The organism is Streptomyces sp. NPDC085900 (genome assembly GCF_044540925.1).
In the GTDB taxonomy this organism is placed as follows: Bacteria; Actinomycetota; Actinomycetes; order Streptomycetales; family Streptomycetaceae; genus Streptomyces; species Streptomyces gilvifuscus.
Genome location: NZ_JBITSP010000012.1, coordinates 56759 through 112202 on the forward strand (window position 1 = coordinate 56759; position 55444 = coordinate 112202).

The 55444-nt window shown below is 72.6% G+C and carries 53 protein-coding genes and 1 pseudogene (1 of these 54 only partly in view); 14 read left to right on the forward strand and 40 right to left on the reverse strand.

Going from position 1 to position 55444, the window contains the following annotated elements:
• On the forward strand, nucleotides 1–295 hold the 3' end of the coding sequence (locus ACIGDI_RS33610) for an NDP-hexose 2,3-dehydratase family protein (RefSeq protein WP_399904709.1). It extends 1088 nt beyond the left edge of the window; only the last 295 of its 1383 coding nucleotides appear in the window; the start codon falls outside the window, past its left edge; the stop codon is at nucleotides 293–295.
• Between the two features lie 77 nt (nucleotides 296–372).
• Here the strand turns inward: ACIGDI_RS33610 and ACIGDI_RS33615 are convergent, their stop codons facing one another.
• Complete coding sequence (locus tag ACIGDI_RS33615) at nucleotides 373–867, reverse strand: carboxymuconolactone decarboxylase family protein (RefSeq protein WP_399904712.1); 495 nt, start codon at nucleotides 865–867, stop codon at nucleotides 373–375.
• A 75-nt stretch (nucleotides 868–942) separates the two neighbouring features.
• A complete protein-coding gene (locus tag ACIGDI_RS33620; RefSeq protein WP_399904715.1) occupies nucleotides 943–1713 on the reverse strand; it encodes a gamma-glutamyl-gamma-aminobutyrate hydrolase family protein in 771 nt (256 codons plus the stop codon).
• Between the two features lie 229 nt (nucleotides 1714–1942).
• Here ACIGDI_RS33620 and ACIGDI_RS33625 point away from each other — a divergent pair, with 229 nt between their 5' ends.
• The 3 genes from ACIGDI_RS33625 (at nucleotide 1943) to ACIGDI_RS33635 (ending at nucleotide 5037) form a co-directional block, all read left to right on the forward strand.
• A complete protein-coding gene (locus ACIGDI_RS33625; RefSeq protein ID WP_399905295.1) occupies nucleotides 1943–2869 on the forward strand; it encodes an ABC transporter ATP-binding protein in 927 nt (308 codons plus the stop codon).
• Complete coding sequence (locus tag ACIGDI_RS33630; protein WP_399904718.1) at nucleotides 2866–3705, forward strand: ABC transporter permease; 840 nt, start codon at nucleotides 2866–2868, stop codon at nucleotides 3703–3705. Before ACIGDI_RS33625 ends, ACIGDI_RS33630 begins: the two co-directional genes overlap by 4 nt.
• Before the next feature lie 201 nt (nucleotides 3706–3906).
• Nucleotides 3907–5037: a nuclease gene (locus tag ACIGDI_RS33635; RefSeq protein ID WP_399904721.1), complete on the forward strand. Its 1131-nt coding sequence runs from the start codon at nucleotides 3907–3909 to the stop codon at nucleotides 5035–5037.
• On the opposite strand, the gene ACIGDI_RS33640 is transcribed toward ACIGDI_RS33635, so the two are convergent.
• Nucleotides 5026–5868 (reverse strand): helix-turn-helix domain-containing protein, encoded by an 843-nt coding sequence (locus ACIGDI_RS33640; protein WP_399904724.1) that lies wholly within the window; start codon nucleotides 5866–5868, stop codon nucleotides 5026–5028. The two genes, ACIGDI_RS33635 and ACIGDI_RS33640, sit on opposite strands and share 12 nt — an antisense overlap.
• A gap of 327 nt (nucleotides 5869–6195) precedes the next feature.
• Between ACIGDI_RS33640 and ACIGDI_RS33645 the strand changes: the two genes are divergently transcribed.
• Nucleotides 6196–6828, forward strand: a complete 633-nt coding sequence (locus ACIGDI_RS33645; protein ID WP_399904727.1) for a glyoxalase — start codon at nucleotides 6196–6198, stop codon at nucleotides 6826–6828.
• Between the two features lie 113 nt (nucleotides 6829–6941).
• On the opposite strand, the gene ACIGDI_RS33650 is transcribed toward ACIGDI_RS33645, so the two are convergent.
• The 8 genes from ACIGDI_RS33650 to ACIGDI_RS33685 all read right to left on the reverse strand — a co-directional run bounded on the left by ACIGDI_RS33650 (nucleotide 6942) and on the right by ACIGDI_RS33685 (nucleotide 15682).
• Nucleotides 6942–7358, reverse strand: a complete 417-nt coding sequence (locus ACIGDI_RS33650) for an enediyne antibiotic chromoprotein (protein WP_399904730.1) — start codon at nucleotides 7356–7358, stop codon at nucleotides 6942–6944.
• A 337-nt stretch (nucleotides 7359–7695) separates the two neighbouring features.
• Nucleotides 7696–8478: a response regulator transcription factor gene (locus tag ACIGDI_RS33655; protein ID WP_399904733.1), complete on the reverse strand. Its 783-nt coding sequence runs from the start codon at nucleotides 8476–8478 to the stop codon at nucleotides 7696–7698.
• A 151-nt stretch (nucleotides 8479–8629) separates the two neighbouring features.
• Entirely contained in the window at nucleotides 8630–9034 is a 405-nt protein-coding gene (locus ACIGDI_RS33660; protein ID WP_399904736.1) for a GNAT family N-acetyltransferase, read from the reverse strand.
• On the reverse strand, nucleotides 9018–10304 hold the full coding sequence (purB, locus tag ACIGDI_RS33665) for an adenylosuccinate lyase (protein ID WP_399904739.1): 1287 nt from the start codon (nucleotides 10302–10304) through the stop codon (nucleotides 9018–9020). Before purB ends, ACIGDI_RS33660 begins: the two co-directional genes overlap by 17 nt.
• A 51-nt stretch (nucleotides 10305–10355) precedes the next feature.
• Nucleotides 10356–11885 carry a glutamine synthetase gene (locus ACIGDI_RS33670; protein ID WP_399904741.1) on the reverse strand — a complete coding sequence of 510 codons (1530 nt, stop codon included), beginning with the start codon at nucleotides 11883–11885 and terminating at the stop codon, nucleotides 10356–10358.
• A gap of 29 nt (nucleotides 11886–11914) precedes the next feature.
• On the reverse strand, nucleotides 11915–13300 hold the full coding sequence (locus tag ACIGDI_RS33675; RefSeq protein ID WP_399904744.1) for an amidase: 1386 nt from the start codon (nucleotides 13298–13300) through the stop codon (nucleotides 11915–11917).
• A 10-nt stretch (nucleotides 13301–13310) separates the two neighbouring features.
• Nucleotides 13311–15356, reverse strand: coding sequence for a hypothetical protein (locus ACIGDI_RS33680; RefSeq protein WP_399904748.1), 2046 nt, complete (start codon nucleotides 15354–15356; stop codon nucleotides 13311–13313).
• Entirely contained in the window at nucleotides 15353–15682 is a 330-nt protein-coding gene (locus ACIGDI_RS33685) for a ferredoxin family protein (RefSeq protein ID WP_399904751.1), read from the reverse strand. The genes ACIGDI_RS33680 and ACIGDI_RS33685 overlap by 4 nt, the downstream gene beginning before the upstream one ends.
• 300 nt (nucleotides 15683–15982) lie before the next feature.
• Here ACIGDI_RS33685 and ACIGDI_RS33690 point away from each other — a divergent pair, with 300 nt between their 5' ends.
• Nucleotides 15983–17065, forward strand: coding sequence for a methyltransferase (locus ACIGDI_RS33690; RefSeq protein ID WP_399904754.1), 1083 nt, complete (start codon nucleotides 15983–15985; stop codon nucleotides 17063–17065).
• Nucleotides 17066–17390: 325 nt separating this feature from the next.
• On the opposite strand, the gene ACIGDI_RS33695 is transcribed toward ACIGDI_RS33690, so the two are convergent.
• The 10 genes from ACIGDI_RS33695 to ACIGDI_RS33740 all read right to left on the reverse strand — a co-directional run bounded on the left by ACIGDI_RS33695 (nucleotide 17391) and on the right by ACIGDI_RS33740 (nucleotide 26426).
• Nucleotides 17391–17834: a PIN domain-containing protein gene (locus tag ACIGDI_RS33695; protein ID WP_399904757.1), complete on the reverse strand. Its 444-nt coding sequence runs from the start codon at nucleotides 17832–17834 to the stop codon at nucleotides 17391–17393.
• Nucleotides 17831–18091, reverse strand: a complete 261-nt coding sequence (locus ACIGDI_RS33700; RefSeq protein WP_399904760.1) for a CopG family transcriptional regulator — start codon at nucleotides 18089–18091, stop codon at nucleotides 17831–17833. Before ACIGDI_RS33700 ends, ACIGDI_RS33695 begins: the two co-directional genes overlap by 4 nt.
• Before the next feature lie 256 nt (nucleotides 18092–18347).
• Entirely contained in the window at nucleotides 18348–19886 is a 1539-nt protein-coding gene (locus ACIGDI_RS33705) for an FAD-dependent monooxygenase (RefSeq protein WP_399904763.1), read from the reverse strand.
• 100 nt (nucleotides 19887–19986) lie between these two features.
• Nucleotides 19987–21477, reverse strand: coding sequence for an FAD-dependent oxidoreductase (locus ACIGDI_RS33710; protein ID WP_399904766.1), 1491 nt, complete (start codon nucleotides 21475–21477; stop codon nucleotides 19987–19989).
• Nucleotide 21478: 1 nt separating this feature from the next.
• A complete protein-coding gene (locus tag ACIGDI_RS33715) occupies nucleotides 21479–22423 on the reverse strand; it encodes an aromatase/cyclase (protein WP_399904769.1) in 945 nt (314 codons plus the stop codon).
• 100 nt (nucleotides 22424–22523) lie between these two features.
• Complete coding sequence (gene fabG / locus ACIGDI_RS33720; protein ID WP_399904772.1) at nucleotides 22524–23309, reverse strand: 3-oxoacyl-ACP reductase FabG; 786 nt, start codon at nucleotides 23307–23309, stop codon at nucleotides 22524–22526.
• Between the two features lie 15 nt (nucleotides 23310–23324).
• Nucleotides 23325–23600, reverse strand: coding sequence for an acyl carrier protein (locus tag ACIGDI_RS33725; protein ID WP_351805278.1), 276 nt, complete (start codon nucleotides 23598–23600; stop codon nucleotides 23325–23327).
• Nucleotides 23601–23702: 102 nt separating this feature from the next.
• Complete coding sequence (locus tag ACIGDI_RS33730; RefSeq protein WP_272177857.1) at nucleotides 23703–24032, reverse strand: TcmI family type II polyketide cyclase; 330 nt, start codon at nucleotides 24030–24032, stop codon at nucleotides 23703–23705.
• A 179-nt stretch (nucleotides 24033–24211) separates the two neighbouring features.
• A complete protein-coding gene (locus tag ACIGDI_RS33735) occupies nucleotides 24212–24907 on the reverse strand; it encodes an antibiotic biosynthesis monooxygenase family protein (RefSeq protein ID WP_399904776.1) in 696 nt (231 codons plus the stop codon).
• A 58-nt stretch (nucleotides 24908–24965) separates the two neighbouring features.
• Nucleotides 24966–26426 carry an FAD-dependent monooxygenase gene (locus tag ACIGDI_RS33740; protein WP_399905298.1) on the reverse strand — a complete coding sequence of 487 codons (1461 nt, stop codon included), beginning with the start codon at nucleotides 26424–26426 and terminating at the stop codon, nucleotides 24966–24968.
• A 219-nt stretch (nucleotides 26427–26645) separates the two neighbouring features.
• On the opposite strand from ACIGDI_RS33740, the gene ACIGDI_RS33745 reads away from it, so the two are divergent.
• Together ACIGDI_RS33745 and ACIGDI_RS33750 are read left to right on the forward strand one after the other, a co-directional pair.
• Entirely contained in the window at nucleotides 26646–27110 is a 465-nt protein-coding gene (locus ACIGDI_RS33745; protein ID WP_399904779.1) for a nuclear transport factor 2 family protein, read from the forward strand.
• A 377-nt stretch (nucleotides 27111–27487) separates the two neighbouring features.
• On the forward strand, nucleotides 27488–28942 hold the full coding sequence (locus ACIGDI_RS33750) for an ATP-binding protein (protein WP_399905301.1): 1455 nt from the start codon (nucleotides 27488–27490) through the stop codon (nucleotides 28940–28942).
• A 219-nt stretch (nucleotides 28943–29161) separates the two neighbouring features.
• Here ACIGDI_RS33750 and ACIGDI_RS33755 read toward each other — a convergent pair whose 3' ends face one another.
• The 4 genes from ACIGDI_RS33755 to ACIGDI_RS33770 form a co-directional block, all read right to left on the reverse strand.
• Entirely contained in the window at nucleotides 29162–30175 is a 1014-nt protein-coding gene (locus ACIGDI_RS33755) for a 4'-phosphopantetheinyl transferase family protein (RefSeq protein WP_399904782.1), read from the reverse strand.
• 98 nt (nucleotides 30176–30273) lie between these two features.
• On the reverse strand, nucleotides 30274–32103 hold the full coding sequence (locus ACIGDI_RS33760; protein ID WP_399904785.1) for an acyl-CoA dehydrogenase: 1830 nt from the start codon (nucleotides 32101–32103) through the stop codon (nucleotides 30274–30276).
• A 124-nt stretch (nucleotides 32104–32227) separates the two neighbouring features.
• Nucleotides 32228–33211, reverse strand: a complete 984-nt coding sequence (locus ACIGDI_RS33765) for an SRPBCC family protein (protein WP_399904788.1) — start codon at nucleotides 33209–33211, stop codon at nucleotides 32228–32230.
• A gap of 660 nt (nucleotides 33212–33871) precedes the next feature.
• Complete coding sequence (locus tag ACIGDI_RS33770) at nucleotides 33872–34357, reverse strand: hypothetical protein (RefSeq protein ID WP_399904791.1); 486 nt, start codon at nucleotides 34355–34357, stop codon at nucleotides 33872–33874.
• Between the two features lie 177 nt (nucleotides 34358–34534).
• Here ACIGDI_RS33770 and ACIGDI_RS33775 point away from each other — a divergent pair, with 177 nt between their 5' ends.
• The gene (locus ACIGDI_RS33775) at nucleotides 34535–34768 is read left to right on the forward strand and encodes a DUF6059 family protein (protein WP_399904794.1); all 234 of its coding nucleotides are present in this window, start codon (nucleotides 34535–34537) and stop codon (nucleotides 34766–34768) included.
• 79 nt (nucleotides 34769–34847) lie between these two features.
• Here ACIGDI_RS33775 and ACIGDI_RS33780 read toward each other — a convergent pair whose 3' ends face one another.
• From ACIGDI_RS33780 to ACIGDI_RS33795, 4 genes are all read right to left on the reverse strand, one after another.
• Nucleotides 34848–35669: a BTAD domain-containing putative transcriptional regulator gene (locus ACIGDI_RS33780; protein WP_399904795.1), complete on the reverse strand. Its 822-nt coding sequence runs from the start codon at nucleotides 35667–35669 to the stop codon at nucleotides 34848–34850.
• Nucleotides 35670–37306: 1637 nt separating this feature from the next.
• A complete protein-coding gene (locus ACIGDI_RS33785; RefSeq protein ID WP_399904798.1) occupies nucleotides 37307–38134 on the reverse strand; it encodes a BTAD domain-containing putative transcriptional regulator in 828 nt (275 codons plus the stop codon).
• A gap of 329 nt (nucleotides 38135–38463) precedes the next feature.
• A complete protein-coding gene (locus ACIGDI_RS33790; protein ID WP_399905304.1) occupies nucleotides 38464–40026 on the reverse strand; it encodes an acyl-CoA carboxylase subunit beta in 1563 nt (520 codons plus the stop codon).
• Between the two features lie 184 nt (nucleotides 40027–40210).
• Entirely contained in the window at nucleotides 40211–40435 is a 225-nt protein-coding gene (locus ACIGDI_RS33795; RefSeq protein ID WP_399904801.1) for an acyl-CoA carboxylase subunit epsilon, read from the reverse strand.
• A gap of 877 nt (nucleotides 40436–41312) precedes the next feature.
• Here ACIGDI_RS33795 and ACIGDI_RS33800 point away from each other — a divergent pair.
• Nucleotides 41313–41708: a hypothetical protein gene (locus tag ACIGDI_RS33800; RefSeq protein ID WP_399904804.1), complete on the forward strand. Its 396-nt coding sequence runs from the start codon at nucleotides 41313–41315 to the stop codon at nucleotides 41706–41708.
• 157 nt (nucleotides 41709–41865) lie between these two features.
• Entirely contained in the window at nucleotides 41866–42309 is a 444-nt protein-coding gene (locus tag ACIGDI_RS33805; RefSeq protein ID WP_399904807.1) for a hypothetical protein, read from the forward strand.
• Here ACIGDI_RS33805 and ACIGDI_RS33810 read toward each other — a convergent pair.
• The 4 genes from ACIGDI_RS33810 to ACIGDI_RS33825 form a co-directional block, all read right to left on the reverse strand.
• Nucleotides 42290–42751: an iron chaperone gene (locus tag ACIGDI_RS33810; protein WP_399904809.1), complete on the reverse strand. Its 462-nt coding sequence runs from the start codon at nucleotides 42749–42751 to the stop codon at nucleotides 42290–42292. The two genes, ACIGDI_RS33805 and ACIGDI_RS33810, sit on opposite strands and share 20 nt — an antisense overlap.
• A 615-nt stretch (nucleotides 42752–43366) precedes the next feature.
• A complete protein-coding gene (locus ACIGDI_RS33815; RefSeq protein ID WP_384818740.1) occupies nucleotides 43367–43813 on the reverse strand; it encodes a PIN domain-containing protein in 447 nt (148 codons plus the stop codon).
• Nucleotides 43810–44052 carry a type II toxin-antitoxin system Phd/YefM family antitoxin gene (locus ACIGDI_RS33820; RefSeq protein WP_272179278.1) on the reverse strand — a complete coding sequence of 81 codons (243 nt, stop codon included), beginning with the start codon at nucleotides 44050–44052 and terminating at the stop codon, nucleotides 43810–43812. The genes ACIGDI_RS33815 and ACIGDI_RS33820 overlap by 4 nt, the downstream gene beginning before the upstream one ends.
• Nucleotides 44053–44326: 274 nt before the next feature.
• Entirely contained in the window at nucleotides 44327–44965 is a 639-nt protein-coding gene (locus ACIGDI_RS33825; RefSeq protein WP_399904812.1) for a ScbR family autoregulator-binding transcription factor, read from the reverse strand.
• A gap of 832 nt (nucleotides 44966–45797) precedes the next feature.
• Between ACIGDI_RS33825 and ACIGDI_RS33830 the strand changes: the two genes are divergently transcribed.
• On the forward strand, nucleotides 45798–46787 hold the full coding sequence (locus tag ACIGDI_RS33830) for a ScbA/BarX family gamma-butyrolactone biosynthesis protein (protein ID WP_399904815.1): 990 nt from the start codon (nucleotides 45798–45800) through the stop codon (nucleotides 46785–46787).
• A gap of 416 nt (nucleotides 46788–47203) precedes the next feature.
• Here ACIGDI_RS33830 and ACIGDI_RS33835 read toward each other — a convergent pair whose 3' ends face one another.
• A complete protein-coding gene (locus ACIGDI_RS33835; protein ID WP_399904818.1) occupies nucleotides 47204–47440 on the reverse strand; it encodes a helix-turn-helix domain-containing protein in 237 nt (78 codons plus the stop codon).
• On the reverse strand, nucleotides 47437–47865 hold the full coding sequence (locus tag ACIGDI_RS33840; RefSeq protein ID WP_399904821.1) for a Uma2 family endonuclease: 429 nt from the start codon (nucleotides 47863–47865) through the stop codon (nucleotides 47437–47439). The genes ACIGDI_RS33835 and ACIGDI_RS33840 overlap by 4 nt, the downstream gene beginning before the upstream one ends.
• On the opposite strand from ACIGDI_RS33840, the gene ACIGDI_RS33845 reads away from it, so the two are divergent.
• On the forward strand, nucleotides 47828–48394 hold the full coding sequence (locus tag ACIGDI_RS33845) for a VanZ family protein (RefSeq protein ID WP_399904824.1): 567 nt from the start codon (nucleotides 47828–47830) through the stop codon (nucleotides 48392–48394). The two genes, ACIGDI_RS33840 and ACIGDI_RS33845, sit on opposite strands and share 38 nt — an antisense overlap.
• Nucleotides 48395–48599: 205 nt before the next feature.
• On the opposite strand, the pseudogene ACIGDI_RS33850 reads toward ACIGDI_RS33845, so the two are convergent.
• The 4 genes and pseudogenes from ACIGDI_RS33850 to ACIGDI_RS33865 form a co-directional block, all read right to left on the reverse strand.
• Nucleotides 48600–49010 (reverse strand): annotated as a pseudogene (locus ACIGDI_RS33850) (DUF6924 domain-containing protein).
• 50 nt (nucleotides 49011–49060) lie between these two features.
• Nucleotides 49061–49753, reverse strand: coding sequence for an SDR family NAD(P)-dependent oxidoreductase (locus tag ACIGDI_RS33855; protein WP_399904827.1), 693 nt, complete (start codon nucleotides 49751–49753; stop codon nucleotides 49061–49063).
• Between the two features lie 170 nt (nucleotides 49754–49923).
• Nucleotides 49924–50754: a helix-turn-helix domain-containing protein gene (locus ACIGDI_RS33860; protein WP_399904830.1), complete on the reverse strand. Its 831-nt coding sequence runs from the start codon at nucleotides 50752–50754 to the stop codon at nucleotides 49924–49926.
• 326 nt (nucleotides 50755–51080) lie between these two features.
• Nucleotides 51081–51950: an NAD(P)H-binding protein gene (locus ACIGDI_RS33865; RefSeq protein ID WP_399905307.1), complete on the reverse strand. Its 870-nt coding sequence runs from the start codon at nucleotides 51948–51950 to the stop codon at nucleotides 51081–51083.
• Nucleotides 51951–52618: 668 nt separating this feature from the next.
• Here ACIGDI_RS33865 and ACIGDI_RS33870 point away from each other — a divergent pair.
• On the forward strand, nucleotides 52619–53308 hold the full coding sequence (locus tag ACIGDI_RS33870; RefSeq protein ID WP_399904833.1) for a ScbR family autoregulator-binding transcription factor: 690 nt from the start codon (nucleotides 52619–52621) through the stop codon (nucleotides 53306–53308).
• 277 nt (nucleotides 53309–53585) lie between these two features.
• On the opposite strand, the gene ACIGDI_RS33875 is transcribed toward ACIGDI_RS33870, so the two are convergent.
• On the reverse strand, nucleotides 53586–55181 hold the full coding sequence (locus tag ACIGDI_RS33875; RefSeq protein ID WP_399904836.1) for an FAD-dependent monooxygenase: 1596 nt from the start codon (nucleotides 55179–55181) through the stop codon (nucleotides 53586–53588).
• Nucleotides 55182–55444 lie beyond the last annotated feature (263 nt).

The window sequence follows — 55444 nt, forward strand, 5'->3', positions numbered from 1 at the left end:
GCCGGCCGGGGACCGTCCGCGCTTCTTGGACGTGATGCTGGACGCCCCGCCCGAGCGGGTGCGCTACTCCACCGTGCACTCCGAGGAGGGCGGCCGCTTCCTCAACGCCGAGAGCCGCTACCTGATCGTGGAGACCGACGAGGCCACCACGCCCACCCAGCCGCCGCCCGGCTACCACTGGGTCACCCCCGGCCAGCTCAACTGGCTGGCCGCGCACAGCCGTTACGTCAACGTGCAGGCGAGGACCCTGCTCGCCGTCCTCGACGCCGCCCTGCGGGACCACACCACCCCCTGAGTCCCGGTTTCGCGTGACGACATCAGGCCCTGTCCGGAAGGCATTTCCCGGACAGGGCCTGATGTCGTTGGGGCCTTTTACGGCGCCGGGGTGAGCCGGCTGGTCATCGGCTTCCATGTCTTGGGGTTGATGCGCCAGTCCACCGCCTCCTGCTTGGTGACGACGTTGACCCGGTTCCAGAGGTTGACCAGCCCGATGTGCAGGACCACCGCGGCCAGCTGCACCTGACTCCAGTGCCGGGCGGCCTCGTCCCAGACCTCGTCGGAGACGGGGTCCGTGCGGCCGTCGATGCGGGTGGCGGCCTCGGCCAGATCCAGCAGCGAGCGTTCGGCGTCGGTGAAGCAGCTCTGCTCCCGCCAGGTCTCCACCAGCGGCAGACGGCGGTCCTCCTCCCCCGCGTCCTCGAACTCCTGGGGCTTGGTGGGCAGGTGGACCGGGCGGCCGTTGATCTGGCTCACCCTGAGGTGGACCAGCACCAGCGTGGCCAGGGGCACCCCGACGCTGTTGACGGCCTTGACCAGCGCGCGCATGGGCGGAAGAACGTCGGGAACCACCAGCGAGGGATTCGGCATCCGCGGCGACATAATTCTCCTTCACAAGGGGGATTTCGTCGGAAAAAGCAGTGTGCCCTCGGGGGCCGTCTTTCCTCAATGAAGGGAAAGAGCGGCGGCCGGCTCTTTTTCCCGGTGTGCGCCGGCGGCAGCGGCGAGGGCGTGGTGGAGTCGTTTGTCGGGGGTCTGCCCGCATTCCCATTGCACGCCGATCGCGAAGGGATGGCCCACGACTTCGAGGGCCTCCACGGTGCCGTCTGCGGCCCGTGCGGTGACGGCCAGTCCGCTGCCCACCCGGTCCACCGCCTGGTGGTGGTGGCAGGCGGTGTGCTCCTGCTCGCCGTCCAGGACGGCGGCGATCCGGCTGCCGGGCAGCAGGTGCAGCGGCTGGCGGCCCAGGGTGAAGGACGCCGTGCGCGGACGGTGGCCGTCGTGGCCGGTGACCTCCGACAGGTGCTGGTGGAGGGTGCCGCCGTGCAGCACGTTGAGCGCCTGCATGCCCCGGCAGATCGCCAGCACCGGCAGTTCTGCGTCCAACGCCGCGCGCAGCACGGCCAGTTCGACGCGGTCGGCGTGCGGGCTCATCGCCCGGGTCGCGGGGTGGGCGGCCGCGCCGTACAGCGCCGGGTCCAGGTCGGGGCCGCCGGGCACGAGCAGGGCGTCGAGCCGGCCGATGAGGGTCTCGGCGCCCTGCACCAGCGGCAGCAGCACCGGGGTGGCCCCCGCCTCGGCCAGGAAGGCCACATGCGTGTCGAGGGCCAGGGCGACGTTCAGGTCGCTGCCTTGGAGGGTGACCGGCGCGGTGCGCGCGCAGATCCCGATCACCGGCCGCCCCTCGGGCGCCGGAGCGTTCGTGTCTGAATTCATGACCGCCCTTGTGGGATTCCGGGTTCAACCGAGGAAAGTAAGCAGATGAAACACGCGCTTCCCCGGTACGGGCCGAGCTGTTCAAAATATCCGGGGTGTGCGGCGCGGGCCATCGTTCACGCACCGCTCCAGGCGGCGACTACTGAACAGATAGCGATCCTGCTATCACAGGTGGCCGGGGTTTTTGCCCCCGGCGAAGTAACTCGCAGGCCATTCAACCGAGGTGACCATGATCGAGGCCAAGAACCTCACCAAACGCTACGGCGACAAGACCGCCGTGAACGATTTGTCGTTCACGGTCGAGCCCGGCCGGGTCACCGGCTTCCTGGGCCCCAACGGCGCAGGCAAGTCCACCACGATGCGACTGCTGCTGGGCCTGGACCGGCCCGACGCCGGCACCGCCACCATCAACTCGGTGGCCTACCGTGATCTGGCCTTCCCGCTGCGGGTGGTGGGGGCGCTGCTGGAGGCGCGTGCCGTGCACACCGGCCGCAGTGCCTATGACCATCTGCTGTGCCTGGCGCAGACCCAGGGCATCGGCAGGCGCCGGGTGGGCGAGGTCATCGAGCAGGTGGGGCTGGCCTCGGTGGCCCGCAAGCGGGCGGGCGGTTTCTCGCTCGGCATGGGCCAGCGCCTGGGCATCGCCGCCGCGCTGCTGGGCGATCCGGCCGTGCTGGTGCTGGACGAGCCCGTCAACGGCCTGGATCCCGAGGGCATCCTGTGGATCCGCAACCTGATGAAGTCGCTGGCGGCCGAGGGCCGGGCGGTGTTCGTCTCCAGTCATCTGATGAACGAGATGGCCGTCACCGCCGACCATCTCATCGTCATCGGCCGGGGCCGGCTGGTCGCCGACTGCTCCACCGAGGAGTTCATCGAGCGCAGCACCGAGCGCTCCGTCCTCGTCCGCACGCCCGACGGGCAGCAGCTGGCCGACCTGCTGACGCGGCAGGGCGCCACCGTCACCCGTACCGAGGAGGGCGATCTGGACGTCACCGGTCTGGAGGCGCCGCGGATCGCCGAACTGGCCGCCGCCGAGCAGCTGGTGCTGCACGAGCTGTCGACCCGGCGCGGCTCGCTGGAGGAGGCCTTCATGGAACTGACCAAGGACACGGTCGAGTACGACGCCGGCCTGCCCGCCGCCGGAGGTGTCAAGTGAGTGCCACGACCGCTGCCCTGACCGCGCACGGCCCGGCAACCGGCAAGCGGGGTGCGGGCTTTGGCCACCTGATGCTCTCGGAGTGGACGAAGATCCGCTCGGTGCGCTCCACCGTGTGGTCGCTGGCCATCCTCATCGTGCTCACCCTGATCTTCACCGCGCTGTTCATGAAGATGGGCATCGCGAACTGGGACAAGACCTCTCCCGCCCAGCAGGCGGAGATGCGGCTGGACCCGACCGGCACCATCCTGGGCAGCGGCATCCTGCTCAGCCAGCTGGCGGTGTGCGTGCTGGGCGTGATGGCGATCGCCTCCGAGTACTCCACCGGCATGATCCGGGCCAGCCTGCTCGCGGTGCCCCGGCGGGTGCCCGTCCTGACGGCCAAGGCGACGGTGTTCGCGCTGCTGGTGCTGGGCGTGGGCGAGGTGACCGCGTTCGGCTCCTTCTTCCTGGGCGCGCCGATCCTGCACGACAAGGCGCCGGTCGCGCTCGGCGACCCGGGCGTTTTGCGGGCCGTGGCGGGCTGCGGCCTCTACCTCGCCCTGCTCGGTCTGTTCGCGCTCGCCGCCGGCGCGGTCATCCGGCACACCGCGGCGAGCATCACCGCCGTCGTCGGCTTCGTCCTGGTCATCACCCCGATGACGGACCTGCTGCCCGGCAGCGCCGGCGAGCACCTGCACGCCTGGATGCCCACCCAGGCCGGCTTCATGATCACCCAGCAGCATGCCCGCGCCGGCGACCTGCTCGGGCCCTGGCAGGGCCTGGGCGTGTTCGCGCTGTGGACGGCCGTGCTGCTGGCCGTCGCCGCGGTCCAGCTGCGCCGCCGCGACGCCTGATCCCGCCGCGGGTGCCCGCCCTCCCCCGGCGGGCGCCCGCGGCGGCTGTTGCGTTTTCCAGAGAACGTCGACCTGCTCTCCAGTGCGGCTGGAGACCCTCCTGCGAGCCTCGTCGGCAGCGGCAGCAGAGAGGGAGTCAGAGGAATGTCCCAGAGGAACGCGCAAGCCGTCTCGCTCACGAGTGCATTCAGTCTCGTTCGGATGGAGGACGCCGCATCGACGGCGCACGGCGAATTCGACCTGAAGAACTTCGAGAAACTCCCGGCGCGTGAAATCTCCGTCGCCGCGCTTTCTCCCGGGGTTTCTCTGCGCCAGGGCGGAACGGATGCCGCTCATGTCCGGATGCTCGTCGACGCCGCGGATTCGGCGGAACTTCCTCCCATTCTCGTCCAGGTGGACGGCTGCCGGGTCATCGACGGGCTGCACCGGCTGGAGGCCGCCCGGCTCATGGGCGCCGGCAGCATCCTCGCCCGCTTTTTGGACTGTTCCAATGCCGAGGCCCTCGTCATCGCCATGAAGGCCAACGGCGTGCACGGCCTGCCGCTGTCGCGGGCCGACCGCGTCGCCGGCGCCCAGCGGGTCCTGGGATCCCACCCCGACTGGTCCGACCGCGCCATCGCCGGCATCGCCGGACTGAGCGCGAAGACCATCGCCGCGCTGCGCGAACGCTCCGCCATCGCCACCCCGCTGGGCGGCAAACGCATCGGCCAGGACGGCCGGCGCCGCCCGGTGGACGCGGGCGAGGGCCGGCGGCGTGCCGCCGAGTACATCGCCGCCCACCCCGGCGCCCCGCTGCGCCAGGTCGCCCGGGCCACCGACGTCTCCCTGGGCACGGTGCACGACGTCAGCGCCCGGCTGCGGCGCGGCGAGGAGCCCGAACGCAACGGGCGCCGCCCGCACACCGCCCGCCCCCCGCACGTGCGGCCCGTGCCCTCGGTGCCCGAACCCGAGGACGCCGCCGCCCCGGCCCGGACGGCCGGCGACCACGGCGGCCGGATGCCGCTGCAGACGCCCGCCGGCGCCGAGCCGGCCGCCCCGCAGCGCCGCAACCACACCGAGACCCCGCCCACCTGGGCGGCGGTGGCGGCCAAGATGGCCACCGACCCCGCCCTGCGCTACACCGCCGGCGGCCGGGAGCTGCTGCGCTGGATGCAGTCCCACGGCATCGAACCGGGCGAGGAGGGGCGGCGGTTCGTCGACACCGTCCCGCCGCACTGGCTCGGCGTCGTCGCCCCGCTCGCCGAGCACATCGGCAAGGAGTGGTGCCAGCTCGCCGAACGGCTCAAGGCCCGCCAGGAGATGTGCCGCAAGCTGTCGCCCTCAGGCCCCTGAGGGCGCCGGCGCGGCGGGCACCACCCGCAGCCGGACCGGTTCCGGGCCGGCCGTATCCGCGGCGGCGGCGCATCCCGGGTGCGGCACCACGGCCGCCGGCGGCTCAAGAGGGGGCAGGGCGAGCAGGACGGGCGGATCGGCCCGTCGGGCTGCACGCAGCCGCACCGCCGCGCTGGTGACGGCGCCGGCGGTCACGGTCACGGCCGCGGCGGCGCCGCCGACGAGCGCGGTGCGCACGGCCTGCGGATCGTGCCCGGTGCCGGCCGCCACCGCCACCGCCAGCAGGTGCCGGCGCCCCTCGGGAACGTTCTGCAGCGAGTAGCAGGACGGGCGGTCGCTGGGGACGTCGACGATCGTCCAGGCCAGCGCCGGGTACTGCACGACGGCCGTGGCGAACGCCCCCAGGAACACCCGCGCGTTGCCGTGGCCCGGGGGCAGCCGGACCGTGCCCGCCAGCGAACCCTGCCCCGGGGCCGGGTCCTGCTGCGGCAGGGGCAGCGTCTCCCCCTCCTTACGGCACAGCCGGCGAAACCGGCCGGGCGACAGCCCGACCCGGGCCGTGAAGGAATCGGTGAACGCATCCGGGCCGGCATATCCGACCGCGCGGGAGATTTCCGTAATGCTCATCGAGGTGGCGTCGAGGAGTTTCCTCGCCTCGCCGACACGGACCGCGTCAAGGAATTCCCCCGGGCTCACCCCGGTCTCCTCCTTGAACAGGCGGGAGAAATCAAAACGGCCCAGCGCGGCGTTTCGGGCGATGTCCGGGACGGTCAGCGGACCGCCGAACCGTTCGTGCATGCAGGCGATCGCCGCCTGAACCGCCGCGTCCATGACCCACCTCGCTCGCCGCACCGCGTGCCGATCCGCTCAACAGGGTGGCGTGCGCCCGTCGTGATCCGCTCAAGGACTACTCGAAGACCACTACAGGCCCCCGCGGGCAGCCAGCCGGACAGCGGACGGCTGCCGACGCGGGCGGGCGGGATGCGGGATGCGGCCTCAACTGCCGCTTTCCGGCAGGCCCGCCGCCCACGGCACGACGACGGCGGCCGGCCGCACCGGCCGCCCGGAGCGGGCGGTGCGGCCGGCCGCCGACGGCCCCCTCACGGACGGCCTCGCATCACCCGGCTCCCCCGCATACCCGGGACTACAGTGACCGCCATGATCTCCCTCACATCCGTCACCCTGGAGGTGGCCGACCTCGCGGCCGCCGAACGCTTCTACGCCGACGCCTTCGGGCTGGGCCCGCAATTACGGCTGCGCGCCTCCCAGGCAGAGACCACCGGATTCCGCGGGTTCTCGATGTCGATCACCGTCGCCCAGCCCGCCGACGTCGACAGCTTCATCGCCTCCGCCCTCGCCGCCGGCGCCACCACGCTGAAGCCGGCCGCGAAGTCCCTGTGGGGCTACGGCGGTGTCGTGCAGGCCCCCGACGGCACCATCTGGAAGATGGCGACCTCGGCGAAGAAGAACACCGGGCCCGCCACCCGCACGGTCGACGACCTCGTGCTGCTGCTGGGCGCCGAGGACGTCAAGGCCAGCAAGCAGTTCTACGTCGAGCAGGGCCTGTCCGTCGCCAAGAGCTTCGGCGGCAAGTACGTCGAGTTCGCCGCCGGCGACGACGCCCCCGTCAAGCTGGCGCTGTACAAGCGCCGCGGCCTGGCCAAGGACGTCGGGGTGCCCGAGGAGGGCAGCGGCTCGCACCGCATCGTGCTCGGCGGCACCGCCGGCGCCTTCACCGACCCCGACGGCTTCGCGTGGGAGCCCGCGCCGGTGACGTCGGCCCAGGCCTGAAAGGCCACCCCCGCCCCCCGGGGACAGGGGCCCACACGAACGCGCCCACCGGGCGGTGCCGGTCGCGGGCACCGCACGGTGGGCTGCCGTGTCGAGGAAGACCGGGCGCGCCGTCAGCCGAAGGAGATCGTCGTGCCGACCGGGCCGGTGGCGTCCAGGTAGGCGACCAACTGGCACTGGTCCACGGCGCAGTCGACGCTCACGGACGTGGCGGTGCCGGTGCTCCAGTCGGTGGCCGAGAACTGCTGGTGCACGGTGTAGGGCACGGTGAAGGAGCCGCCGGCGCCGACAGTGACGGTGGCCAGCGTGTCGGTGCAGGTGGTGTTCTCCCGGCACTGCGACACGGCGACCGTGGCGCCCGCCGGGAACCCGGTGCCGGTGACGGTCACGCTCTGCCCGTCGGCCAGGCCGCTGCTGGGCGAGGCGGTCACCGCGGCCGCGGCTGAGGCCGGAGCGGTGGAGAGGGCGAGGGCGGCCACGGCCGCGAAGCCCAGCATGCCGGCCTTGGTCAGACGCGAGCTGATCTGCATGTTCGTCTCCCCATGAGATACGAAGAAGCGGAAGCGGAAAGCGCGTTCTGGTGATCACGCCTCAACCAGCGTTGACCGGAACGCATGAGACCGGCTGGAAGCCCGCTCGAGAAGGGCTCGACCGTGCGCGGAGCGCGGACGGCGGTGCGCGGCAGGGTGGCGGATCAGGCCACGGCGGCGTGACGGGCGGGCTGTGTGCCGGGCGGGCGATGTGGCCGCCGGGCTGCCTGCCTCAGCACGGGCTCCCGGCGCAGGCCGACACGGCAGCAGCAGTGCAGGCAGCAGTGCGCCCCGCGCCGCACGAGCGGCGCGGGGCGGGGGGCGGCGGGGGTGTCGCTCAGGGGTTGCCGAGCATGAAGCCGACGCCGCGTACCGTCACGATCCAGCCGCTGTCGCCCAGCTTGCCGCGCAGGCTGCTGACGTGGGTGTCGACGGTGCGCCGGGACCAGGAGTCGCCCCAGACCTGCTGCAGGAGCTGCTTGCGCGGGATGACGGTGTCCGGGTGCGAGGCCAGCAGGCACAACAGGTCGAACTCCTTGCGGGTCAGGGCGACTTCCTCGCCGCCGATGAGGACCTCGCGGGAGCCGACGTCGATGTGCAGGCGGCCGTGGCGGATCTCGCGGGCGGGGGCCGGCTGCCATGCCGCCCGCCGCATCACGGCCTCGATGCGGGCCATCAGCTCGCGCAGGCCGTAGGGCTTGGCGACGTAGTCGTCGGCGCCCGCCTGCAGTCCCAGGACGCAGTCCAGTTCGGAGGCGCGGGCGGTGACGATGATGACGGGCACCCGGCTGACGGCGCGCACGGCGCGGCAGACCTCCAGACCGTCCAGGTCGGGCAGTTCCAGGTCCAGCAGGACGAGATCGGCGTCCTCGTGGGCGCGCAGCGCGGCCTCGCCGCGCCGGACGCCGAAGGCCTCGTGGCCGTGCCGGCGCAGCTGGGTGAGCAGTGATTCGGCGCCGGCGGTGTCGGCGTCGACGACCAGGATGCGGCGGCCGGAGGGCATCGAGACCGCGGCGGAGCGGCCGGTAGTCGCCGGCTCGCGCTCCCTGATGGGGCGGGGGGCGGCCGGGGCGGGTCCGGCGGGCGGGCGGGTCTCGAGCAGCGCCTGTGCCGATGTCACGGTGTTGCCTCCCCCGGGGATGCGGTGCGCGGGTCCGGCTCCGGGTCCCGCCCTGACATCTGAATCTAGGCACGCGCGGTCGAGCCCCGGTACAGCCCCGGCAGCCCCCGTGAAGAGCCGGTTCCCCGCGCCTTGGGGGGTGTCAGGGGTGTCAGGGGTTGAGGACCCAGGCGGAGTCGTGGCGGGTGAAGCCGATGTGCGGGTAGTAGTCGACGGCGGCGGGCGCGGACAGCAGTACGAGCTTGGCGGCCGGGGCCTCGGCGCGGGTGGCGTCGATGAGGGCGCGGCCGATGCCGGAGCGCTGGCGGTCGCGGATCACGGCGATGTCGGAGAGGTAGGTGACGTAGGAGAAGTCGGAGACGGCGCGGACGATGCCCAGGAGTGTGCCGTCGTCGTCGCGGGCGCTCAGCACGAGGTTGGCGTGGGCGAGCATGGCCGCGAACCGCTCCCTGTCGGCGATGGGGCGGCGCTCGCCCAGGCCGGAGGCGCGGTAGACGCCGAGGACCTCGTCCAGGTCGAGGGCGGCGCCGTCGACGCGGTCAATCTTCCAGCTCATGCAGCTTCTCCAATCGGGTGCGGATCACGTCGTGGTGGGTGAGGAAGCGTTCGGGGCCCAGGCCGGCCAGGTCGATGCCCTGTTTGGCCAGACAGGCGCCGAAGTGCTCGCCCGTGGCCAGGGTGTGGTTGGCGGCGGCCTGCACGCTGCGGTAGGCGTGTTCGCGTTCCGTGCCGTCGCCGAGGAGTTCGGCCAGGACCGAGGAGCTGTAGATGAGGCCGTCGGTGTGGTCGATGTGGGCGCGCATCCGGTCGGGGTCGACGGTGAGGGTGGCCACCAGGTCGGCGGCCTTGGTGGCCTGGTAGTGGCCGACGCAGAGGCTGTCGGGCAGGATCACCCGTTCCACGCTCTGGTGGGCGAGGTCGCGTTCGTGCCACAGGGCGACGTTTTCCAGGGCGGTGTCGGCGTAGCCGCGCAGCAGGCGGGCCAGTCCGCACAGGCGTTCGCTGGTGGTGGGGTTGCGTTTGTGGGGCATGGCGCTGGAGCCCTGGTAGGCGCTGGTGCGGGCCTCCTCGACCTCGCGGATCTCGGTGCGCTGCAGCAGCCGCAGTTCCAGGGCGAGGTGTTCCACGCAGGCGCCCAGGGTGGCTACGGCCTGCAGGAGCTGGGCGTGGCGGTCGCGGGCGACGACCTGGCTGGGGGCGGGTTCGACGGCGAGGCCGAGGGCGGCGCAGACGTGTTCTTCGACGGCAGGGTGGATCAGTGCGTAGGTGCCCACGGAGCCGGAGACGGTGCCGACGGCGACGGCCTCGCGGGCGGCGGCCAGGCGGCGCAGTGAGCGGTCGACGGCGAAGGCGTGCTGGGCGAGTTTGTGTCCGAAGGTGGTGGGTTCGGCGTGCATGCCGTGGGTGCGGCCCACCATCACGGTGTCCCAGTGTTCCAGGGCGCGTTCGCTCAGCACCGTCCGCAGCCGCCGGGCGGCTGCGGTGAGCAGGTCGGTGGCGCGGGCCAGGGTGTGGCCCAGCGCGGTGTCGACGAGGTCGTAGCTGGTCATGCCCAGATGCACCCAGCGGGCGGAGGAGGCGGGGATGTCCTCGCAGTAGGCGGCGAGGAAGGAGAGCACCTCGTGGTCGCGTTCCCGTTCGATGGCGGCGACCCGCTCGGGGTCGGGGACGCGGGCGCGGCGCATGTCCTCCACCGCCTCGTGGGGGACGCGGCCCAGGGCGGCCTGGGCCTCGGAGGCGAGGATCTCCACCCGCACCCAGGTGGTGTAGCGGGCGTGGTCGGAGAAGAGGCCGGCCATCTCGGGCAGCGTGTAGCGGGGGATCATGTGCGGCCTCCGTCGGGGCGGCAGCGGCAGGGGGCGGGGGGTGGGGGGAGGTCAGTAGGCGCCGAAGTACTCACGCTGCTCCCACTCGGTGACCTGGCCCGGGGCGGGTGCCGCCTGCAGGCGCCAGGCCTCGTAGCGGTGCAGTTCGCTCTGCTTGAGCTTGGCCAGGCAGGCGGCGAGCGGGGCGCCGAGCAGCCGGGCGGCGCGGCCGGCGCGGAAGGCGTCCAGGGCCTGGCCCAGGTGCTGCGGCACCAGGCCGGCGCCGTCGGTGCCCGCGGTGTCGTCGGTGCCTGCGGTGGCGTCGGATCCGGCGGGCGCGGGCGGGGCGGTCAGGCCCTCAAGTCCCGCGAACAGCTGGGCGGCGATGTTGAGGTAGGGGTTGGCGCACGGTTCGCCGATGCGGTTTTCGATGTGTGCGCCGGCGCCGTGGCCGACGAGGCGGAGCATCGCGCTGCGGTCCTCCTGGCTGACGCCGAGCCGGGTGGGCGCCAGGGTGTGTTCGGCGGCCAGGCGCCGGTAGCCGTTGACGGTGGGCACCGACAGCAGGCACAGCTCGGCCGCGTAGGACAGCAGTCCCTCGGCGTAGGCCTTGCCCTGCGGGGACGGTCCGCCGGAGGGTCCCTCGGTGCCGAACAGGTTGGTGCCCGAGGCGAGGTCGGTGACCGACTGGTTCAGGTGCCAGCCGCTGGGGTCGGCGGCGTCGATGAGCGGCTTGGACATGAAGGAGGCGTGGTGGCCGCGGCGGGCGCACCAGCTCTTGGCGAGGGTACGGAAGAGCAGCATGGCGTCGGCGGCGTCCAGCGCGGACATCGGGCTGAACGTCGTCTCGACCTGTCCGGGCCCGGACTCGTGTTCCATCGACCGCAGGGGCAGGCCCAGGGCGAGCAGGTGCAGGGCGAGCGGGTCGGTCAGCGGGGCGAGGGTGTCGTAGTGGGCGTCGAGGTTGAACTGGTAGCCGGCGTTCAGGGCTCGCACGCGCGGGGCGCGGCCCTGCAGGCCGAAGCCGTTGCCGGTGTTGCCGGGCTCGTCGTCCAGGCGGCGGGTGAGGTACCACTCCACTTCCAGGCCCAGGACGGGGGCGAGATGGTGCGCGGTGTAGGACTCGATGACGCGGCGCAGCACGGCCCGTGAGGACAGCGGGTGGGGGTGGCCGTCGCGCAGGTACTCGTCGCCGATCACCCAGGCGGTGCGGGCGTCGCCGCCGGGCAGGATCTGGAAGGTGAGCGGGTCGGGCACGAGGAGGAAGTTGCCGGCGCCGGCGATCTCGTCGACGCCGATGCCGTGCTCGCCCAGGAAGTCGACGGCGACGGCGTGCCCGGTGTCGAAGACGAACGGGCCGGGGCTGAAGTTCATGCCGTTGCGCAGCACGGTGCGGAACGCCTCGGCGGTGAGGGTCTTGGAGCGGGCCAGTCCGTGCGGGTCGCCGAAGACGAGGCGGACGAGGTCGACGTCGGCAAGGCCGGCTTCGATCCGCTCGGCGGCGGCGGTGCGGGCCTCGTCCCACAGCCCGTGATCGGCCACGAACGAGGGCCGCCCGACGCTGCCCTCAGCGGCGGGCGAGGACCATGACCTGACGTACATGGGAGCGTCCTTTCACGGGGCGTTTGGGGTTACCGGGCGGCCGCGGGCTGCAGGGCCCGCGCGGCGGGCTTGGGTGCGTGCAGGTCCGCCTCCAGGCGGGCGGCGAGGGAGAGGACGAGGTCGTCGCCGCCGACGGGGCCGACCAGTTGCAGGCCCACCGGCAGACGTGCGCGGGTGAGTCCGGCGGGCAGCGACAGGGCGGGCTGGCCGGTCATGTTGAAGGGGTAGGAGGCCGGCGCCCAGGCCAGCCAGCGCAGGTCTCGCGGGTCGGCCGCCCAGGGCGGGCCGATGGCGTCGGCGGCGAACGGCTCCACGGGCACGGTGGCCATGGCCAGGACGTCGTAGCGGTCCATGACGGTGCGCAGGGTGGCGCGCAGGTTCTGGCGGACCTCTTCGGCGCGGATGACGTCGGCGCCGCCCAGGGTGCGCCCGTAGCGGATCACCTCCAGGCGGCCGGGATCGGCCCACGCATCGTCCTGGGGGCGGGCCCCGGCCGCCTCGGAGGCGGCCAGCAGGTCGACGAGCGCGGGGTACAGGCGCTCGCAGCGCACCTCGACGTCCTCCACCAGGTGGCCCTGGCCGATCAGGGCCAGGCGGGCCTGTCCGGCGACCTGGCGGACCTCGTCGGTGGTGGTGTCGTAGTCGATCCAGCCGATCCTGAGGACCCGGTCGGCGCGGGGGGCGTCGAGGGAGCCCAGAGCGGAGTCGGGGTCGGCCGGGTGCGGGCCGGCCATGACCTGGGCCAGCAGCGCGGCGTCGGCGACGGTGCGGGCCAGGGGGCCCTGGTGGGCGAGCCGGTCGGCGCTGTTGGGCACGTACGGGATGCGGCCCAGGGTGGGCTTGTAGCCGACGACGCCGCAGAACGCGGCCGGGATACGGATCGATCCGGCGCCGTCGGTGCCCAGGGCGCCGTCGCACAGGCCGGCGGCCACCGCGGCGGCGGCGCCGCCGCTGGAGCCGCCCGCGGTCAGGCGCGGGTCGTGGGGGTTGCGGGTGGGCGGGGCGACGCGGGAGAGCGTGGCGGCGCTCCAGCCGTACTCGGAGGTGGCGGTCTTGCCGACGACGACGGCTCCGGCGGCGCGCAGCCGGGCCACGGCCGGGGCGTCCTGGCGGGGCCGGTCGTTGGGCAGCAGCGAGCCGCGCACGGTGGGCAGGTCGCGGGTCTGCAGCAGGTCCTTGACGGAGACGGTGACGCCCAGCAGCGGCAGGCTGCGCCAGGCGTCGGCGCCCAGGTCGCGGATGAGCGCATCGGCGCGCTCGGCCGCGCGCAGCGCCTCCTGGCCCGCGACGGCGACGTAGGCGTCGCAGGTGTCCCGTTCGCGGGCGGCGGCCAGGACGGCGCTGGTGTGCTCGACGGCGCTCAGCTCGCCTCGGCGCAGCAGTTCCCGGGTGTGGCTGACGCCGTGCGCGGTCATCGCTGTCCCTTCATGACGCTCGGCGGACCTGGCCGGCCGGCACCTCGGCGCCGGCCGGTGCCCGGCCGGTGATGGACGTCCAGTGCCAGGCGGAGTCGAACGCGGTGACCTCCAGTGCGGCCCCGGCCGCGGCCAGCCGGGCGGCGTGCGAGGTGGCGCGGGCGATGAGGGCCGACACCTGGTGTGCGGCGAGCAGGTCCTGCTCATCGAACGGCTCCCCGGCGCAGCGCAGCAGCCGCAGATCCATGAAGCCCTCGAAGCGGCGCCCGTCGACGTCGACGGCCTGCGGGGAGCGGATGGAGAACCGCACGTTGTTGTTGACGTGCCCGTGGTGGTGCTGGTCGGAGAAGAACGCCAGATCGGGGATGACGGGCGGCACGAAGTGGTCGCGGGCGGCCACCTCGGGCACCGGCGGCAGGTTGCCGGCGACGAAGTGCCAGGAGTTGTACTGCATCCGTGAGGACATCGCCCAGGCGGCGTCGGCGAGCGCGGCCGGCGAGCCGCCGAAGTGGGCGGCGGCCTCGGGGTGCGCCACCACGCAGCAGAAGAAGTGGGTGATGTCCCAGTCGCAGATCTCCGCCCAGTTCTCGCCGCGCAGCGCGCGCACCAGATCGGGCAGCGAGCGCATGCCGCGGCTCATCGCGAAGTCGGCGTCGAAGGCCGTGACGGTCGCGGCCACGGCCTCGTGCACCAGGGACTCCAGGCCGGTGGTGAAGGCGCCGTGCGGGCGGGCGAGCCAGTCGGGCGCGAGGTCGAGGTCCCGGGCGAGGTCGGCGAGCGTGGCGCCGGTCAGCGGCAGCCGGCTGCGCAGGTGCTCGGCGACGGCCGCCTGCCGGGAGCGGGCGGCGGGGCCGGGGGCGGCGGCCACCCGCTCCACCTTGTGCATCAGCGGCCCGTGGATCTCGCGGTACAGCTGGGCGCTACGGCCCACCTGCCGGCGGCGTTCACCCAGTGCGACGGCGAGCCGGTCGAGGTCGGCGACGCGGTGGGAGGCGGCGGCGGGCGCCGGCTCGGCGCCGGGCAGGGGGACAGAGTTGTAGGCGCGGCGCACCCGCTCCAGCGTGTGGGCGACGTGGTCGACGCTCAGCTGGGTGCCGTTGGCCTCCTCGACGCGGCCGAAGCCGGCCGAGCGGATGAGCAGCGTGAGGCAGACCAGCAGCTGGGTGTCCTCGTCCGACCACAGCTCCAGCGGCAGGCCGTGCAGGGCGCTCAGGGCGCAGTCGGGGTGGCCGGGCCACAGCGTCTTGCCGGTCAGGGTGTTGCGGCCGCGGAAGTTGGTGTACTGGATGTCCTGCTGGTACAGGACGAACGGGGCGGTGCGCAGCGCCGCCTGCTGGGCCTGCGCGACCAGCGCGTCACGGCCCTGGGCGCCCTGCTGGGCGAGCCAGGCCCGGCAGTCGGCCGCGCCGGCGGCGCGCCGGGCGCGGGCGCGGTCCAGTTCGCGGCGGTAGACGGCGAGGACGGTGCGGCTCCACGGCACGCGGCGGATACCGCCGACCAGGTCGCGGGGGTCCAGGGGGCGGGCGCCGGGGGTGCGCACGGCGATGCGGCCGCTGGTGGTCAGGCCGATCTCGCCGCGGAAGGCGGGCGGCTCCACGGGGCCACCGGGCCCGCCGGGTTCCGCGGGTGCCGCGCCGGGCTCGGCGGGTTCCGCGGGTGCCGCGCTCGCGGCCGGGGTGCCGGCCGGGTACGCGAAGACCCCGGTACCGGTGCCGGTGCCGGTGCCGGTGCCGTCGTCAATGTCGCGCCAGTGCAGTCCGCACAGTGCGGTCAGGGCGGCCTGCTCGGCCGGGTTCAGGGCCCGCAGCTGGATGTCGGCGGGGACGTGTCCGTCGAGGGTGAGCAGCACATCGAGAGCCGATCGCAGGTCCGGGGCCTGGGCGGCGCGCCGCCAGACGCGTTCGAGCAGGGCGGGGAAGCCGGCGTCGGGCCGGCGGACACGCTCCGGTGCGGCCGTGCTCCCGGCGGGCAGGCCGAGCCGGCTGGGGCGGCGGCTGATCCGCTTCCGGGCGTGCGCGGCGCGGCGGGACTCGGGGCGCCCTGCGGGGTCCTTCATGCGGCGCTCTCGGCGGTGAGCTCGATGTGGTTCCACATCGCGTCGTCGGTGGGGCTCCAGTCCTCGTCGACGTAGATGCAGTCGACCGGGCACTCCAGGACGCAGGCGGGACAGCCCGAGCACAGCTCGGGAACGATCACCACGTCCAGGCCGCGGTCGAAGACCGCGCCGAACTCCGCGGGGCAGCCGCGCAGGCAGCTGTCGCAGGTGATGCACTCGGACGGCTCGATGCGCCGCGGCGGCTTCTTCCAGTTGTCGGCGCGCGAGCGTCGGGCGATGCGCTCGGCGCGCTCCGACAGCGCGGCAGACGAGGCAAGCTTCTTCACGGGATCGGCCCCCTCCGGGACTCTTCTCGGCCTTGGCCGAGACGGACGGTGCCCATCGTCATCGGGCTCTCTCAACTGCCCCCGGAGCGCGGGTGGGGACCAACTGGAGCCCCCTCGCCCAGGCCGGCGGCCGGCCGGGGCGAGGGGGCTCCAGCCGTGCGCGAGCGCGGCCCGTCCGCGCCACCGGACCCTCGGTGCCTAAAGGCGCGTGCGGCGGCCGCCAGGGCCGCGCCCGCGCCGGGCCTGCCCGCCGCGGGCGCAGGCCGTTCCGGCCGCCCGCCGTCCACCCTGGAGGAACCCATGCCGCTGCCGCCCGCCCGTGTCGTGCGCGTCGTCGAAGGCGTGCGCACCGGCCTGCAGAGGCTGGTGCGCAAGCTGGCCCCCGCACCGTTCTCGCTGCTGGAGATGGTGCAGGGCGCCATGCTCAGCCAGGCCATCTACGCCGCCGCGCAGCTGCGCGTGGCCGAGGCGCTGCAAGGCGGCCCGCTGCCCGTCGCACAGCTGGCCGAGCGGGTCGGCGCCCACCCCGACACCCTGCAGCGGCTGCTGCGGCTGCTGGCCTCCAACGGCATCTTCGCCGAGCGCAAGGACGGCCGTTTCGCCCTGACCCCGATGGCGAAGGCGCTGCTGGAGGACGCGCCGATGTCGATGCGCGGCATCGCGGTGCTCATGGGGCATCCGATCCACTGGGAGGACTGGTCGCACTTCGTCGACGCGGTGCGCTCGGGCGAGCCGAGCCTGCCCAAGCTGCGCGGCATGACGGCGTTCGAGTTCCTCGAGGCCAAGCCGGAGTACGGCGAGGTGTTCATGAAGGGCATGGGCGCGATGTCCGCCACCGAGACCGAGCCGGTGCTGGCCGCCTACGACTTCTCGAAGTACGCCACCGTGGTGGACTTCTGCGCCGGGCGCGGCGAGCTCCTCGCGGGCATCTTGAACCAGTCGCCGGGCGTGCGGGGCATCCTCGCCGACCCGCGGGTGGCCGACAACGGTGCGGCCCAGTACCTGGCCGAGCAGCAGGTCGCCGACCGGTGCGAGGTGGTGGCCGCCGACCTGTTCGGGCCGGTGCCCCAGGGCGGGGACGCCTACGTCCTCAAGCACATCGTGCACGACTGGCCCGAGGAGCAGGCCCTTGAGATCCTGCGCAACGTCCGGGCGGCGATGCGGCCGGGCGGCCGGCTGCTGCTGATGGAGATGGTCGTGCCGGACAAGCCGAACGCCGCACACGCCTCGAAACTGGTCGACCTGTGGCTGATGCTGCTCGTCGGCGGCCGCGAGCGCACCGCCGGGCAGTACGCGCAGCTGCTGGACCAGGCGGGTTTCCACCTGGAGCGGGTGGTGCAGACGGCGGGGGCGATCTCGGTGGTGGAGGCCAGTGTCCGATAACGGTCCGCGCCATTGCGCAGGGGCGCCGCCCGGAGGTCCGACCACGAGGGCGAACTACCGTTGAGCGAGGGCACGTTGATGCGGTTGAAGGTCGCCGCAACGGCTGCTCTCGCTGCGGCGCGCCCTGCCCCCGGCCGCAGCAGTCAGGCCGCGCTGATGCAAGGTGTGGTCGGCGGTGCCTGCGGGGCCGGCGTCACGGTGGGGCCGGCGGGCGGGTCGACGCAGCCGACCTCGATGCCGGTCGCCCTGCTCGGCGTACCAACCTGGAGTTGCTCATCCCCGGATCGGTGCGTCGAAAACTCGCCGCACGAGCCAGGAGGCGCGTTCAGAGCGGAAGGTCGTCGGGCAGCACCCTGAACGCCTTGTGACGGCCGAGCGGGCGCACGGCCCGGAAGCCGCGACGGTCGAGAGTGAGCACAGCGTCGGTGTCGTACTCGGCGGCAAGGGCCACGTTCACCGCATCCGCGAGATCCAGGTCCAGGTCGCGATAGCGGGCACGCACCGACTGGGCGACACCCAAGTGGTCCTCCGTGATCTCGGGCAGGACGATACGGCCTCGCCGCATCCAGTGCCGGATGTCGTCGACCGCACTGAGTGCCGCGTCACGGCCGATCTCACGAGTGGCGACGTGATCGATCTCGGCAAGCAGCAGCGGAGACATCACCAAAAGGCCCGCAACCATGATCGCCTCGTTCGACGCGTGATGTTCGGGATGCGTGGAATCAAGCGCTGCAAGGAGCCCGGACGTGTCTGCGATGACAATGATCACGCAGCTGTCCCGGGCCCGGTCTCGCGCCGCACAGCGTCGGCGACGGTATCGCGCACCTCACGCTTGCTGGGGGTACGACCGGATCCTTCGAAGGTGCGGGAGAAGAGGGGTTCGTCCCAGACACGGTTGGCCATGGCCGCAAGATGAATGCCCTGACGGATGATCTCGGCCTCGCTGATGCCGCGCCGCTTCGCGGCCTCCTTGATGATGGCGAGGTCTTCCGGATCCGCGTAGACGTTGGTTCGCTTCATGGACATGTACCAAGCGTAATGTATGTACCAGATTGATGTACACGCAGTCGACGTTTCTCTGCAGAGCGCAGAAGCCACCGGCGCCATCGCCGCCGTCGCCCAGGGACCACCGCGAGCGGGACCGCCCGGCTGCTGCGAGAGGAACTTCACCACCCGCTCCCGGCCCCACACGGGCCAGGGGTGCCATGCACAGCGCGCCGTGGTCGGGAAAGTGGATGTTCAGCTCGGCCGGGGCCTCGAGGCCCCTCCGTGCGTGGGCTGGTCAGTGCTCGGCGGGTGTGCCGAACCAGCGGGTGAGGGCGGCCTGAAGGCCGTCGGTGGTTCCGGAGCCGGTCCAGGCGACGTGGCCGTCGGGGCGGACCAGCAGCGCCGCCGCGCCCGAGAAGACCGTGTCGCGGTCGGCCGGGGAGGCGGTGACGGTGTCGACGCGGCCGGACCAGGGCGCCGCGGCCTGGCGGACGCGGGCGTCGCCGGCGAGGTCGAGGAGGACTCCGTGGCCGGCGTGCAGCAGATGGAAGGTGTCGGTTGCGCCGTCGGGTCCGTTCAGCGCGGTTTTGGGCAGGCGGCGTCCGAGGAGCGGGTGCACGCCCTGCCCCTCCCCCGCCTCCGCCTGCTCGGCCGCGTCCTCGTCGAGGTCGTAGCGGATGTCGAGGTGGGAGACGATGCCCGCCAGGTGGCGGCGGACCACGTCGTGGCCGGTGAGTTCGGTGAGGATGCTGCGCAGCGGTTCGGCCTTCTCGCCGCCGAGGAAGACCAGGCCCTGGGCGCGGGTGTTCATCAGCAGGCGGCGGCCCACCGGGTGGCGCTCGGCGTGGTAGGTGTCCAGCAGGGCCTCGCCGGCGCGGCCGGTGGCGACGGCGGCGAGTTTGAAGCCGAGGTTGGCGGCGTCCTGCACGCCGGTGCTCAGGCCCTGCCCGCCGGCGGGCAGGTGGATGTGGGCGGCGTCCCCGGCGAGCAGTACCCGGCCGCGCCGGTACTGGTCGGCCTGGCGGGTGGCGTCGCTGAAGAAGCTGACCCACTCGGCGGCGCCGCCGCTGATGTCCTCGCCGGTGATGTGCTCCCAGGCCTTGGCCACCTCCTCGAAGGTGACGGTGTCCTCGGCGCTGCGGGCGGCGGCGCCGTGCGGGCAGACGATGATGCGGTGCACGCCCTCCTTGAGGGGGGCGGCCATCACCATGCCGTTGGGCAGGGTCTCTCCGAGGTAGCGGGGGGCGAGGTCGACGCCGGTGATGTCGGCGAGGAACATGGCGCGGGTCGCCTCGGTGCCGGGGAAGCCGATGCCGGCGAGCTTGCGCACGGTGCTCTTGCCGCCGTCGCAGCCCACCAGGTAGCGGGCGCGCATGCGCCGGACGCCGTCGGGGGTGGCGACGGTGATCTCGGCGTGCTCGCCGTGGTGGAAGCCGTCGTCGAGGGCGAGGACCTCATGGCCGCGGCGGATGTCGGCGCCGAGGTCGGCCGCCCATCCGGCCAGGACCGCCTCGGTCTGGCTCTGCGGGATGCCGCGGGCGCCGAAGTGGGCGCCTTCCAGCGTGGTGAAGTCGAACTGGACGCCGCCGAAGTGGCCGACGTCGCTGACCGCCAGGCTCTCGCCCTGCCCGAAGCGGGGCAGGATGCCGCGCTGGTCGAAGACCTCCATGGCGCGGGCGGTGAAGCCCAGGCCGCGGGACTGGCCGGTGGGCTCGGCCAGCTTGTCGAGGACGATCACCTCGGCCCCGCCCAGGCGGAGTTCACCCGCGAGCATCAGTCCGGTCGGGCCTGCGCCGACGACGATGACGTCGGCGTCCATCGTGATGTCCTGCATGGCGTGGGATCCCTCTCACTCATCGGTGGGCCGTGCTCGGTGAAGGCCGGGGGGTGGCGAAGTCGGGGCGGGCCGCAGGCATGCGGGCCGGGGGCGGGGGTCAGAGGGAGCCGAACCACCGCTCGGCGGCCTCGGTGAGCCCGGCGCCGTCGGCTGCGCCCGCCCAGGCGACGTAGCCGTCGGGCCGGACCAGGACGGCGCCGGCGGCCTCCAGCGGCGAGCCGGCCGCCACCTGGGCGGTGACGGTGTCGATGCGGTCGGCCAAGGCGGCGTCCAGGGACGGGGGCGGGCCGCCCACGGCCAGGAGCAGTCCGCGTCCGGAGCGCAGCAGGTCGGCCGTGGTGCAGCGGGTCGCGCCGGTGCGCAGGTCGGTGTGCGGCAGGCGGGCGCCGCGCAGCGGATGCTCGGGGCCGCCGACGTCGTAGCGGATGTCGAGGCCGCTGATCATTGCGGCGAGGCGGGTGCGCACCTCCTCGTGGGCGATGAGTTCGGCCAGGACGGTGCGCAGCGGCTCGACCTCGGGGCCGCCCAGGAGCAGCAGGGCCTGGGCGCGGATGTTGCCCAGGACGGCGGCGCCCACCGCGGCGCGTTCGCTGTCGTAGCTGTCCAGCAGGCCGGCCGGGGCGGTGGTGTCGAGGGCGGCGGCGAGTTTCCAGCCGAGGTTGTAGGCGTCCTGCAGGCCCAGGTTGAGGGCCTGGCCGCCGATGGGCATCTGGCGGTGGGCGGCATCCCCGGCGAACAGCACCCGGCCGTGCCGGTAGCGGGTCAGGCACCGGTTTTCGTCGTCGAAGCGGTTGACCCACAACGGCCTGCCGCCGGTGATGTCCTCGCCGGTCACCCGCTTCCAGGCGGCGGCGACCTCGTCGTAGTGCGGCTCCCCGGCGCGTTCGGCCGGCCTGGCGCCGAACTCGTGGACCATCACCCGGGTGATGCCCGCCGGGTTGCGGGCGGCGACGGCGAACCCGCCGGGCAGGCGTTGGAAGCGCCGGCCGGGGATGTCCAGGCCCGCGACGTCGGCGCGCAGCAGTTCCCGGGCGGCCGGCGTGCCGGGGAAGTCGGCTCCGATCAGACGGCGCACGGTGGAGTCCTGGCCGTCGCAGGCCACCAGGTAGTCGGCGCGCAGTGTGAGGGGGGTGCCGTGGCGGCTGGTGGCGGATGCCTCGACGTGGGAGCCGCGCTCGTGCACGGCGTGCAGGGTGTGCCCGCACGTAAGGTCGGCTCCCAGGCCCAGGGCCCACTCCTCCAGGACGGCCTCGGTCTTGGTCTGCTCGACCTTCCACTGGCCGGGGTAGGGGCCGGGCAGGGTCAGGTCCAGGGGGATGCCGCCGAAGTGGCCGCGCACCTCGCACGGCGGACGGCCGAGGTCGGCGAGCAGGCCGCGGCTGTCGAGGACCTCCATGGTGCGGGCGTGCAGGGTGGAGGCGCGGGAGGCGGTGGCGGGGCCGTGGCGGCGCTCCAGGAGCGTCACCTGGATGCCGCGCAGGGCCAGTTCACCGGCCAGGAGCAGGCCGACGGGGCCCGCGCCGACGACGATCACCTGGGTGTCGAGCGCCGTGGCGGACCCGGTGCGCGGGGGCGGGGCGGCGGTCATGTCAGCGGTTCCGCTCCGCGTGGGCCTTGGCGTGGTTGAGGGTGGCGAGGCTGTTGGTGCTCAGCGCGCTGTGCACGTAGGCGCGGGCGTCGGCGACGGTGGCCTCGGGGCCCAGGATGCGGGCGATGTTGTCGGTGTTGAGGGTGACGGTGTGCTGGGAGCTGGCCGTGGCGCCGCCGTCGTCGCTCTCTTCGAAGGTCCACACCCCGGTGTGCAGGGTCATCAGCGCCGGCAGGGTGATCTGCTTGTAGGCGATGCGGTGATGTCCAAGGACGACCCGGTAGGACTTGGTGGTGTGCGTGGAGCCGTCCTTGGCGCGGGTGTCCATCTGCAGTTCCTGCAGGCCGGGGGTGTCCTCGGTGAAGCGGACGCGGGCCACGTGCGGGAGCCGCTCGGGCCACAGCCCGGCCTCGTTGACGAAGGCGAAGGCGTCCTTGGCCGGGCCGTCGATGCAGACGGTGTCGGTGAAGGAGAAGGTCAGCTCCTGGGTGTCGGCGGCGTGGGCGCGCTCGACGTTGTCCTTCAGCGCGGCGAGTTCGCTCCGGCTGTTTTTGTCCACGGCCCGCTCGATCCACAGCAGGTCGTGCGGGTCGTCGCCGACGGCCCGGTAGTCGTGCAGCAGCCGCACCCGGCAGGCGCCCTCGTCCAGGGGCTCGACGATCCAGGTGCCGCCCATGGCGGCGACCGGCGGCGCGGGCACCTCCTGGCGGAAGGTGATGCGCAGGGATTGGGGGTCGAGGGTGCGGAGCGAGGTCCAGGTCTTGGGCTCGCCGTTGGCGGTGGCCCAGATGCTGATGCGTTCCTCGTGCGCGCCGGTCTGCTCCCGGTCGACGTAGATGGTGGGCGGGAAGATCCGCGGCCAGTTGGTCACCTCGGCGAGGAGACGGTAGACGGCGGCGGCGGGCGCGCCGATGGTGATCTCGTGCTCGACCTCACGAGTCGTCATGAAGGCTTCTCCTCGGTGGGACCGGCTGTGCGCAGGACGGAAGGCGGGCAGGTGGACGGGAGGGGGTGGGGGGTGGCGGGCGGGGGGCCGGGCGGGGGTTTTAGAAGTTGCCGAGACCGCCGCAGACGTTGAGGGCCTGGGAGGTGATGGAGGCGGCCGTGTCGGAGGCCAGGTAGCCGACCAGGCCGGCGACCTCCTGGGGGGTGGCGTAGCGGCCGAGGGGGATCTTGGCCTGGAACTTCTTGAGGATCTCCTCCTCGCTGGTGTCGTAGGCGGCCGCGTAGCCCTGGCGCACCCGCTGGGCCATCGGCGTCTCGACGTAGCCGGGGCAGACGGCGTTGACGGTGATGCCGGTGGGGGCCAGCTCGTTGCCGAGCGCCTTGGTGAAGCCGACGACGCCGTGCTTGGAGGCCGAGTAGGGGGCGCCCAGGACGACGCCCTGCTTGCCCGCGGTGGAGGCGATGTTGATGATCCGGCCGCGGTCCTTGTCCCGCATGCCGCCGGCTGTCAGCACCTCGCGGGTCATCCGGAAGACGCTGTTGAGGTTGGTGTCGATGACGTCGTCCCACAGCTCGTCGCTGATCTCCGCGGTGGGGCCGCCGCCGGAGCGCCCGGCGTTGTTGACGAGGACGTCGACGGTGCCGAACACGGCGACGGCGCCGCGCACGAACTCCTTGACGGAGTCGGCGTCGCGGACGTCGAGCTGCCGGCCGTCGACGTCCAGGCCGTCCTCGCGCAGCGCCTTGGCGGTGGCTTCGACGTTGTCGGCGTCGCGGGCGCCGATGAAGACCCGGTGGCCCTGCCGGGCCAGCAGCCGGGCGACCTCCAGGCCGATGCCGCTGGTCGCCCCGGTGACCAGGGCGACCCTGCCGGTGGTGTCGGACATGGGTGTGCTCCCCCTTCAGGCGGCCCGGGCGCCGGCCGGGGCCAGCTGGGCGTTGACGGCGTCGATCAGGTCACGCGGCGTGAGCTCTTCGCTGAGGTCGTCGTCGTCCAGGACGATGCCGTACTCGCGCTCGATGCGGCCGCCGGTCTCCAGCAGGGCGATGGACTCATATCCGAGCACCTCGAAGGAGGTGTCCTGGATGTCCGCGGCGAGGTCGACGTTCTCGTCGGCGCCCGCCGCCTCCAGCAGGATCCGCCGCAGGTCGTCGAGGGTGAACTGGATGCTGGCCATGGGGTGCTTCCTTCGGTCTCGGGGCCAGGGGCCCCAGCTGATCTGTGGCATGGGCCGCGGGTACACCGGCCCGGGCGGGCCGGCGGGCGGGGCGGGGCCGGCTCAGGCGGGTGCCTGCCACCGGTAGAACCGCTGGGCCATGGCGTCGGCCGGGGAACGCCAGGTCGCGGGGTCGTAGGGGTCGATGAACGGCTTCAGCTCGTCGCTGATCCGCACGAAGCGCGGGTCGTCCTTGGCGCCCTGGATCAGTTCGCCGCCGTTGTCCTCGTCGAAGTCCTGCAGGTGGAAGTACAGACCGTTGAAGGCGAACAGCTGGCGCCGCCGGGTGCCCATGCGGTGCGGCATGTCCGTGGCGTCGAACTCGGCGAACAGCCGGGCGACGTCCGCGCTCGCACCGGGCGCCATACGGGCCACGATCAGCGTGCTGTGCATCAGTTCTCGCTCCTTGGCAGGGTGCGGTGGATCGCGGAAAAAAAGGGGGGCGGATCCGCGCCGTCGGCCCGCCCGCCCGGGTGCTGCCGGGCGGGCCGCCCCCGTCGCCCGCCCACTCGCAAGGAAGTGCGGGGGGTGCGGGAGTGCGGGGGTGCCGGGGGTGCCGGGGGGTGCGGGGGTTACTGGCCCGCGGCGCGGGTGTGCACCACGCGGTAGGTGTTGGCGTCGCGCTCGGCGGTCAGCTCGGCGATGCGCTCGTCGTTGGCGCGGCGGGGCTCGGGCTTGGCCTCGGGGGCCAGGGTGCGGAAGGCGTCGTAGCTGTCCTTGCTGTCCCACTGCGAGTACACGACGGCGAAGGCGCCCTCGACGAACATGGCGCGCAGGCCCCTGAAGACGCTGTGCGAGCGGTAGCCGGGCACGTCCACCAGCCAGTTCTGGCCCTCGCCCAGGAGTTTGAGCAGGTCGGCCTGGTCGGCCTCGCCGACCCGGTAGACCTCGATGGCGGTGTAGTCGTCACGGTCCGGGGAGACCTCGACGCGGCCGCCGAGGGAGGGGTGGGTCTGGGTGAAGACGATCTCGTTCTGCAGCAGCCGGATCGCCGTGGTGATCTCCCTAAAGACGGGCAGCGTGCGGTGCTTGAACTCCTCGCCGGAGTAGCGCTTTTGCAGGTCCTCGCCGCTGCGCCACTGGATCAGGTTGGCGGTGCCGGGGCTGTCCTGCCCGGCGTGCACGGTGGAGGAGATCCACCCCTCGTAGGCCGCCGCGTCGACGATCTTGCCCATCTCGGTGAGCAGCTGCTCCTGGTGGGCGGGGGTGTCGGTGGTGAACAGGTTGAGGACGGTCAGGTAGTTGTCCTCGGTGGAGATGATCGGCATGGTTTTCTTCGCTTCCTGGAGGGATGTGACGTACGGCGGTGGGGAACAGGCGTCCCGGTCAGTGGGCGGGGCCGAACCAGCGGCCGAGCGCGGTGGTCAGCGGCATGCCGCCGGCCGCGGCACCGGGGCCGTCGTGCGGGGCGCCGACCCAGGCGACGTAGCCGTCGGGACGCACCAGGACGCCGCCCAGCCCGCCCCCGTTGTCGTTGTCGGGGGTCTGGACGGTGACGGTGTCGACGCGGTCGGACCAGCCCCGGGCCGCGGCGCGCAGTGCCGGGCTGCCGGCCAGGTCGAGCAGCACCCCGCGCCCGGGCTCAAGGAGGGTCAGGACGCTGTGCTTGACGCCGTCGCGGGTGATCTGCCGGTCCGCCAGGCGGCGGCCGAGCAGAGGGTGGCCGTTGCCGCCGACGTCGTGGCGGATGTCGAGCCCGGTGACCATGCCCACCAGGTGGCGCTGCACCTCCTCGTGCCGCACCAGCTCGCCGAACACCTGGCGCAGCGGGTCGACGTCGGCACCGCCGAGGTAGAGGGTGCGCTGGGCGAGGGTGTTGGCCAGGATGCGGGCGCCGACCGGGTGGCGCTCGTTGTGGTAGGTGTCGAGCAGGGCCTGCGGGGCGTGGCCCTTGAGGTCGAGGGCGAGTTTCCAGCCGAGGTTGACGGCGTCCTGGATGCCGGCGCTCATGCCCTGGGCGCCGATCGGCAGGTGGATGTGGGCGGCGTCACCGGCGACGAAGACACGGCCGCTGCGGTACTGGGCGGCCTGACGGCTGACATCGGTGGTGGAGGACACCCACAGCGGCGTGGCGCCGCTGATGTCCTCGCCGGACAGGCGCCCGAAGGCCTCGGCGACCTCGGCGAAGGTGATCGGGCCGGGGGTGGTGCGCAGCGGCTGGGCGCGGTCGTAGTAGATGACGCGGGAGCGGTCCGGGCCCAGCGGCAGCACCATGACCATGCCGCCGGGCACCGGCTCCCCGCTGAAACGCGGGCGCAGCTGGACGCCGGTGACGTCGGCGAAGCGCAGCTCGACGGTGGGATCGGTGCCGGGGAAGTCGATGCCGGCGCAGGTGCGCACCACGCTGCGGGCGCCGTCACAGCCCACCACGTAGCGGGCGCGCAGCACACCGCTGCCGCCGCCGGTGCCGCCGGTGCCACCGGTGGTGGTGGTGCGGACGGTGACGCCGTCGTCGTCCTGCTCGACGCCGGTGACCTCGGTGGCCCGGCGCACCTGAACGCCGCGCTCGGCGATCCAGCCGGCCAGCATGGCCTCGGTCCGCGACTGGGGGATGCCGCGGGCGCCGTAGGAGCCGCCCTCAAGGACGCGGTAGTCCAGCGGCACACCGCCGAAATGACCGAAGGGAATGACATCGACGTCACCGAGCCGGGAAAGAAGTCCGCGCTGGGCGAATTCCTCGATCGTGCGCGCGGAAAAGCCGAGGGCACGGGATTCCCTGATGGGCCCGGCAAGCCGGTCGACGACCAGGACCGAGACTCCATGAAGACTCAACTCGCCTGCGAGCATGAGTCCGGTGGGACCTGCTCCGACCACGATCACGTCCGCGTCAAAGGTATTCATCCGCCCTCTCCCGACTGGTATTTGACGAGTATTGCCGGGCCACGGAAGGACGGTAAAGAGAATGCGTTACAGGCTTTATGCATTCCATGACAGAACTCTGTCGGCAATGTCAGATCTTCGGCAGGAACCTGGTCCCCGAAGCGCGCCCGGCACCATGCTCGGGCGGTGACTTCCAACCATCTCGCCGCCCCCGGCGCGGCCGTCGGCTTCGCCGAGGCCGCTGTGGTCGGGGAACTGCTGGGCCGTTATCTGATCGCGCTCGACGACGGGGAACTCGACGACGCCTGGGCCAGGAGCCTGTTCACCGAGGACGCGGTCGTCACCTTCCCGATGAGCCGCCACGCCGGGTGCGCCGGGCTCGCCGCGTGGCACCGGGCCTCCCTGGCGGTGTTCGCCCGCACCCAGCACCTGGGCTCGCCACCGGTGGTGAGCGTCGACGGCGAGCGTGCCGTCTTCCGCGCCAACGTGCTCACCACGCACGTCCACCCCACCGGCGGTGACACGCCGCCGCTGTTCCGCGCGGGCACGCTCGCCTCCGGCGAGGCCCGCAGGACCCCGGACGGCTGGCGGATGAGCGCGCTGTCGTTCCGGGTGCTGTTCACCGAGGGAGAGCCCCCGCGCCGGGCCTGAGCCGGCGCGATGCCGGATCCGCGGCGCGGGCCCGGGCGTACGGGTGCCGGGGTGCGGGACGACCTCGTGCTCCGGCACGCCAGGGACGCCTTGACAGCCCTGGTGGAGCGGTGCGTCGTCGAGCCGGGCCCAGAAGCGTGCGGCCGGCTGCCGCCATGGCGTCGAGCGCGCCCTGCAGAACGTGGCCGCGAGCTGCGTACGGACGCAGGGACCTGGCGCTGCCCCCAGTGGGCCGGAGGTGACCAGCCAGCGGCGGCGGTGCCCGCCTGAGGGGCATCGCATGGCCGTCCGGCACCCCTGCGGAGTCTCTTGAATAATTCCAGATATAATAAGCGCACCTATCCATGCAGAGGTGCGCCGTGGACAAACCCGCCGAGATGTTCGACCGCGACTTCGAGTGGGCCGAGCTGACCCGCTTCGCCGCCCTGCCCGGCCCGCGCGCCACCCTCGGCGTGGTCTCCGGGCGCCGCCGGCAGGGCAAGACCTTCCTCCTGGACGCTGTCACGCGGGCAAGCGGCGGCTTCATGTTCACCGCCACCGAGACCACCGAAGCCGACGCGCTGCGCCAGTTCGGCGAAGCCCTCGCCCGCTACCGGCAACAGCCCACCCCATTTCGTTTCGCTCACTGGGACGAGGCAGTCACCGAGCTCCTGCGCATCGCCGACATGGGCGACCCCATCGTCGCGGTCATCGACGAATTCCCCTTCCTCGCCAAGGCATCCCCCGCCCTCCCCTCGATCATCCAGCGCGCCCTCGACCCCGCCGCCCAGCACACCAACACCCCCGTACGGCTCCTGCTGTGCGGCTCCGCCCTGTCCTTCATGGGCAAGCTCCTCGCCGGCAACGCCCCGCTGCGCGGCCGCGCCGGCCTGGAACTCGTCGTCCCCACCCTGGACTTCCGCCTCGCCGCCGAGTTCTGGGAGATCACCGACCCGCGCACCGCACTGCTCACCCACGCCATCGTGGGCGGCACCCCCGCCTACCGCCGCGAGTTCACCCAGGGCGACACCCCCGCCGGGCCCGAGGACTTCGACGCCTGGGTCACCCGCGCCGTCCTCAATCCCGCCCGTCCGCTCTTCCGCGAGGCCCGCTACCTCCTCGCAGAGGAACCCGAACTTCACGACACCGCGCTCTACCACTCCGTCCTGGCCGCCATCGCCGGCGGAAACGCCGCACGCGGCGGCATCGCCGACTTCCTGGGCCGCAAGTCCACCGACCTCGCCCACCCCCTCAGCGTCCTCCAGGACGTCGGCATGATCACCCACGAGGCGGACGCCTTCCGCCGCAACCGCTCCGCCTACCGCATCGCCGAACCCCTCATCGCCTTCTACCACTCAGTGATGCGCCCCGCCTGGGGCGATCTGGAACGCCCCGGACGCGCCCCCGCCGTCTGGCACCGCGCCCAGTCCACCTTCCGCAGCAAGGTCGTCGGCCCGCACTTCGAACAGGTCTGCCGCGAATGGGCCCGCTGGCACGCGTCCGCCGCAACCCACGGCGGGCAGGTCACACGGGTCGCCAGCGGGACCGTCAACGATCCTGCCGCGAAGACCGGCCACGAAGTCGACGTCGCGGTCCATGGCGAGACCGACGACAGCGGCCGCGAAACCCTGCTCGCCATCGGCGAAGCCAAATGGAACGACGTCATGGGAAAGAGCCACCTCGAACGTCTCCAGCACATCCGTGCTCTGCTCACCGCGCGCGGCACCGCCACTGACGTCACCCGGCTGCAGTGCTACAGCGGCACCGGCTTCACCACCGAACTGCGCCACCTCGCCGAGAACGACCCCGCCATCCAGCTGATCGATCCAGTGCGCCTCTACCACGGCGACTGACACGGTCGCCGCCACCGTCCCCTGTACGGGAACCACGGCCTGCGGATGGGAGCGCACCGGGTGTCGACCCGGGCTGAGCAGTTTCCGACCGGAGCGAGAACCGGCTGGCCTGCAGTCAGGCCACTTACCTGCGGAAACGGCCACTGGATCAACTCACGGCCGAGGGAGTGGGCCCGCTGCTACAAACGACTTGTCCGCCTCACCACCTAGGACACGGTCTTAGATGTCCACGGCCGGGGATTCATTGTGTGGGGGTGGTGTCATCGCGGTGAGCAGCCGGCGGTCCAGCATGGTGCCGACCGAGGTGTCGCCGGCCGGGTCGAGTCCGGCGTCGTGGCAGGCGGCGCTGACGAGGTAGCGGCCGAGGACGGGGTAGGTGGCGAACGTCCATTCCTCGCCCAGGGCCGCGGTGCCGTCGGGGGTGCGCAGGCCGCCGAGGGCGAGGCCGAAGCCGAACTCGGTGAAGGGCAGCCGCATGCCCTGCCCGAGCGCCTTGGTGTAGGCCTCCTTCAGCGTCCACAGGCGCAGCAGGCCCGCCGCCCGCTGGGGGGCGGGCAGTGCGTCGAGTTCCGCCGCCTCGGCCGGGGTGCACATCGCGCGGCGCATCAGGTCCACGTCGAAGCGGCGGTCCGCGCGCTCGGCGTCCAGGCCCATCCGGCCCATCCGGCTGATGCCCACGGCCATCAGCTCACCGGTGTGCGTCAGGCCCACCTCCACCTGGTCCAGTCCGCGCAGGTAGGGGCGGCCGCCGAGCCGGTAGGCGATGTCGATGTCCTCGGCTTCGATGCCCAGCGCGGCCGCCGCGGTGTACTTGATGAGCAGCCGGGAGGCGGCGAAGCGGCAGCGGACCGCGGGGTCGGTTGTGCGTTCGTAGCGGCTGAAGTCGCGGCCCAGCAGCGGCCTGAGCCGCGGTGTGGTGAGCACCGCCGGCAGCCACTCGGTCCACGTCGCGTACGCCACCGTGGCCCCGCGGTCCAGGAGGTTCTCCCTGACCTGCAGCCAGGAGCTGTCGGGGCGCGGGATGTGCACGGGCGGGGCGACGGCGGAGCCGCGCGCGGTGGCGACGGTGCCCAGTGCGCTCAGGCGGTGCAGGGCGGCCAGGACGCCGGCGCTGTCGCGGGCGTCGATGTCGTCGGTGACGTCGTCGTCGGTGACGTGGTCGTCGCTGACGTCGGTGACGTGGTCGTCGCTGACGTGGTCGTCGCGCGGGTGTGTGGGCTCGCCGGGGTGCACGGCGTTCGTCTCCTTGTCTGCTCGTTCCGGTCCGCCGCTGTGCTGGGGGGCGCGGGCTCTGCCCGGCCGGGAAGAATCGTTTCTGTCCGGGTGGGGTCTCACGCGAGCCGCATTCCGTACAGGTCGAAGCTGTGTCCGTGCCGGTAGCGGTCCACGAGGGCGGCGGCGAGGTCCGGTGTGACGCCGTCCGGCACGTCGGGCACCTCCAGGCCCAGGCGGCGGGCGAAGCGGGTCAGGGCCAGCAGCGCCCAGTCGGGTTCGGCCGGCAGGGCGCCGGCCGGGCCGGCCAGGGCGGCGTTCTCGCAGACGGCCAGGCAGGAGGCGGCGGCCAGCAGCAGGCAGTACCGGTCGACGAGGACGTAGGCGGCCGGGGAGGGCGCCCCGCTCTGCGGGCGCCGGAACAGTGCGGCGCAGCGTTCGGCGAGGCTGTGCACCTCGGCGGCCAGAGCGCGGCCGAGGTCGGCCAGGGCCGCCCAGCGCGGGCCTTGAGCGCGTTTGCCGTCGAGCCGGGCGGCGGCGCCGAGCAGCGCGGCGAGCATTCCGTCGCAGGCGTGGTGGGGGTCGTGGGGCTCGGCGTGCAGGCGCCGGAAGTCGAACGCGGCCCCCGGGGCGCGGCGTGCGCCGGGGGTGAACAGGGCGGCGGGGGCCTCGCGCCAGGGCTCGCCCCGCCGGGCGGCGTGGCCCAGGGTGCGCAGGTGGGGCACGAGCACGGCCTGGGTGTCGGCGGTCCCGGCGTGGCCGAGGCCGGCCACCGGCAGGTCGCGTACGAGTTTTTGGAAGCCGCCGTAGGCGGGGCCGCGGTCGTAGCCGCGGGCGCCGAGCACCGCGGCGAGTTCGTCGAGGTCCTCGTGCAGCAGCGCGGACACGGCGTACTTGACGGCGGCCGAGGGGACCAGGGCGTACTCGGGGGCCAGATCGAGCAGCCGCAGCCCGGCGACGGCGAGGCTGTCGCAGGCCAGCAGGTCGGCGAAGACGCCGGCCAGCACCCGGCCGCGGCGCCCGCCCAGCACCAGGCCGCGGGGGGACTCGCCCAGGGCCCGTACGGCGTAGCGCAGGGCGCTGTCCATCCCGGCGACCAGGGCGCCGCCGGAGACCAGGGCGCGGCTGACCTGGAAGGTGCGCAGGGACAGGTGGATGCCCTCGCCGAGCGTGCCGATGAGGGCGTCGGCGGGCACCGGGCAGTGCTCAAGGTCCAGTCCGGCGTAGTGGGCGCCGCGCATGCCGTGGGTGCGGGCGCGCGGCAGCCGGTGCACGGCGTGGGAGGGGAGCCGGTCGGTTTCCAGCAGGAACACCGAGTGGCTGTCGGGGCCGTCGCCGTCGGCGGTGCGCGCGTAGGCGACGAAGGCGTCGGCGCGGTCGGCGTTGATGACGACGTCCTTGCGGCCGTCCACGACGAACCCGCCGCCCGGCGCGGGGTGCGCGCTGTACTCGCCGCGCAGGATGGCGTTGGCGTGCGCGAACTCGCGGTGCAGGATGGTGATGCGGCCGCCCGCGAGCAGGCGCCGCGCGGTGTCCTGGCGCTGGCGTTCGTCGCCGGCCGTCCACACCACGGACGCGGCGAACAGGGCGGTCATCCCGGCGCCGAAGCCGAGCGCGACGTCCCGCCGAAAGAGCGGCCGCAGCACCTGCGCGAGTTCCTCGACACCGGCGAGGCGGCCGCCCAGCAACCGGGGCACGAACTCCGCGCCCAGGCCGAAGCGGTCGAGGAGTTCCTCGGTGGCCGCGGGCGCCTGGCGGCGTTCGTCGGCGGCCAGCAGCGCCCGCTGGCCGTGCGGGTTGTCGTCGGCGAAGGGGTCACCGAGCAGATCCTCGACGTACTGGGCGCGTGCGGCACCGTCCCCGCACACCCGCAGGCCACGGGCGGCGGGTGTGCGGGGACGTGCCGCGGCCCCGGGCGCGAGGGCGCCCGCGGTCAGGTTGTCGTTCACGTGGGACCTCCACAACTCCGGCCCGGCGGGGCCGGGCGGCCGGTGCGGACGGAAAACCGTTCGGCGCGATGAGCGCGGTCTGCGGCGGCCGGGCCGGCCGCGCGGCTCACACCCGGCGGGCGGCTCACACCCGGCGGGCGAGTGCGTCCTCGGCGTGCTGGCGGGCCAGGTCCAGCGCGGCGACGCTCTCCCGGGCGAGCCGTGCGCGCAGCGCCTCACGCGCCCCGCGCACCGCTTCGGCCCCCTCGCCGTAGCGCTCGCGCACGCCGTCCTCGTCCAGCACGGCGTGGTGGCGGGCGACGACGGTGACCCCCTCGCCCCAGGGGTCGGGTTCGACCGACCACTCCCCCGTGTGCGCGGCCAGCAGCGCGGGCTGCTCGCTGTCGCGGATGTCCTTGTAGACGATGCGTCCGGCGTGCGGGAAGCCGATCCGCACCGATTCGGTGGTGCGCGTCCCGCCGTCGCCGCCGGCCGCGGGCAGTTCCACGGTCATCAGCTGCACCCCGGGGGTGCGCTCGGACACCTCGATCCGCACGGCGCCGGACGCGGTGCCGGCCCGGTCGCCGAAGCGGTGCAGGAAGTCGTAGACCGGCTCCACGGGCGCGTCGATGTGCACCGATTCCTCGAAGGACAGCACCAGGTGGTCCAGCCGGCGCCAGCGCTCGGCGAGCTGTTTGAGGTTGGCCAGCGCGGCCCGCGTGTTGGCGGTGGTGGCCCGCTTGACCCAGTCGACGTCCGCGCGCGCGTTGTCGCTGACGGCGAAGTCGTTGCGCAGGGTGAGAAGGGACTTCTCCGGGCCGCGGGGCTCCACGCTCCAGCTGCCGCCCATCGAGGTCACCGGGCGGGGCAGCACCTCCTGCCGGAAGTCGATGCGGTGGGCCACGGGGTCCAGGACCCGCCGCGTGGTCCAGGATTTGATCTCGCCGTTGGCGGTGACCCACATCCGCAGCCGCTCCGAGGCGCCGTCGAACTCCAGCTGTTCGACGTGGACCGTGGGCGGCAGGAAGACCGGCCAGCGCAGGGCGTCCGCGATCAGGCCGTAGAGCACGCCGGCCGGGGCGTCCACCTCCGCGTGCTGGGCCATACGGTGCACCGGCGCGAGGTACATCCACCCCACCCCTTTTCTCGTCTCGGAGGTCCCAAAGACCGGGCCGGGACACAGAACACCGCGGCCGGCCCGGCTCGTATACAGGCTCGCCATGGACTGTGTCCTGATCGGGTGGAGAACACCTCGGCCGCCACCGGAGTACGGCTCGAACCCGCAGCACGGCACCGGCCAGGCCGCCGGCGCGGCGTCCCCGTGCGACGCCGGCTCCACCCGGGCCCGACCACTGCGGGCGACCCTGCGGGCCCGGGCGGGGGCACGGGGGCACTGGGGTGCGGGGGCGGGAGCACGGGCGTGCGGGCCGGGCGACGCGGGGGGGGTGCGCCCCGTGGCCCTCAACGGACCGGCCCACGGTCCGCCGGGGTGCCTGCGGGGTGCTGGGGATGCCACAGCCCCTCCTGCCGCTGCCGCGGCCGTCCGCGGCCGGCGTGGCCGCGTCGCGCGTGACTGCTCCCCCGTTGAATGAGCGTGTGACCCCTGCCGCTCGCGGTGGCCAGGGACATGGGTTTGCCGCATCGCCCGTCCGCCCGGGCCGGCGATGCGGCGGATCGTCGGCCTCTGTCCCCGGCGAGGCCCTGCTCTGTCCTGCCGCACGTGGAGCCGGCGTCCTTTTCACGATGATCCGCGCCGCACCCCTCTCCGCACCCCGGCCGGCGGCAGCACTCACCTGCCCGGCGGCTCGGCCAGGAGCACGACCCGGTCGGCTTCAACGTCGAACCCGAGGACCGGATGGCCACAGTCGCCTTCCGGATCCATCAGCACCGGCTTGCCCAGCCGTCGCCCGATCGCCCGGAGAAAGCCACACAACACATCCAGTCGCTCCTGCCCCTGAAGCTCACGGAGATCCACATCGAAATCGATCTCCTCGGCCGCATGGAAACGGAAGATCGCCAGCACATCGTCTGCCGGCCGCACCCGCAGCTCAGGGCAGTCGGCGTCAACCGGAAGGGAAAGCACCGCCTGGGCCCTGGGCATCGGCAGCACCGCCTCGCCTTCTGCGTACTGCCACGTCCAGCCGCTCTCACCGACGAGGTCGAGGACCGCCTGCCAGTCCTGAATCGCGGCACCTGGCACACGCACATCCGGCAGCGACCCCATCAAGTCCGGATCGAAGAAGTACGCCACGTCAGCCCACAGCAGCTCAGACACCCCGCCAGGGTGCCCGACCTCCCACCCCGCCGCCGCCCGGTTTTCCTCGGCGAACCGTCTAAGGACACTCCCCCGGGGTCCGCCGGATTGGGGTTCGAGACCGTGTCAGGCGGTTCGCGAGCGCAGGGGCCGACGGTGACGGGCAGGGGGCGGCGTGCGCCGCCCGAAGGAGTGGTGATGGCGTTTCGTGGTGCCCGGCGCCTACGGCGGGCCGCCCGCGCCCTGGCGTCCTGCGTCTGGCAGTGCCTGGTGGCCGCCGGCGCCGTCCAGATGGCGGGCGAGACGGCCCGGGCCGATGCCGCCCGGCTGCTTAACGCACCCCCGCCCGGCCATCCCGAGCGGCTGCGCCCGGATGTGCCCCTGACCGCGCTGGAACGCTCCCTGCTGAGGGATCTGGGCCTCGTGGACTGAACCCACCGGCCCACCCGGCGGTTGCGGTACGGCGGTGCGGTGCGTCGGTACGGCGCGGCGGTGCGGCGGTGCGGCGGTGTCAGGCTGCGTAGAGGTCGAAGGTGGAGGTGCGCCGGGGGCAGGAGGTCACGTCCAGCTGGGGGTCGACGGCCAGCATCGCCTGGTGCAGCCGCTGCAGCTGCGGCGAGGGTTCCACGCCCAGCTCCTCGACCAGGCGGCGGCGCAGCCGGTGGTAGACGTCGAGCGCGGCGGCCTGCCGGCCGGAGCGGTACAGCGCCACCATGGCCTGCGAGTGCAGTCCCTCGTGCTCGGGGTGGCGGGCGGTCAGGTCCATCAGCTCGGCGGTGACCTCGGCGTGCCGGCCCAGGCGCAGGTCGGCGTCGATGCGGCGTTCCCGGGTGACGAGCCGGCTCTCCTCCAGCCGCATCGCCTCGATCTCCAGCACCGGGCCGACCCGGACGTCGACCAGGGCGGGCCCCTGCCACAGCTCCAGCGCCTGGCGGTAGGTGCGGGCCGCCAGGGCGTCGTCGCCCTTTTCGAAGGCCTGCTGGCCCTCGGTGACCAGGCGCTCGTAGGCGTGGACGTCGACCGCGTCGGCGGGTATCTGCAGCAGGTAGCCGCCGTGCCGGGTGGCGAGCACGTCCTTGGCGGTGCCGGGGGCGCCGGGCCCCATGGCGGTACCGAGCCGGCGGCGCAGCTGCAGGATGTAGGTCTGCAGGGTGGTCAGGGCGCTCTGGGGCAGCTCGGTGCCCCAGATCTCCTCCATGAGCGTGGGCACCGGCATGACCCGGCTCGGGTAGAGGGCGAGCAGGGCCAGGATCTGGCGCGGCTTCCCGGCCGTCGGGACGATCGACATCCCGTTGACGTCGGCACTCAGTGGACCAAGAACACAAATCTTCATGGCTTCCTCCCCGTACCTCGACGGCTGTAGTCGGTTTCCGATTCGGTGTGCGAATCAGTGCCCGAGGTTCGTCGATATTGCGCCAGGCGGGGACCGAACGTGCTTTCCCGCGACACATGGACGAGGCGCACCGTATCCCGCCGCAACCCGGCCCTCGGATATAGTCGAGGAATCATTGAGTGACCTTCTTGCCGCACCCCTCCCGCCGGGGCGGAGTCACCTATTCCTGATACGCCCCCGGACCGCCGGCAGAAAAAACGAAGCCGCCAAGAGCACCCGGCGCAAGGGCAGACAGAACACACCACGGGAACTCGAATGAGCCCATAATTCCGCTGGAACCGGGGTTTCTTTTCCGCCGTTCTCGTGCCGCGCCTTACGTCCGGCGCCGGAACGACAGATCCCCTTCTGCTTTCCCGGCCGCACTCCGGATCACCGGACGAAACGCGGCGTGCACGCCGCCGCCCTCACCGGACGAAAGAGCGAAGACGCGGGCGGGGTGGGCCGGCACCAGGCCGCAGGCCGCAGGGCACCGCGAAGGGCCGCAGGGCGCCTCAGGAGGGCGGAGAGAGCCGGCAGGAGGCAGGAAGGGGCCGGGGCAGAGGGCGCGGGGTGGTTGGGCATCATGGGCCTCTGCCCGGTTCCGCCCCGGGCTGCGCCTCACGGCCGGCGGGAGTTCCCACCGACGCCGGGCTCTTCCCCGCACGGCCGGCGACGACCGGGCCACGGCTTTCGCGGCGCCGCTGAAGCCGCCGGCGGTCAGGCACAGGCCGTCGGGGGATGCGGGTGGGCAGGCAAGGGGACGGGTTCGGAAAAAGGCGCTGCGTCCGCAGACGGAGGCGAAAGGCTGTGCCGGCGGCTGTGCGCTGCGGCGGCGCGCGGCCGGGCCACGGCCGGGACGGCCGCCGACGGAGCACCGGCGCACGACGCCGGAGGCGAGGGACGGCGTAGGCCGACGTCCGCTGCTGGGAAGGCATCGACCAGGTCTGCGACCCGCGCCGCCCGGCGACCTTCATGCGCGTCGGGGAGGACGCTACCGCTGGAAGTTCCGGCTCGGAGCCGACCGGAGGACGAGGCGGCGGACGGCGGGGCGGTGCGAGGCCGGGTGAGGGGGAGGAATCGACAGGTGCCCGGTGGTGCGGGATCCGTCTCTGCGGCCTGGCCGATGGGCCCGGGTGTCGTCGCGGCCGCCCGGCCAAGGCGCTGCGGTGTGCGCGAGGCGGGTGCGCCTACACCTGGTCCTCATTGTGGCTCTGGGGCTCGGCGTCGAGGTCGGCGTCGGGCCCGCTCGGGTGCGGCGGCCGGATAGGGGGATGCGCACCCTGCGATGCGGGCGTTCACGCTCCCCGGGTCCAGCCGGTTTCCGTTCGGGCGGCTGTCCGGGGCGCTCCTCGCCCCCGGGGAAGTTTCGTTTCGGGGTCCGGCCCGGCATCACAGCCTTCCCGGCAGGGCGGCCATGGTCTTCACCGGCGGGATCGCCTGCCTGCGACCGCAGTGCGGGGCTGCTCATCGCGGGGGCAGGAGGTCGTGGTGCGGCGTTCGGGCCGTCTGGCGGTTCGTGCCGGTGTCGGTGCGGGGGCCGGTGGGGGGACCGCTCGGTGCGAGGCGGCCGGCCGTGCGGGGGTGTGCGGAAGGCGCGTTCAGCCCATCCGGGCCATGGGCGGCCCGCTGATCTCCGCGTCGCGGGCGGGGACGGTCTCGGGGACGGCCATCAGGATGGAGCGCTGCAGCCGGCTGAGCGTCGCCGACGGCTCCAGGCCCAGCTCGCGCACGAGGGTGGTGCGCAGCCGCTGGTAGACGTTGAGGGCGTCACCGCGCCGCCCGGAGCGGTGCAGGGCCACCATGAACTGGCCGTGCAGGCTCTCGTGCATGCGGTGGCGGTTGACCAGGACGGTCAGCTCGGACAGCAGCTCGCGGTGGCGGCCGCGGCGCAGGTCGGCCTCGATGCGCTGGTCCAGGGCGCACAGCCGGGCCTCGTCCAGGCGCTTGATCTCCAGTCCGATCCGGCTGCCGGCGGTGACGTCGGCGAGCGCGGGGCCGGTCCACAACGCCAGCGCCTCGCGCAGCCGGCGGGCCGCGCCGGAGAAGTCGTCGGCGTCCATGGCCCGGTAGCCCGCCCCGGCCTGCTTTTCGAACTCGCGGAAGTCGACCCGGCCGCCGCGGCTGTTCAGCCGGTAGCCGCCGGGCAGGGTGACCAGGATGTCCTTGGCGGTCACCCCCTCCTCCCCCGCCTTGGCCAGCGCCTCGCCGATGAGTTCGCGCAGCTGCAGCACATAGGTCTGCAGCGTGGTGCGGGCGCTGCGCGGCGGCTCGTCGTCCCACAGCTCCTCGATCAGGGAGGAGACCTGGACCACCCGGTCCGCGTGCAGTGCGAGCAGGGCCAGCACCTGCCGCGGCTTGGGGGCGGTCGGTGTGACAGAGATGCCGTGCTCGCGTAGCGACAGCGCGCCCAGAACTTCGATGTCCACTGTCTTCCCCCTTGTGTCCGGTGCCGGTTGCGTACAGGTCCACGTCGCGGGGACCACCGCTTGGAAGCCTGGACGGTGTGCCAAGGCTCCCGCTTGAACACGAGTAAAAAACAGCACGGTCGGTTTGTCAATGCGGGAGGGGCGTATCCGCCCGGGCTCGTACACCGGCACCCATCGGGGCGTGCTTCGCATTCGTACACACTTTTGGCAGAGCGCTGCCGGCCACCCAGGGAGACATCCCGCCCCTGCCCCCCTCGGGCCCGCGGCGAGCGGTGAGCGGCAAGCGGCCAGGGCCGCCGGAAGGGCCCGGCGCGCGGCCGACTGCCGGGTTACTGCGGGGGGTTGCCGTGCTTGCGGGAGGGCAGGTCGGCGTGCTTGGTGCGCAGCATGGCGAGGGAGCGGATGAGGATCTCGCGGGTCTCGGCGGGGTCGATGACGTCGTCGACCAGGCCGCGCTCGGCCGCGTAGTAGGGGTGCATGAGTTCGGACTTGTACTCCTTGACCACGCGGGCCCGCATGGCCTCGGGGTCGTCGGCCTCGGCGATCTGGCGGCGGAAGATGACGTTCGCGGCGCCTTCGGCTCCCATCACGGCGATCTCGTTGGTGGGCCAGGCGTAGGTGAGGTCGGCGCCGATGGACTGGCTGTCCATGACGATGTACGCGCCGCCGTAGGCCTTGCGCAGGATCAGCGAGATCCGGGGCACGGTGGCGTTGCAGTAGGCGTACAGCAGCTTGGCGCCGTGGCGGATGATGCCGCCGTGCTCCTGGCCGACGCCGGGCAGGAACCCGGGGACGTCCAGGAGGGTGATGAGGGGGATGTTGAAGGCGTCGCACATCTGCACAAACCGTGCGGCCTTCTCGGATGCCTCGATGTCCAGGACCCCGGCCAGGGTCTGCGGCTGGTTGGCGACGATGCCGACGGCCCGGCCGTCGAGCCGGCCCAGCGCGCAGATGATGTTGCGCGCCCAGCGCTCGTGGACCTCCAGGACCTCGCCGTCGTCGACGATCTCCTCGATGACCCTGGCCATGTCGTAGGGGCGGTTGCCGTCCGCCGGGACCAGGTCCAGGAGCACCTCGCCGCGCCGGGTGGGGGGATCGGTGCACGGCAGGCGGGGCGGGAACTCCCGGTTGTTCTGCGGCAGCAGGGAGAGCAGGTAGCGGACCTCCGCCAGGCACGTCTCCTCGTCGTCGTAGGCGAAGTGGCACACCCCGGAGGTCTCGGCGTGCACGTCGGCGCCGCCCAGGCCGTTGTGGGTGATCTCCTCGCCGGTCACGGCCTTGACCACGTCGGGGCCGGTGATGAACATCTGCGAGGTCTCACGCACCATGAACACGAAGTCGCTCAGGGCGGGGCTGTAGGCAGCGCCGCCCGCGCACGGGCCGAGCATCACGGAAATCTGCGGGATGACCCCGGACGCCCTGGTGTTGCGCTGGAAGATGCCGCCGTAGCCCGCGAGGGCCGAGACGCCCTCCTGGATCCGGGCGCCGGCGCCGTCGTTGAGGGAGACCAGCGGCGCACCGGCCGCGATGGCCATGTCCATGATCTTGTGGATCTTCGTGGCGTGGGCCTCGCCCAGCGCGCCGCCGAAGATCCGGAAGTCGTGGGCGTAGACGAAGACGGTACGGCCCTCGACCGTGCCCCAGCCGGTGATGACACCGTCGGTGTGCGGCCTCTTGGCCTCCAGGCCGAAGCCGGTCGCGCGGTGCCGGCGCAGCTGCTCGACCTCCTGGAAGGAACCGGCGTCCAGCAGCAGCTCGATGCGCTCCCGGGCGGTCAGCTTGCCCTTGGCGTGCTGCGCCACGGTCGCCTTCTCGCCCGGCCCGGCCAGCGCCTGCGCACGGACGGCATGCAGCTCGGCCACCCGCCCCCGCGTGTGCGAAGGCCCGGCCATCACCGGGGGAATGTCGTTGAGGACGGTCACTGTCTCTCCCTCCCGCAGGCGCGGCCCGGACCCCCGCCCCGAATAACAAACCGTTCATGCGGTTTACGTGGGGTGTCGTGGTGGGCGGCACGCGCGTGGATCAGCCCTGAAAAAAAGACAGCGCCTGCCGGCGGGCGGCCAGGCGCCGGTGGCGCTAGCGCCAGCAGTGCGGGGAACGCCACGGCCCGCCGGGGCGGCCCGGACGGCGCCACGACGGCACAGCGGCAGACTCCTCCCCCTCCTGCTCCTGCGCGTCGGCCGCCGCCTGCCGCCCGGCCAGCACCGAGCACAACACCACGGCCACCGCGGCCAGTTCGTCATCGTCGGCCCGCCCGCGCTCCACCCGCAACGCCAACGGCGGCACACCCGCTACACCCATCTGCGCTCCTTATCGGCTGCCGCCACCGTCCGCCACCGCACTACAGGAGCACTTCAGCCCCGCTCAACAGACACCGGAACCCCACGGCCCTGGGACCTCACCGGTCTCACGGGCCGGGGTGAACACCGGCAACAGGGGCGCGGCGCGCCCGCCGGGAGCCGGGAGCCGGGAGCCGGCCGTTTTCCCCCGGCCGGCCGTCTGCGCTCGGGGCCAGGGGGGATGCGCATGCCGGGGTCTGCGGCGCGAAAGCCCTCGTGGCGAGCGCGGCAGGCCATGGCCGCTCAGCCGGCCTGGCCGGGTCGCGCACAACCGGTGCGCCGGGCGGCCACCGGCGGCAGGCCGTGCTCCCCGGTGGCCGGCAGCCCCCGCAGGGGCGCGTTGCGCGGTGACCACCCCCAGGGCCGGACTACGGTCTCTTCACTGCCGTGAAGGCAAACCCGCCACGGCCAGCGGGCTGCCGCCGGGGCGATCTGCCAGGTCGGCGCCCTGCCCGCCCCTGCCGCATCCGGCGCTCCCGGCACCCCCTCGCCACCGGATGACGCCCCCTCCTTCGCGCCCCCTCGCGCCGGTGCCCCACGGTGGTCCCGGCCGCCGCCGGGCGCCCCTCATCCGCCGACGCGGCCCGCTTCCCCACCAACCGCGCCGGACCGTAGGCGACTGCCGCCTGCCTGCCCTGCGGGCCGCGGTGTCGGGGTGAGGGCGCGCCGGCCCCCACCGGCCGGCCTGGGCCGCAGGACATGCTGCGGCCCGCCAGCGTTTCGGCCTCCTTCGAAACGCTGGCGTCCCCTGCCGGCGGCACCTAGGTTCCTGCCCACCACAGCGACCGCCGACGGGACGCGCCTCGTCACCGCGGCACCACCCAGGGGGAGATGCACCCATGCCCAGGCGAATGAAACGAAGCGGACTCCTCGCCGTGCTGGCCACGGCCGCACTGCTCGCCGGCGCCTCCCAGGCGGCAGCCTCCCCGGCGGGAACCGCGGCCCCCGCGGCAGTACGTCAGGCTGCCGCGCCGGTCTACCTGACCACGGTGGTCGACCAGTGGACCCACTGGACCCCCGACTGGCACAACGAGTCCCACGCCGGCACCTTGTACGCGGGCCGGAACTACTTCTACTGCTACACCTACGGCGTCACCTACACCGGCAACGGCCACACCAGCTCGGTGTGGCTGCGCACGGACGACGACACGCACAACAAGAACGTGTGGGTCAGCGACGTCAACCTCGACCGGGACGGGTTCAGGTACGACGTCAACCTGCTGCCCCACTGCTAGCGACCAACCGACCAAAATGCGCTGACCTGCTGAAACGCGACCGTCGCCGGTGGGTAGGTGGGGAGATTCCCGGCGCACCGCCGTACGCCGACGTGTGACTGGGCACGCCGGTCGGCCACACCGGGGTCCGCCTGTCGGCGCACCTGCCGGGCACGAGATGGAGCACGACCTGCTCGTCTTGGGCGGACCGAAGAACAACGAGGTGGCCCGCCGCATCCTGGAGGCCAGGACGCAGGCGTTGCCGTTCCGGCTGGACGCAGGAGCGATCACCTGGGAGGGCACTGCCTGCACCGGCGATGCCGCAAACGGCGAGGTGGAACGTGACTGCGGCTCCATCGTCCGCGCCGCCAACCCCCTCCACCCCAAGACCCGCATCGTGCTGATCGGCGGTTGGTCCACCTCCAACACCGTGGCCGCAGCCCGCCGGCTGACCGAGAACGGCGCCCGTCGTTCCCTGACCGCCGATGTCGCCGTGCTGACAGAAGCCTCGGTACTTCGAGATGGCCACGTCCGCACCTCGCGTCCTGCGCGAGGCACGCCTCAGCAGGGCAACCACGCCCCCGTCTCAAGACGCGCCCTAGCTAGCCGACCGCCCGCTTGACCAGTGCCGCGATCTGCTCCTCCACCTCGGCCGTCACGCCGGTCAGGGCGAAGGCGGTCGCCCACATGGCCCCCTCGTCCAGATGGGCGGCGTCGTTGAAGCCGAGCGTGGCGTAGCGGGCCTTGAACTTCGCCGCGCTCTGGAAGAAGCACACGACCTTGCCGTCCAGGGCGTAGGCGGGCATGCCGTACCACAGCTTCGGCGCGAGCTGGGGGGCGCTGGCGGTGACGACGGCGTGGACCCGCTCGGCCATCACCCGGTCCGCATCCTGCATCTCGGCGATCTTGGCCAGCACGTCCTGCTCCGCCAGCGCCGCCTTGTCCGCCCGCGAGCCGCGCCGCGCCGCCGCCTTCTGCTCCTGGGCGTGCTCCTTCATCGCGGCCCGTTCCTCGGCCGAGAACCCCTCATACGTGCCGCCCCTGCCGCTCTTGGTGCTGCTCATGCTCACTCCCGTAGCCCATAAGTCACCAAGACCGACCCCGGTGCGCGCGGCCGGGCCCGGTCCCTGCCGCCAGTACAACATCCCCCCACACGCACGCCCTTGAGGCCTGCTACAGGACCGCTTGAGCCCGCCTTCCGTGGCCTGCGTCGCGATGTCCATCGCGGCCGGCGGCCGAGGCCTGTTCGGATGCGTTCGGGCAGACGCTGCGGCTCTGCCGCACCGATGGCCGCTCCACCCCCTCCGGCCGCAGACCTGCCATGTCTTGGTCCCCGACGGCACCCGTCCCGATCCGTTGAGCGGGGTAACTGCCTCTGCTTTTGCGCCCGGTTTCATGCCGCCGGGCGCAGCCGGCGGCCGGGATCACTGACCGTGGCTCGCGGGGCACGTGGCGGGTCGCGGGCGTTTTGTGGGTACGCAAGGTCAAAGCCCCACCAGAGCCCACCCCCTCCAGGGCTGAGGTCGGCGCCCGCGGCATCGTCGACGACACCGCCCGGCTGGCTCCCAGGTGATGCGGTGGAGGAATGCCACGGACGTCCAAAGCTGATCGAACCGCTCCGGGAGGGCACCGCGCGGCGCGGTGAGCAGGCGTCTGCGGGGCAGGCGAGGCCGCCGCGACTACAGATCCTCGGGCAGGAGCCGGAATGCCGGATGTCCGGTCAGGGGCCGGACCATGCGGAAGTGGCGGTCGGTGGTGAGCAGGGCGTCGGTGCGGTAGGCGGCGGCGAGGGCGACGTTCATGGCGTCGGTCAGGCCGATGCCTTTGCCGCCGTCGGCGTCCGCATAGCCTTCGGCGACCGCGATAGCCGCGCTCAGGTGTGTGCTGACGGAGGGCACTTCAAAGCGCCGGGTGGCGACGTTACGTTCGATGAAGCGCGCCGCGATCAGGGCCTTGTGGGCTCCGGCACGAGTTGAAATCAGGTAGTCCAGCTCGGCCAGGACCAGAGGGGAGATGATGAGGTGGCTGGTTGCTGCCAGGGCCTTCTTGTGTTCCTGGTGGCCGGTGAGGTTCGAATCGAGCAGGCGGTACAGGCCGTTGGTATCGGCGACGGCGACCAGGCTCACGCGCCCATCCCCTTGAGGGTGTCCTCGATCTCGTCGTCGGTGAGGTCGGGCAGGCCGAGGTCGGGGAGGTCGAGGTCGCCCATGGCATCAGTGGGATACGAGGGCACCTCGGTGTCGTTGATCGGGACCACCCGTGCCACGGGAGTGCCGTTCTTGGTGACGGTGACGGTCTCGCCACGGGCTGCTGCGGCGAGGATCTGGGAGGACTTCTGATTGAACTCGCGGGCCGTAGTCTCCATGTAGTACATGTTACTACGCTCGTGTGTTCCGTGGTGCGGGCGCACGCCATGGCGATCTGAGGCGGTGCCACCGCCTTCTTTCGAAAGAATTCCGGCGGTCCGCGCGTTTCCCCGCGCGCCGCCCCGCCGAAACGGTTCCGGCCGGGGCGGACCTGCCATACAGCACCCCGCGGTCTGCCCCTCCAACCGCCCTGCCCGGCCAACAACACAAGGGGTCAGCAACACACCGCAGACAAGCAGGGCGCCCACCCGTGAGGCCACGGCTGCTGGTGTGTTATCCCCGGGGGGACGCCACAGCCGCCGTCCCCCCGGGCTGCAGCCCGTTCAGGACGTCGGCCGCAGCCAGCCGGGGCAGCAGCAGGTCCCAGAACTGCACCAGCGTCTGCGCCGACATCCACGCAGGGTCCTCCGCGCCGAGCTGCTCGAAGCCGACGGTGGCCGCCACCACCGTGACCGAGGCGTCGGCGGCGGAGACGCCGGGGGCGAGGAGGCCGTCGCGTTCGGCGTCCTTGAGTACCTCCTCCACCCAGCTCTGCCACTGTCCGCGCAGATCCGCCGCCCCGTCCCGGCGCGGCGGGCCGCTGCCCAGCTCGAAGCCGGCCCGCACCACCACGTCCTCATCCAGGCGCTCCATCAGGGCGTGGGTGGCGTCGATGAGCCGCTGCAGCGGATGGGGGCCGCCCGCCCGCGCGGAGGCGCCGATCGCCCGCAGGACGGCGGCCGCCTCGTCCTCGACCGCGCCCGCCAGGGCCTGCTTGCTGGCGAAATGGAAGTGCAGCGCACCGTTGCTCACCCCGGCCCGCTTGCTGATGGAGGTCAGCGAGGCCAGAACGAAGCCGTCCCGGGCGAACACCTCGGCCGCCGCCCGCACCAACGACTCCCGCGTGCGCGCGGCACGCTCCTGTTTCACCATCGCCCGATCTCCCCTTGCCTGCGGCCGGCCCGCACCCGCGGACCGGCTCTCACGTTCGTGCCTGCCCGCCGCCCGCCCGGGGCGGACGTGCCGCGCCCGCGCAGGAAACGCGGGAGGGCCAAGCGCACGGGTCACAGAAGGCCTCGCGAACAACCGGGCGCGGACCCGCGGGTGTCCGGGCGGGTCGGCACGGCCTGTCCCCCGGACCGCACGACACGGCACACGAGATACGGACCGTGCGCTCCTCACGCATGAACCGCCGCCACCCCGGTGGACGAACAGGATTCTAACAAACCGCACACGCGGTCTCTATTTTAATCGTGAAGGTCTTGCGGAGCCAGGGCCGCTCTCATGCCGTTTTCCGGCCCACCGGGGCGCGAAGGCCGGCACACCGGCCGCCCCCGGCCGCCCACGCCTCTTCCCGCGACCGCCGCGCCCCCTCACCCGGCGGCCCCGCGTCCGCCGGTCCGCCCCGCACGCCCCTCCGGCCCGCTGTGATCAGGGAATATGCCGTTCGCATGGGGGACATCCTCGGGCAGGCCGCTCGAGAACGGCTCGAGAAGACGGCGGACGGCGCCCCCGCCGGCCCGGGGACGCTTGGATGCTCCAGGGCGCCGCGAGGGCGCGGGAGGTGCCCGTTGAGCAGGGATGGAGCGTGCATCGAGCGCTCCTTTGGCCGAGAGGGAACGCGGTGCTCCACATATTGCCCACGGGAACTCCGCATTCCTTCTAGAAATTAAACCGGGTGGTATGTATCTTCACTGTCCTCGGCGCTCCACCACCCACATTCCGGCCACATCCAGGCCACGGCGGCTCGGGGGGAACCATGTCCATGTCTGTGAGCACATACCGCACCAACCGCGCGATACCCGGCATGACGCATCCGCAGGACCCCAGCGCCCCCGCAGGCGGCGGCGCCCTCGCCTTCCAGCCTCTGACCAGCACCGTCCCCAAGGAACTCGTGCACCGCGCGAGCGTCGCCGAGGTCATGCTGACCGACTGGGCACGCCGCGAAGAGGACCGCTTCATCCTGGCCGCCCAGTGGCCCCGCGGGCACGGCTTCTTCACCGCCGTCGACGGCTGTCACGACCCCCTCATCGCCGCCGAAACGATCCGCCAGGCCGGCCTGCTCCTGGCCCACGCCGAATACGGCGTCCCCTTCGGCCACCAGTTCCTCGTCAGCGACCTCAGCGTGGCCGTCCGGCCCGCACACATGCGCGTGGCCGCCAGCCCCGCCTCCCTCGAACTCGAGGTCAGCTGCCGCGACATCAAAGAACGCCGCGGCGAGCTGACCGGCCTGCGCATCGAGGTGGACATCCACCGCGACGGCCACCTGACCGCCACCGGAGGCGGCGCACTGACCTGCATCCCCCCCAAGGTCTACCAGCGGCTGCGCGGCACCCAAGGCCCCGACGGCATCCAGGTGCTGCCCCTGACCGCCCCCGAACCACCCCAGAGGGTCGGACGCATGTCCCCCATGGACGTGGTCCTGTCCCCCATCGGCGAACCCGGCCGCTGGCAACTGCGCGTCGACACCCGCCACCCCGCCCTCTTCGACCACCCCCTCGACCACGTCCCCGGCATGCTCCTCATCGAAGCCGCCCGCCAAGCCGCCACCGCCACCCTCGGCCACACCACCCTCCCCCTCACCGTCGAAAGCCAATTCCTGCGCTACGTCGAACTCGACACCCCCTGCCTCATCCAAGCCACCCCCACCGACAGCACGGACGAGCAGGGTGCGAAGCGCGTGCACGTCACCGCCCGACAGAACGCAACCACCGTCTTCTCCTGCACCCTCACCATGGCCCCACCCCACCACTGACCACCCCCGCGGCCTGCGCTCCCCCTCCCGAAAACCACGAACCTTCCGGGAGGGGGAGCACAGGCCGCCCGGGCCGCACCGGGCGGTCACCCACCGGGACGCGCAAACCACCACACCGCCCCCCGCCCACGCGGCAAACGCGCCCGCCCGCCAGACGGCCGGCCAGGGCGCCACCCGCAGCCACACCCCCAGCCGGACGGCGACCTCCCGGCACCGACGCGGGTGAGGGGAAGCCATCCCGGCCCGGCCCGCCCACGGCAAAGAACACCGCCGACCGGACCGCAACGAGACCCGCCCCACCGCCCCCATGCCGCATCCCAAACGACGACCGCGCCCGACAGCACCGCCCACCACACACGGGGGCCTTCGCCACGATCAAGAACCGCCCGCGGTAACAACGCTCGTGATCAATACACCTAGCGCGCAGGGTGATGTGGGCGGAAGGTCTCTTCCTCGGTGGCGGTGAAGGTAACGGTCAGCCGGCAGTCCAGTGCTGCGGCGATCCGGTCCAGCAGGGCGAGAGTCGGCAGGTCTTTGCCGGACTCGATCCGGGAGATTGCGGCCTGTCCGGTCCCCGCAAGTTCGGCCAGCCTGGCCTGGGACATCCCCCGCTGACTGCGCCACGACCGCACCAGGTGCGCGGTGTCGTTCACAGGCCGCTGTCCGCTCCGTAGCGGGGCAGCCCGGCCGTGTCGATCTTCCATCCGGCGACGGTAACCGTGTCACCGAAGAGGTAGTGCTGCCGATTGTCGTACGTGACCTCACCAGTACGGCGGGTGGGCGCCCAGTAATGCACGGCACTACCGTCCCGGGGATCGATGATCAGGCAGTGCGGAACTCCCATGGCCGGATAGTCCCGCAGCTTGCCTTCGTAGTCGTTGGCCGGGTTGGACCGCGAGACGATCTCGATGACCAGATGCGCGCGACGCGGGTCGATCGCGTCGCCCTCGGCGACGTCCTCCTCGCGGCATCCATACGCTGCCGATATGTGCCACCGGTAAGACTGCCCATGGCAAGGGGGCCGCAGTAGAGGGGGCAGGGTGCGACTCGAAGGGTGGCACTGGGTCGGCACGTTCACCGGGGTGGTGTTCCTCACGGTGGCCGCACTGCCGTTTGCCGCGTTTGCGGCGTGGGCCCTGGCCCGTCGGCGGAGGCTCGCCGGTGCCACGGCGGCGAGAGCGCGGCGCATGTCGCTCGCTGAGGTCGGCATTGTCTACGGGACGGTGCCACCTGTCTGGTTGATCCTGCTGCCGGGCGACGAGGGCCAGGCGGTCGTGAGTCTCCTGCCGCTGCGGGACCTGCTCGCGATGGACACGGGCCAGATCATCGGCAATCTTCTGGTGTTCGCGCCGCTGGGGTTCCTCGCCCCGCTGCGGTTTGCGCCGCTGGCATCGGTACGGCGAGTTCTGGCGCTCGGGGCCGGCTGCTCGGTCCTGGTCGAGACAGCGCAGTACGTCCTTCGACTTGACCGGGTGTCGTCCGTGGACGACGTGCTGCTCAACACCGCCGGGGCCGGTCTCGCCGCGCTGATCTCACGCCGCTGGTGGCGCGCCGCCAAGAGCCCGCTCGCGCCCGCGGGAGGAGCGGGTCGGGAACGGGCCTCCTAGGTCAAGGCTCTTGAGCTTGCCCCCTGCCGCAGGCTGCTCAAGGTTCAGGCGGAGTATCCCGACGAAGACCACCTGCTGCAAACCCCAGGCGGACCCGACGTCACCTACGGAACGCTCAACACCGAGCTGAAGACGCAGAGAATCCGCGTCCAGGAGACGGCACAGGTCACGATCCCGCAGGCGCCGCAGCCTGACAGCCAGTGACTCAGAAGCCCCGAAAAACACCGTCGCCGTCGACGGCACCGGCGAACTCCTCGAAGTCCATGTTCGCGCCCGAGAGGTTGTTCACGATGCTCCACAGCTCGGCTGCCACCACGCGGACACCACACCCACGATCACCCCGCAGGTCCACCACAAGGAGGGGCAGTTCGGCCGAGGTGACAGCCGCGGAGTCCGCCAGCACAGGAAGGGGATGCCGGTACGCGGGGAGGATCAGGTCGATGGCCTGGTCAGGCGTCAAGCCCTCCTACCTCCGGTCGTCGACGAGCGCGACGTTGGCCAGGAAGCCGTCCTTGCCGGGCGAATACAACGCCCCCCGAAGAGCGTCCCAGGCACCGTCCGCCGAGAAGTCAGTGCGCACAACAAGGGCTTTTAAAGTGCAGGGGAACTGCTTCATGCGCGGGCAGTACCGCCAAGCCCGTGAACCATTGCGCTCGCAGCGCCAGCTCACCACGGCAGGTGCCCGGATCGGTCGATGAACCCTCCCGTCGGGCCGTCCGGGCCGATCGTCGCGAGAGTCACGATGGACTCGGCGCCCTCGGCGACGCTGTGTCCCAGGCCGCCGGTGAAGTCGGTCGCGGTCTGCCCGGGGTCTGCGGCGTTGACCTTCACGTCCTTCAGTTCCTTGGCGTACTGCGTCGTGAGCATCGTGACCGCGGCCTTCGACGCGGCGTACAGCGGCAGGGCGTACTGCGACTCGATCCGCGCCGGGTCCTGGGTCAGGCCGAAGGAACCCATCCCGCTGGAGACGTTGACGATGACAGGGTTCGGTGACTTGCGCAGCAGCGGCAGGAACGCGTGGGTGACACGCACGATCCCCACGACGTTCACCTCGAGCACGGCGCTCATGTCCGCCGCGGTGTACTCCTCGACGGGGCCCACCTTGCCCAGGACGCCGGCGTTGTTGACCAGGACGTCGATCCTTCCCTCGTGCGCGGCGACGTCGGCGGCCGCGGCCCGGACCGAGGCGTCGTCGCTCACGTCGATCTGGACGAACCGGGCGCCGAGTGATGCGGCCGCGGCCCGGCCGCGCTCACGGTCGCGGGCCCCGACGATCACGCTGTGGCCCAGGGCGAGGAGCCGCCGCGCGGTGTGCAGACCGAGAGACTTGTTGGCCCCGGTGATGAACGTGGTGGTCATGCTGGCTCCTCCTGGCTGCCGGACAGCATCGTCGTGCGCTGTTCACGCACTCGATGCTGGGCCCTCGGCAGCGTCGGCGGGAGCTACGGGACTTCCTGGTACCGCGCGTACCACGCACCAGTCGGTGCGCTGCTCCCGACGCAGGAGACGGACAACCGGGGACCTCCGCCTCAGGGGGAGGACATGCTCTGGACACCGATGGTGGCGAGCAGTTCGAGTTTGCTGCGGGCGTCGGTGCCCGGCTGCGGCGTGTACACCACGAGGCGGAGATTGCTGTCCTGGGCGGCAAGGACGTCGGAGTTCAAGGCGATGTCTCCCACCTCCGGATGCCGGACGAGTTTGTGCGCACTGCGGTGACCGCCGACCGCCCGGCGGCTCCACAGCTCGGCAAAGCGTGCGCTGAGCTTCAGCCTCGACACCAGCGCCGCAAGGTCGGGATCGTCGGGGTACCGGCTCGTCGTCGCCCGCAGGTCGGCGACCAGGGACTCCTCGAAGGCCGCCCGCTCGGCCGCCGTCTGCCTCACCCGCGGCAGCTCACCCAGGAACTGCCGGACCAAGACGTTGCGTTCTCCCACACCACGGACCGTGGGATCGCCGAACGTCGCCGCGAACAGCCGATTCCAGTGCAGCAACTGCCAGGTGGCGTCGTAGACCGCCAGCGGACTGCCGGCGAGCTGGTCCACGATCCGGTACAGACTCCCCGGGATCATGCGCGGCACCCGGCTCGGACCCGCCGCATGACCGGCCATCCGCAACAGGTGAGCATGCTCCTCGCCGGACAGCTGCAGGGCACGCGCCAGGGCCGAACAGACCTGCGCCGACGGAGTCGCCACCCGCCCCTGCTCCAGCCGGACCACATACTCCACCGAGATACCCGCCAGCGCCGCCAGCTCCGCGCGCCGCAGACCGGGCACCCGACGGGGTGAACCGTGCGCGAAGCCCACCGCCGCGGCATCCAGCCGGTCCCGCCACGCCCGCAGCGCAGCACCGAGATCACTCATGCCCACCATCCTCCCGCACCCCCTCCCCCCACCGGGTGGCACGCACGTGCACCACGAAAACCCCGCCCCCGCCCCACACCCCAAAGGCCCAGAGCCAGACCGCGGCCGGAACAGCCGAGAAAGGAAGGCGACCCCACGGCCCGCGCGACCACCTTCCCCCAGCGGCACAGGCCGCCGGCCGTGACCACCTGCCCGGCACCCCACCCGCCGGGGCCTTCGACCACGACCCGCCACCGCCCCCCGGGTGGCCGGCCGCCCCCGGCGGGCCGGCCGGGCGAACGCTTCACAAAAGACAGACACCCCCCGGGGGGGGGCGGCCCGGCCGGTCACCCGGCGGGCGCGAAGGCCGCCAGATGATCCCTCGCCCACCCGGCGAACGTGCCCGCACGCCGGCCGGTCAACGCGCCGACCGTGTCCGTGACCCCCGCCTTCGCCCCGGCCCGCTGCCGCTGCGCGCTCTCAAGCAGCGCCTCGACGACCGGCGCCGGATAACGGGATGCCCACGCGGCGCGCGCCTCGTCCAGGGACAGCTCCTCACACCGCAGCCGCACCCCCAGCAGCCGGCCCAACTGCTCGGTCTGCCCGGCCGCGGTGACGGCCTGCGGCCCGGTCAGCGTGTAAGCACAGCCGGCATGCCCCTCCTGCGTCAGCACCCGCGCGGCCACCTCCGCAACATCGCGGGGATCCACACAGGCATGAGGCGAACTCCCGTACAGCGCACGCACGATACGCGCAGAGCGGACAGAAGGCGCCCACGCCAGCGCGTTGGAAGCAAACGCCCGCGGGCGCAACAACGTCCACTCAAGGCCCGAGACGCGCAGCAGATCCTCCATACCACGCTGCCAACGAGTGATCAGATCATCGGCCTGCTCATCCAGCACCCCGGCGGCGGACAGCTTCACCACCCGCCGCACCCCCGCCCCCCGCGCCGCCGCCAGGAACCGCTCGTCATCACCGCCCGCGAGATCCGTCGTGACCAAAAACGCCGTCCGCACACCCTCCAGCGCCACAGCCAGCGACGGCGGATCACGGTAATCCCCGCCAACCACCTCCACCCTCCCCGCCGCCCCCACCACCCGGACCAAGCCGGCCACCCGGGCCGGATCCCTGGCCATCACACGCACCCGCCAGCCGGCCCCAAACCGCCCCAACAGTTCCCGGCCCACCGTCCCCGTCCCCCCAGTCACCAAAATCACCACACCCACCCCTCCCCCTCGCCCACCCCGCCCCGCCCCGCGAACCGCCCATCAACTCCCGCCCCCCCGACGGCGACTGCCATACCGGACTCCCACCCCGCAGCTACGGCGCACACCTCCCACCCCACGCCAGGAAGGCGACACCTGCCCCCGCGTCCGGCACACCACCCCCGCCCCCGGGCGGCCCGGTGCGCAACTCCCGCCCCCGGGCGACCCAGTGCAGCGACTTTCGCCCCCGGGTGGCCCGGTGCGCGGCTTTCGCCTCCGGGCGGGGTGGCGCGGTGCGCGGCTTTCGCCCCCGGGTGGCCCGGTGCGCGGCTTTCGCCTCCGGGCGGGGTGGCGCGGTGCGCGACTTTCGCCTCCGTGGCCTGCACGGGCTCTCGCCCCGCCCGATTCGGTGCAAGGTGCCGGCTCTCTCGCGGAGTGCGGCACGAACGCCCGCCCCGCCGCGGTCGGGCGCGGCTCCCGCCGCCGGGTGCGGTCCCCGGCTCCCGTCCCCGCAGCGCGGCCAAGACCCCCCTCCCCGGGAGTGGTGACGCCTCTGGGTGGAGCTCCTTGAACGTTTCACGACAGGAAGGGGTGCCGCTCCCGCCAAACACCTGTAATATACAAACTGGACGGTTTTTTATTGGGTCGTGGGGCTCACCGGCACACAGGAGGAGGCCGACATGGTGAAACAGGAACGGGCGGCGCGGACCCGGCGCGTGATCCTGTCGGCGGCAGCCAGGATCTTCGAAGAACGCGGCTACCAGGCAGCCACCGTCAACGAGATCCTCGCCAGCGCCGGCGTGACCAAGGGAGCCCTGTACTTCCACTTCCCCTCCAAAGAACACCTCGCCGAAGGCGTCCTGCACGCCCAGGACCTCGACGTCCCCATCCCCGAACGCGCCTGCAAAATCCAGCAGATGGTCGACACCGTCGTCCTGCACGCCCACCGCCTGCAAACCGACCCCATGGTCAGGGCCGGCGTCCGCCTCTCCCTCGACCAACAAGCCCAAGGACTCGACCGCAGCGGACCCTTCCTGCGCTGGAGCGAGGTCGGCACCCAACTCCTGAGCGAAGCCAAGACCCAAGGCGAACTCCTGCCCCACGTCACCCCCACCGAGACCGCCGACGTCCTCGTCGGCGCCTTCGCCGGCATCCAGGCCATGTCCCAGGCCCTGACCAACTACCAAGACCTCCCCACCCGCGTCAGCGCCCTGCTCCGCCACATCCTGCCCAGCGTCGTCGTCCCCTCCATCCTCACCGCCGTCGACCTCACCCCCACCCGCGGCGCAGACGTCTACACCGAACTCCAAACCCTCCACCCCGACCTCCCCACCCTCCACCCCGAACGACAACCCGCAGCCGTCAGCTGACCCCCCGGCCAAGAACACCAGCCCCCCCCACGCAACGCCCCGGCCGGCGTATCCCCGCAGACGCACTCCGTCAGCGGTGGGCGCATACCGGTTCAGTCCGGCAGGCGGCGTCCTGGTACAGGCCGCAACGACGGCTCCGTCATGAAGACGGCACACCTCACCACGGCCGAGGGCGGACAGGCCGGAGCGCACCCGTGGCAGGACGCCGCCGCCTCAGGACCGCGCCACCCCGGCAACACCCCCCCGGCACGCCGCGCAGGTGCGGGAGCCCGCACTGTCAGCTGACCGACCCGGCCAGCACACCAGGGCTCTTCACTGCCCCGGCCGGCCCGAAGAGCGCCGTCAGCGCAGCGGCCAGCCCGCCGGCCCCCGACGCCCAGGCGTCCGGCCCCTCAGCATCCGACGCCCAGGCGACGTAACCATCCGGGCGCACCAGCAGCGCGCAGGGCAGACCCGGCACCGGCTCCGCCCGCACCACCCGCACCCGGCCCGCCCAGCGCTCAGCCTGCCCGGCACAAGCGGCGGCGGTGCCGCGACGGTCGCCCAGGAGCAGCAGCAGCGGCGAGCCCTCGGTCAGCAGACCGATCACATCCGCCGGGCCCCGGCGGGTGTGCAGGACCGTGTTGTGCAGGAACGTTCCCTCCCAAGCAGGAGAGCCGTCACCACGCCCGGGGAGCACGGTGTCCTGGGCAGAGACCATCGACGCCAGCACACCACTCTCCCCGCCCCGGGCCAGCAACTCCCCGAACAGCGCCCGCAACGGCTCCAGTTCCGGACCGGGCCGCATCAAAGCGAGCTGGGCACGCGTGTGGTCGATCACCCGCTGCGCCGCCGGCCGCCGCTCCAGGTCATAGCTGTCCAGCAGCCCCTGCCCCGCCTCACCCCGCACCGCCAACGCCAGCTTCCAGCCCAGATTCACCGCATCCAGCACCCCCGTACTCAACCCCTGCCCCCCGATCGGGAAATGCACATGCGCCGCATCCCCCGCCAACAACACCCGCCCCTTGCGGTAACAGGCCGCCAGCCGGGAGAAATCACTGAACCTGCTCAACCACCTCCCCTCCCCCAACACCACATCCCGGCCGGTGATCCAGCCCACCTCCCGCTGCAACTCCTCCAGCCCCAGCGGCCGATCACGCTCCACGGACGCACCCGAACAGTTCAGCGTGCGCAGGCGGACCCACCCGCCCTCCAGGGGCCTGGCCACGATCCAGCCCCGCTCGGTGCGCTGCCAGCCCGCCTCCAGGCCCTCGCCTCCCTCGACGCGGACGTCGCCCGCCATCGCCGACACCGTGGCCGGAGAGGAACACGAAGCAAAACCCGCCTCACGACGCACCACACTGCGGGCCCCGTCCGCCCCCACCAGATAGCGCCCCCGGCACACCACCACGCCGCCCGGCCCCCGCGCGGTCACCCTCACCCCGCCCGGCCCCTGCCGCACCCCCGCCACCCGGAACCCGCGCAACACCCGCACACCCACCGCCCGCGCCCGCCCCTCGAAATGCCGCTCGAGTTCCTGCTGCGCACACTTCAACACCGGCACCGGCTCCCCCACCGGCACCGAAATCACCAACCCCGCCATCCCCGCAAAATGAAACACACTGCTGCTCACCGGCACCCCCCCGGCACTCCCCCCACCCGCCCCGCCCCCACGGCCCTCACGCCCGGCCGCCAGCCCGCCCAAAAACCCCCGCCGCACCAGACACTGCACCGCCCGCGCATGCACCGTCGTCGCCCTCGGACACCGAGAAACCCCCGCCCGCGACTCCACCACCACCGTGCGCACCCCCCGCCCCGCCAACTCACACGCCAGCAACAACCCCACCGGCCCCCCACCCACAACCACCACATCCCCCGCAACACCCCGCACCATCCCCAACCTCCCCCAGACACCGACCAGCCAACGAACAGCACACGAACGACGAGGCGAAGGAGACGCAGCACACCCAACCCCGGCAGCCACCCCACCCCGAACAACCCCCACCCCCCAGGACACCAACCGCCTACCCCCAGGAAGCCGAGCCGCCCAGCCACCCGCCCGCACGAGCGAACACCAAAAAAGATACCGGGCGAGCGGTTTTCCAGCAACGGCCGTACACACCCAAAAACCCACCACACCCCACCCCAAAACCACAC

Coding starts and splice junctions, on each gene's coding strand:
- ACIGDI_RS33710 (WP_399904766.1), bottom strand. CDS start 21,477: ATGACCGCCGCCCCGCCCCCGCGCACCGGGTCCGCCACGGCGCTCGAC.
- ACIGDI_RS33715 (WP_399904769.1), bottom strand. CDS start 22,423: ATGACGACTCGTGAGGTCGAGCACGAGATCACCATCGGCGCGCCCGCC.
- ACIGDI_RS33750 (WP_399905301.1), top strand. CDS start 27,488: ATGTTCGACCGCGACTTCGAGTGGGCCGAGCTGACCCGCTTCGCCGCC.
- ACIGDI_RS33800 (WP_399904804.1), top strand. CDS start 41,313: ATGCCCAGGCGAATGAAACGAAGCGGACTCCTCGCCGTGCTGGCCACG.
- ACIGDI_RS33830 (WP_399904815.1), top strand. CDS start 45,798: ATGTCTGTGAGCACATACCGCACCAACCGCGCGATACCCGGCATGACG.
- ACIGDI_RS33680 (WP_399904748.1), bottom strand. CDS start 15,356: ATGAAGGACCCCGCAGGGCGCCCCGAGTCCCGCCGCGCCGCGCACGCC.
- ACIGDI_RS33620 (WP_399904715.1), bottom strand. CDS start 1,713: ATGAATTCAGACACGAACGCTCCGGCGCCCGAGGGGCGGCCGGTGATC.
- ACIGDI_RS33615 (WP_399904712.1), bottom strand. CDS start 867: ATGCCGAATCCCTCGCTGGTGGTTCCCGACGTTCTTCCGCCCATGCGC.
- ACIGDI_RS33790 (WP_399905304.1), bottom strand. CDS start 40,026: ATGGCCGGGCCTTCGCACACGCGGGGGCGGGTGGCCGAGCTGCATGCC.
- ACIGDI_RS33810 (WP_399904809.1), bottom strand. CDS start 42,751: ATGAGCAGCACCAAGAGCGGCAGGGGCGGCACGTATGAGGGGTTCTCG.
- ACIGDI_RS33670 (WP_399904741.1), bottom strand. CDS start 11,885: ATGTACGTCAGGTCATGGTCCTCGCCCGCCGCTGAGGGCAGCGTCGGG.
- ACIGDI_RS33660 (WP_399904736.1), bottom strand. CDS start 9,034: ATGAGCTGGAAGATTGACCGCGTCGACGGCGCCGCCCTCGACCTGGAC.
- ACIGDI_RS33820 (WP_272179278.1), bottom strand. CDS start 44,052: ATGGAGACTACGGCCCGCGAGTTCAATCAGAAGTCCTCCCAGATCCTC.
- ACIGDI_RS33705 (WP_399904763.1), bottom strand. CDS start 19,886: ATGCAGGACATCACGATGGACGCCGACGTCATCGTCGTCGGCGCAGGC.
- ACIGDI_RS33730 (WP_272177857.1), bottom strand. CDS start 24,032: ATGCACAGCACGCTGATCGTGGCCCGTATGGCGCCCGGTGCGAGCGCG.
- fabG (WP_399904772.1), bottom strand. CDS start 23,309: ATGTCCGACACCACCGGCAGGGTCGCCCTGGTCACCGGGGCGACCAGC.
- ACIGDI_RS33690 (WP_399904754.1), top strand. CDS start 15,983: ATGCCGCTGCCGCCCGCCCGTGTCGTGCGCGTCGTCGAAGGCGTGCGC.
- ACIGDI_RS33860 (WP_399904830.1), bottom strand. CDS start 50,754: ATGAGTGATCTCGGTGCTGCGCTGCGGGCGTGGCGGGACCGGCTGGAT.
- ACIGDI_RS33725 (WP_351805278.1), bottom strand. CDS start 23,600: ATGGCCAGCATCCAGTTCACCCTCGACGACCTGCGGCGGATCCTGCTG.
- ACIGDI_RS33855 (WP_399904827.1), bottom strand. CDS start 49,753: ATGACCACCACGTTCATCACCGGGGCCAACAAGTCTCTCGGTCTGCAC.
- ACIGDI_RS33825 (WP_399904812.1), bottom strand. CDS start 44,965: ATGGTGAAACAGGAGCGTGCCGCGCGCACGCGGGAGTCGTTGGTGCGG.
- ACIGDI_RS33635 (WP_399904721.1), top strand. CDS start 3,907: ATGGAGGACGCCGCATCGACGGCGCACGGCGAATTCGACCTGAAGAAC.
- ACIGDI_RS33625 (WP_399905295.1), top strand. CDS start 1,943: ATGATCGAGGCCAAGAACCTCACCAAACGCTACGGCGACAAGACCGCC.
- ACIGDI_RS33740 (WP_399905298.1), bottom strand. CDS start 26,426: ATGCTCGCAGGCGAGTTGAGTCTTCATGGAGTCTCGGTCCTGGTCGTC.
- ACIGDI_RS33875 (WP_399904836.1), bottom strand. CDS start 55,181: ATGGTGCGGGGTGTTGCGGGGGATGTGGTGGTTGTGGGTGGGGGGCCG.
- ACIGDI_RS33650 (WP_399904730.1), bottom strand. CDS start 7,358: ATGCAGATCAGCTCGCGTCTGACCAAGGCCGGCATGCTGGGCTTCGCG.
- ACIGDI_RS33795 (WP_399904801.1), bottom strand. CDS start 40,435: ATGGGTGTAGCGGGTGTGCCGCCGTTGGCGTTGCGGGTGGAGCGCGGG.
- ACIGDI_RS33765 (WP_399904788.1), bottom strand. CDS start 33,211: ATGTACCTCGCGCCGGTGCACCGTATGGCCCAGCACGCGGAGGTGGAC.
- ACIGDI_RS33805 (WP_399904807.1), top strand. CDS start 41,866: ATGGAGCACGACCTGCTCGTCTTGGGCGGACCGAAGAACAACGAGGTG.
- ACIGDI_RS33640 (WP_399904724.1), bottom strand. CDS start 5,868: ATGGACGCGGCGGTTCAGGCGGCGATCGCCTGCATGCACGAACGGTTC.
- ACIGDI_RS33780 (WP_399904795.1), bottom strand. CDS start 35,669: ATGAAGATTTGTGTTCTTGGTCCACTGAGTGCCGACGTCAACGGGATG.
- ACIGDI_RS33675 (WP_399904744.1), bottom strand. CDS start 13,300: ATGACCGCGCACGGCGTCAGCCACACCCGGGAACTGCTGCGCCGAGGC.
- purB (WP_399904739.1), bottom strand. CDS start 10,304: ATGATCCCCCGCTACACGCTGCCCGAGATGGCCGGCCTCTTCTCCGAC.
- ACIGDI_RS33870 (WP_399904833.1), top strand. CDS start 52,619: ATGGTGAAACAGGAACGGGCGGCGCGGACCCGGCGCGTGATCCTGTCG.
- ACIGDI_RS33735 (WP_399904776.1), bottom strand. CDS start 24,907: ATGCCGATCATCTCCACCGAGGACAACTACCTGACCGTCCTCAACCTG.
- ACIGDI_RS33700 (WP_399904760.1), bottom strand. CDS start 18,091: ATGTCCATGAAGCGAACCAACGTCTACGCGGATCCGGAAGACCTCGCC.
- ACIGDI_RS33645 (WP_399904727.1), top strand. CDS start 6,196: ATGATCTCCCTCACATCCGTCACCCTGGAGGTGGCCGACCTCGCGGCC.
- ACIGDI_RS33775 (WP_399904794.1), top strand. CDS start 34,535: ATGGCGTTTCGTGGTGCCCGGCGCCTACGGCGGGCCGCCCGCGCCCTG.